Origin of the sequence: Neobacillus cucumis (genome assembly GCF_016908975.1) — a bacterium.
Taxonomy (GTDB): domain Bacteria; phylum Bacillota; class Bacilli; order Bacillales; family Cytobacillaceae; genus Neobacillus; species Neobacillus cucumis.
In genome coordinates this window covers 1-57,671 of sequence record NZ_JAFBEX010000024.1, presented here as the reverse complement: position 1 = coordinate 57,671, position 57,671 = coordinate 1, and the positions used below count along the sequence as shown (strand labels likewise).

Here is a 57,671-nt window from a genome sequence, read left to right as displayed (position 1 = left end):
TGGATTCTGCTGCTGGTTTATACGAAAGTCAGTGGGAATTAACTGAAGATGGACAATTGACATTTAAGTTTGTTATTCCTTTTAATGCTACAGCGACAGTTGAATTGCCTGATGCTGCGCTTGAAAACGTACTTCTAAATGGAAGTTCTTTAAACGACGTAGGAGTTAGTGTAAGCCAGAGTGGTGAAAAGGTGCTGGTTGAGTTAAACAGTGGAGCCTGGGAATTCTCTTATACGCCTGAGGTTGACTATTTAAAATATTACAGTACACATCTGCCGTTAAGTGAATTAGTGGAAAATATTCAAGTGAAAAATATATTGGTGGAAGCCGTGCCACAAGTTGCAGCTTTCCCTCAGGAGATGATTGCTAATATAGGTCATCAATCGTTAAGAGAATTATCCCATATGCCGTTCTTGCCAATATCCGTAGAGGTATTGGACGATTTGGATCAAAAGTTAAAGAAAATGAAAGTCATTGTAGACTTCCAGTAGATGCTGAAAAAGTTAGGAAACGACATAAGAAAGGTTAGAAAAGAACCGGAAAAATTCTGATAAATAATTAAAATGGGTAAGCGTTTGATATTATTGAACGCTCTTTCTTATGACCCAAGGATCGATCAAATTCTGATTTGGGGTAATGAACCGCTCTTTCATTGCCCGAGGTGGGGGTCAAATTCCGATATGGGTAATGAACCACCCTTTCATAGCCCGAGGTAGGGTTCAAATTCCGAAATGGGGGTAGAGCAGCAGCCGAAATGCTAATCAAAAAAATTAGAGAAATGCAATGGGATAAGGAAATCCTTTTTAAACCTGAGTTAATTGTTAGAAATTCCACTCAAAGAAATAAGGAACCATTATTTGTTTAAAGTTTCCACCCATACCATTTTAGGAGGAAAGTATGAATAGATTAAAAATCTCAGAAAATAGAAGATTTTTTACGCATCAGGACGGGAAACCATTCATCTGGTTGGCAGATACGGATTGGACAATCGCCCATAGATTAAAATGGGACGATGCAGAATATTTAATGCAGAAGCGAAAATCACAAGGATTTACTGTATTACAGATTGTCGCACTTGACCCCGAGCAGGATAAGGAAATGAGAAATCCGGCTGGAGAAAAAGCTTTATTAAATGATAATCTGAACACTCCTAATGAAAAATATTTTCAGTATTTAGACTGGATCATAGATAAAGCACAAGAATATGGATTTTATGTTCTATTACTGCCAGTATGGGGAGAACTTGTAGTAGGTCATAACTGGATGGGTGAGTTTTCAGAGAAAATTGTTACTAAAGAAAATGCTTTTCAATACGGAAAATGGATTGGTAATCGCTATAAAGATAGAACCAATATCATTTGGTGTCTAGGTGGGGACAGGCAGCCCATCCATCTAGGGGTGGATTACAAGGATGTTTGGCGGAAAATGGCCGAAGGGATTGCAAAAGGGGTTCTAAATAAGGATATTAAAAATAACGTAAAAGATCCCGATTGGCAAAAACTTTTAATAACCTATCATGCATGCCATGAAGCGGAGACAGGTGAATGTTCAACCATGTCTTATTGGACGGATGAGGATGCTTGGATATCATTTATTATGATTCAGTCGGGGCATGGATTAACACCGAAAAACTATGATTTAGTGAAAAATGATTATAATAGAAAAAATCCTATGCCAGTTTTTGATGGAGAACCTGCTTATGAACAAATGCCCACATCATGGCCAATTGGAAATGATTTTCACGGGGGATGGATGGTAAGGAAACGTGCCTATTGGAGTTTGTTTGCCGGGGCATTTGGACATACATATGGGCATCCATCCGTGTGTTGGATGATTTCGGAGAAGGAAAGAGACAGTTTCAGAAGATATTCGTGGTTTGAAGCTTTAGACCAACCTGGCGCATGGCAGATGAAGATCCTACGTGATTTTTTGGAATCTAGAGATTTAAGTCAGTGTATTCCGTTTCAGGAATTACTAATTGTACAGAATGATAAGATGGAAGATATTTTAGATGAACACATACAGGTATGTGTAGAAAAAAATGGGGAATTTGCTTGTCTATACTTCCCTTCAGGTGGAGAGGAAACGGTAGATTTAAGTAGTTTGAAAATAGATCAGTTACAAATTTGGTGGTTTAATCCTCGAGATGGACAATGCTATACACAAGAGAATGTTATAACAGATAAAGCAATCAGTTTAGAAGTTGAAAAGCATGACGTTTTAAAAATAATAACGCCTACTCGTGGATATGAGCAGGATTGGGTATGTGTGATAGAGAACAGAAATAATCATTCCACCATTCCTGGCAAAGCAAAAATTTATGGAGAAATGCCTGTACCACCTGAAATCAAGAAAACTTTTATGTGGTGACTTAAATAAGCCGAATATGGGATACTTAAATCATTGTTTAAAAAATACCACAGTCTTTTGGGACTGTGGTATTTTTCATATATTTAAAAGTCTACTAATTGGACTATGGTTAACATTTTGTTCGATATTAAAAAAATCTAAAAATTGTGCACTCCTATTACTAAATTAAATGTACCATAACTTACACTATAATGAAGATGTGCACAAGGAATAAATGGCCATACACTTTAAAAGATAAACTCGTGGGGTGAATTTAATGAGAAAAATGAAAGCGTTACTATCTGGTACCTTAGTTCTGATATTATCCATCGTACTTTTAGCCGGCTGTTCAAGCTCAAGCTCAAGTGAATCCAAAAGCAGCGGCTCATCTAATTCGAAAAAAGTTACTATAACTATGCTGGTTTCTGGAAATAAAGCAGCTTCAGGTCAAGACTTTGAAGTAGACATCTTACCAAAATTAGTTCATAAAAAATTCCCGAACATTACATTAGAGGTACAAAAGCTTCCTGATGATCAATATACAACTTCGATTAAGACAAAACTTGCAGTAAACCAAGCGCCCGATATTTTCCGCGTATGGCCTAGAATGGCAAACGCCGCTTCTGTCATGGACCTTGGTAAAGGTGGTTATTTAGCTGATCTTTCTGATCTGTCATTTATGAATAATCTTTCTAAGTCAGTAGTAGATGATATGTCTTATAATGGAAAAGTTTATGGAATCACTAAAGGATTCGATATGTTAGGTACTTATTACAATAAAGACCTGTTCCAAAAGGTTGGCATTACTGAACTACCTAAAGATTGGGAAACATTCCTTGCTGATTGCCAAAAATTAAAAGATGCCGGTATCACTCCTATTGTGATGGGGGATAAAGATCCTTGGGTCATTCAGTTTGGTTTATATCAAATTGCAGCAAATACTGTTTATGCGGACGACAAGGAATTCGATACAAAACTTCAAAATGGAAAAGAATCACTCAACGGTCCAAAATGGCAAAAAGCTGTTTCGATGTACCAAGAACTGTACAAAAAAGGATACATTGCCAAGAATACTCTTGGGCTAGGCGGACCACAAGCAATTCAAATGTTTATTGATGGTAAAGCTGCTATGACATTAGACGGTACATGGGATTACACCCCGTTAACAGCGAAAGGTGCAACTGATTTTGAACGCGGTTTCTTCCCATTACCTGCTAATGAAAAAGGAAAACCTGTGTATCAAGCAGCAGCTACAGCAGCTGGTTGGGCAGTTAATGCAAAATCCGAAAATGTTGAGGCTGTAAAGCAAATCCTAAACTATTGGTTTGATGGTAAGTCTGACTTATTTAAAGAATGGGTAAAAACTTCGTCTTCAATCGTTGCATATAAAGGAGTTCCATTAACTAACGAATTATATAAAGATGCTTATAATCAATATACAAGCACTGGTAACGCCATCTATTTCGCTAACCAAATGTGGCCAAGCGGTGTAGATGCAACGTTAGAAGCAAAATTTGCTGAGATTATCGGTGGACAATCAACAACTCCAAAAGACGTAACAAAAGCTATGCAAGACAAATTCGACGAGCTTTGGAAAAAGTAAAAAAATCGAGACACTAAAATATTCAAGTTTAAGAGATAAATCAAGGTGAGGTGGGGGCGTTTCCCCACCTCAAGTAAATTTTGGAAAGGAATAAGATACCATGAATTCTACAGTCATGAAAAAATCGATGTATTTGTTTGTTTTGCCTGCATTGATTGTATATTTGACATTTTGGATCTTTCCCATTTTAAGACTTTTTCAATATAGTTTTTCAGATTACAACGGTGTACAGCAAAATCTACATTTTATTGGTCTGAGTAACTATATGAAAATCTTCCAGGAAGGGGTTGCAGGTTCATCTATATCAAATACTTTGATATACACGCTGCTTTCAACGGTCCTTGGAAATATTATCGCTCTGTGTCTAGCTTTTGTTTTGGATTCGAAAATTAAAGGGTTAGGTTTTTATCGGACAGTAGCTTATATACCTACATTGTTTAGTACAATCGTTGTTGGTTATATCTGGTCATATGTTTACATGCCTGATACCGGACTACTCCCAACAGTACTAAGTTGGTTTGGCATACACAGTGAAAATTTGAACATTCTTGGTAATTACAAGACTGCTCTTTATGGTATTACTGCAGTAGATATCTGGAAGACCATTGGAACCAGTACGATCATTTTTCTTGCAGGGTTGCAGACTGTTTCACAAGAATTGATGGAGGCCGGTAAAATTGATGGTGCTAACGGTTGGCAATTAACCAGGTTTGTTCGTCTGCCGTTGTTAGCTACATCTATTACAATCAACGTTACGCTAAGTATTATCAATGGTCTTAAAGCTTTCGATTATTCTTTCATTATGACGAACGGTGGTCCTGGCAGATCGACTAGCACACTGGTTTACGATATTTTTAGAATGGCATTTACAGAAGGGCAGTATGGTAAAGCTGCATCATTGGCAGTCGTTTCCTTCGCCATAATCATAGCCGTTACAGTATTCCTCGTGACGAAATTAAATAAGAGGGAGGTAAATGTATGATGAGTAGGACAGTTGTTCAAAGTACTTCTTATGATATCGGCATAAAACAGAATGAAGCAAAGAAAAGGAAATTATTTATCAAAAAAACATGTTACCATATAGGAATTACCGCACTAATGTTAATAAATCTTTTACCACTTTTAATTGCTCTTTCAAGTTCCTTACGGACACCTGATAATATGACGAATCCCTTAAATTTATTTACTCAATTTAGTTTGGAAAGTTATAAGATAGCTTTTGAGCGCATGCATTTTCTTCAGGCATTAATGAATAGCGTTCTGTTAACGGGAGTTTCCGTTATTGTAGTTGTCATTTTTACATCTATGGCAGCATATCCAATTGCAAGAATGAATACTCGCTTAAGCAAGTTCTTATATATCTTTTTTCTTGCTGGGCTTGTTGTTCCAAGCCAGATGGTTATCATTCCAATTGTAAAAACATTCAATGCATTAAATATTCCAAGTGGCCAGCTAACATCAATTATCATGTTTATCACTTGTAGTATCCCTTTTTCTTCATTCTTATACTCAGGCTTTATTAAGAGCAGTGTACCTATTGAAGTAGAGGAGTCAGCTCTTCTAGATGGAGCCGGTTTATTTCGAAGGTTCTGGCAGATTGTGTTTCCACTATTAATACCTGTAACAGTTTCAGTTGTCATTACACAGGGGGTATGGATTTGGAATGATTATTTCTTTAATATGATTTTTATAACAAAAGCAGATCTGACTCCATTACCACTAGCCATGCTGGGCTTTATGGGTGACCAAACCAATCCAACCGCTTGGAACGTCCTTTTTGCAGCATGTTTCCTTTGTGCTTTACCACTTTTAGTTATTTTTGCCTTTTTGCAAAAGTTCTTTATCAAAGGTTTAGCTGTAGGTTCTGTAAAGGGCTGATTATGCAAAATAAGAATGATTCCATATTGTTAATCACATAGAAAAACGGACCCAAATGCAAGCGGTCCGTTTTTTTATATTTGGTTTTATTCAATCTTAGGAACACATATTTTAATTGTTGTTCCTATATTAGGTTCACTTTCAATCATTAACCCATATTCCAACCCATAATAAAGCGCAATTCGAGAATGGACATTTTTAAGTCCAATACTTTGTTTGCTCCGTTTTCCAAGCTCCTTAAATTCCGGTTGTTCTTGTAAGAAGTTTCTTATTTGATCTAACCTGTCCTTTTCAATACCTATGCCGTTGTCTGAGATTTCAAAGACGATTCGATTTTGGCTAATCTCATATGCTTTTAACTTGACGCATCCTTTCATTCTCTTCCTTTCAAGTCCATGAAGAATGGAATTTTCAATAATAGGTTGAAGGATCAATTTTAAAATGCGGCATGAAGAAATTTCGCTAGGTATTTCAAGTTCAAAATCAATGCTATTATCATATCTTATGTTTTGAATAGTTATATAATTTTTTACATGATCAAGCTCATCACTTAAACGTACTAATTCACTTTCTGTTTTGATACTATATCTAAACATATCACCCAACGCTTTAGTCATAATAGATATACTTTCTATTTCTTCAATTTCAGCAATACTATTAATCGATTCTAACGTGTTATATAAAAAATGAGAATTAATCTGTGCCTCTAAAGATTTCATTTGTGAGTCTAAAGTAATCAATTTATTTTGGTAACTTTCTTTTATATGCCTGTGAATCTCTTCAATCATATTGTTATATTCCGTATAGAGGATTCCGACTTCATCTTGGCGTTTTAGGTATTTATCATTGGTAACTGGTTTCAGTTGTTTATTAGTACGCATAATTTTACTTAACTCAATCGTGGGTCTTGTAAGTTGATTGGATAAGACCAAGGAAAGCAAAATAAAGATAACAGCACATGTTATTGAAATGTAAATGATTAATTTTTCGGAAAGGTTGTACGGTTTATATAACTCACTAACGGGAATGGATGCTACAATATTCCAATTGTTATCAGGGAATGGTTTAATCACCGTTAAATGGCCTTTTTTCACCTCTTGATAAACACCCTGGGAGTTCCTTGAAAGAATACTTTGGTAGGGCCTTGGAAGAGTTTGTCCAATTTTACTCATTGTATTGTCATAAAGGATTTTTCCCGTGTTATTAACCAAGTAAACATTTGTCATATTTGGAATAATATCGTTATCAAGGGCTTGAAAGATTCTAATGTCACAATCCAACATCAACACTCCGAGTAATTTATGTGAATTAAAATCATAGATTGCACGTGCAAATGTGACGGAAGGCTGGGCATTAATGATAAAAGACTTTGTTGAAACATTGCTAACATAAAGTCCACCTTTTTGTTGTAGCGTTTGTTTATACCAATCATCATTGAATGGTACATAGCCATAGTGCAAATCCGTATTGTTATTAGTGTAAGTAATTGAATTGCCGTCAGGTAGAAATAGATAAATCCCGTTTATATAGTCGTTACTGAGAATCAAATTATTAAAAAAGAACTTCATGTCCCTTCTTGCAAGATAAAAATCGTATGGTCCGGCATTTTTATTGTTAATTAATTTGTATAATTGATCAGCTACAGTAGGGGATCCGGGTACCGTAGAGAATTGTTGAAATGTTAACGTTATACGTTTTATATTTTGATAAATACCGTCTATTTTTTCTAATGAATTACTAATTGTATTTGAGGTAACGACAGATACTTGTTGATTCACTAGCTTAGTATAGCTTCTGTAAGAGTTAATTGTAACGATGATGATGGGAATAATTGAAATGGCAATAAATACAAGGAACAATTTTGTTCTGGTAGTAAGAAATTTCATCGTTAGCCTCCAGATGTATAAACCTAAATAAAGTATACCTAAAATTTTTAAAAAAATAATAGAAGAATTAAAAAGGGATAGCCAGTAATTCAGCTATCGCATTTACATCATTCTATATTCTTCCGGGGTGTAACCGGTCACTTTTTTAAATACTCTGAAAAAGTATTTCGTATTATCATACCCTAATGTTTTTGCGATCTTATAGACTTTATCCGAAGAACTTTTTAACAGGAGCTTAGCTTTTTCAATCCTTATTCTATTAACATAATCATTGAAATTCTCACCTGTTTTTTCCTTAAATAAGTAACTGCAATAACTTGGATTGATAAAGAACAACGTAGATATTTTATTAAGTGTAATTTCCTTGTTATAGTTTTTTATTATATACGTTTTTATATTGTCAATAAGGTTTTCCGAACCATAAATATTCTTTTCTCGAAACACTTCAGTTAAGCTAGGTAAAACTTGAAAAAAGTATGATTTAATTGACTCAATGTCAAATACTGTTTCCAGCATCGAATCAAAACTAGAGGAAGGAGAATCCTTCGTTATCGTGTCAAAGTAGTTTGAAAGCATATTTCTTACTTCATGGATTAAATCATTACATAAATTCTTTAAAGATAAAATAGTCAAAGAAGGTATTTCGCATATAAAGTTAAAGTAGTCACTAGTAAGTTCAAGAACCTTGTCGTAGTGGCCTGACTCAATGTGAAAAAGCAATTCATCGGTTTTTTCCCAATTTGGAATTTCAAATGTAGTTTGTTCTTCCTTATAAAATAATATGTTGTTTATGTCCGTAGCTAATCTATTATTTAATGCCGAAATTGTTTCTGTATACGACTCATTTAACTGTAATAATGTTTTTTTGGTTTTGCTGATTCCTAGATATATACTGTCTTTAGGAATCACACTGCTAATACCTTCGTAAAGCAGATCGCTTTTCAATGATATTAATTGTTGGAGATCTCTGACATTCTTTTCATAGTATAAAAGAAAGAAATAGATATTATCATTATGGGGATTTTGTATGTTAATAAAGCCGTTAGTCCTTATGTTTTGAATTAGCACCGAATCATTTAGATATTCAACGAGACTGACAGTTGAATAAAGTGTAAACAATATAAATTGGTGACCTTCATCAAAGTTTTGAAATATGGTAGATTTCGGCTCGAAATTTTTCGAGATACCTAAGATTACGTTATTTAAAACGTGTAAGTCAGACTGGTATTTTATCTCTTCCTTTTCCGTCTCGGTTGTTTCCAGCTTTTGTTGATAGGCACGTTCCTGATCAATCAAGTTGATGGCCTTTTGTAAGGCTGAATGGATTTCTTCACGATTGAAAGGTTTTAATAAGTAACCAACAACTTTTGCAGAGATGGCTTCTTGCATATATTCAAAATCACTGTAGCCGCTTATGACAATAATCTTTTTTTCAGGAAAATTATTTTGAAGTGTTTTTAAAAGAGTTTTTCCGTCCATTTCTGGCATTCTCATATCAGTAAATATAATGTCTGGATTTACTTTGCGGATTAATTCCAAGGCATCGCTGCCATTATCCGCCTCACCAACAAATCTAGCTTCCTCTGAAAACGCTTTTAATTTTTTTAACATTCCTCTCCTGATTAGAGGTTCATCGTCTACGATGATATAGGTGTACATGGAATCAACCCCTTCGTCATCAATTAGTATCAGTCTATTATAACCTAAAAATAATATACTCTAAAGACAAAATAAAGTACACCGCCTGAAACGGTATAATCTTTTTAGGAACATGATTTAATTGGGTAAGATACTATGCCTAACACAAAGGATGGAGGGTGAGTACAACAATGTTGTCGACAGAAGGCTTTTTATATCGAATCTGTATTTGGATTTATCACGTCACACTTTTAAACTTTCTATTTCTAATTACCTGTATACCAATAATTACAATATTCCCTTCTTTAGCGGCTGCTTTTGGGGTGTCCAGACAATGGATAAAAAAGAATGATCCACCTATTATTACAACTTACTTTAAATTATTTAAAGAAAATTTTAGACAAAGTATGATAGTTGGTATCTTTATCATGATAGTTGGTTTGTTACTTTATGCCGATTTTCATATTATCGTACAAATTCACACGAACATTAAGATCGCTTTATATTTATTTTTTTGTTTCATGATAGTTTTCTACATAGCTGTCATTTTACATATTTTTCCGTTAATGGTTAATGGCTTCTATTCAAGTAAACAGTTACTGGTGAATGCTCTTAAATTTAGCTTATATAAATTCCACTTAACTCTATTAAATATGGTTTGTATTTATATGATATTTTTTATTGCTTATAAGTTTCCTGTAATATTCGTATTCTTTTTTTCTAGCATTTGTATATTCCTTACTTATTGGCATATCAATAGGAAATTTGTCATTTTGGAAGCTTTGCAGAAAAATTGATGTCCATAAATTAAGTTCATACTATAAGGGGAGGTAGTGTAGCGTGCTAAAATTGAGAACGCTGACATGTGAATACAGAGATTTTTTATTGGGGACAGACCTTTCTCATCCGAGGTTTTCCTGGAAAATAACTTCTGATAAAAATAATACGATGCAAGAATTCTACCAAATTCAAGTCTCTTTATCGGAAAATAGATTTGAGAATCCATTATGGGATACAGGAAAGTATAAATCAAATCAATCTATTCATATTCTATATATCGGGCCAGATTTGAATCCAAGGACTCGTTATTATTATCGTGTTCGTGTTTGGGATAATTACGGATGTGAGTCAGAATGGAGCAACATTCACTGGTTCGAAACCGGGTTAATGTCATCAGATAATTGGCAAGCAAAATGGATTACGCTTGACCCTAATTTTTTTGAGTTAGAATCAAAACCTATATCCGTATTCCGTAAACCATTTAAGATTGAAAAAAAGGTCCGGTCCGCTCGTATTTATGCAACGGCTGCTGGGCTATATGATCTTTACCTGAACAATGATAAGATCGGAGATGATTTATTCGCGCCTGGTTGGAGCAGCTACAAACATCGTCACCAATACCAGACTTATGACATTACGGACAAGTTATTCCCAGGTGAATTTGTTATCGGTGCCATGGTCGCAGATGGTTGGTACAAAGGAGAATTAACCTGGCTTTTAAAAAGAAACATCTATGGTAAGGAACGAGCACTTCTTTTGCAATTACATATTGTATTTGAGGATGGAACAGAAGAAGTGGTCGTGACTGATTCAACATGGAAAACATCGACCGGTCCGATTTTGTTATCAGAGTTTTATGCCGGTGAAATCTACGATGCACGCTTAGAGATAAGGGATGATCTCTATGAGGATGATTCTATCTGGAAAAAGACAAAAATTTGTGATCTCCCGTTTAACCAGCTTGTTGCCCAAGAAAACTGGCCGACAAAAGTAACAGAAAATATTTCTCCAATTGCGGTAATGAAGACCCCTAAGGGAGAAACCGTCCTCGATATAGGGCAAAATATGGTCGGAAGAATCCGGATAAATATTAACATACCGGCAGGAGAAAAGGTTGTTTTATATCATGCCGAAGTATTGGATAAAGAAGGTAATTTCTATACAGGTAATTTACGTCAAGCTAAGCAAAAAGTAGAATATATTTCCAATGGGAATGGTCCTGTTTCCTATGCAGCCAATTTTTCCTTTCAAGGCTTTCGTTATGTGAAGGTGGAAGGTTTAGAAGGTTTAACCGAACAAGAATTGTTAGACTCCTTGGTCGGAGAGGTCATTCATTCTGATATGCCTCGAACAGGGTACTTTGAAAGCTCGAATGAACTAGTCAATAAATTATATAACAACATACTTTGGGGACAGAGAGGAAACTTTGTTGATGTTCCAACCGATTGTCCGCAACGGGATGAGCGTCTAGGATGGACGGGAGATGCGCAAATTTTTATTCGAACGGCTGCTTACAATTATCAAGTAGCCCCGTTTTTCACCAAATGGGTTAGAGATCTAAAAAGCGATCAAACTGCAAATGGAACTGTTCCATTTGTGATCCCAGACGCTTTAGAAGACTACATTTCCGGTATGTGGGGGGATAATAATTATACTTCTTCGGCGTGGGGAGATGCTGTAACCATTTGTCCATGGACTATTTATCGAACTTTTGGTGATGAAAGACTACTTGAGGAACAGTATGAAAGTATGAAAGCTTGGGTTGACTATATTAGAGCCCAGGGTGCTAATCCATATCTTTGGAATACAGGATTTCATTTTGGTGACTGGCTCGCGCTTGATGCGGAAGAAGATTCTTATTTTGGAGCAACACCTGAACATCTAGTAGCAACCGCATACTACGCCTATTCAACCCAAATCGTAAGAGACGCTGCAAAGGTCTTAAATATAATGGAAGATGCAAGAAAATACGAGCAGCTTTTGAGTGGAATTATTCAGGAATTCAAAAAAACATTTATATCAACTGACGGGAAAATGAAGGCGAATACCCAAACAGCTCATATCCTTCCATTGGTATTTAATCTAGTAGATGGGAAGGTTCGCGAACAAATTGCGGCAGACTTAAATCAGTTGATAATAGATAACAACTATCATTTATCTACAGGATTTGTTGGAACTCCTTATTTGTGTATTGCTTTATCTGAAAATGGCTATCATGAAACAGCACTTCGTTTACTCTTACAGGAAAGCTATCCTTCCTGGTTATTTTCTGTTTTACAAGGTGCCACTACGATTTGGGAACACTGGGATGGCATCAAACAAGATGGGTCTTTCTGGAGTGACAATATGAATTCCTATAATCATTACGCTTATGGGGCAATTGGGGAATGGCTATACCGATATTTAGCTGGGATTGATCTTGTAGAAGCAGGTTATAGAACAATTAAGATCCAGCCACATATTTCTACCTATGGTCTATCTTCAGCAAAGGCTTCCTTAGAATCCCCTTATGGAACCATTCTTTGCTCATGGGAAAGAAAAGAAGAGATCATCAATATTGATGTAGAGATACCTGTAAACTCAAAAGCTGAGATTTGGTTAAAGGATATTAGTATAGAAAAAGTAACGGTTCAAACACTCACTCCGGGTGAGGAGAATATTGCGGTTTCAAACACAACAGATGGTGTAGTTTGTTTAGTAGGATCGGGTTGTTACTCCTTCCATGTTGAAACTAGAAATATGCCTTTAAATTTGCAAAGTGCAACAAAATGATAGTTTTAAAATGAAGTAACAGGGGGTATCGGTATGAGTATTCAAAAGCTAGAAAATCAAGTGATCATTCGAAATGAGAAATTTATTGAAACAGCGGAACAATTAAAGCCACAACTCCATGAGACCATTGTAAAGCCTTCATCAATTGTAGAAATAATAGCGGATACAGACGTGATTCATGGGTGGAAGTCGGAGGTTGTTGCTCCTGCTTCCTCTCTAGCAAACTCTGAATATGGTAAGAATGATTCGGTTATTCTTGATTTTGGTGACCATCAGGTTGGGTATCTATCCCTTATTATTCATCCTGTTGGCAGTCCACCGGATGCACCACTTAAACTAAAACTGACCATTGGTGAAATGCCAGTGGAGATGGCTGAGCCTTTTGAAAATTACAACGGATGGCTCAGTAGTTCTTGGCTTCAAGAAGAAACAATCTTTGTGGATGTAATGCCTGCTGTGATTTCATTGCCTCGACGATACAGCTTTAGATATGTAAAGTTCGACGTAATCGATACATCACCTAAATATAAAGTCGTATTTGAAAACGTAGAATGTAAAGCCGTTACATCAGCGAATTTAAATGCTGTCAAAAAGATTACTCAGCAGGATGCAGAACTGCAAAAAATAGATGAAACAAGTATTAAAACACTTGCTGATTGCATGCAGGATGTATTTGAAGACGGACCGAAACGCGATCGCAGGCTCTGGCTCGGCGATTTGAGACTCCAAGCACTAGCAAACTATGAAACATTTGGGAACAATGACCTGGTAAAACGTTGTCTTTATCTTTTTGCCGGTGTTCCAGATGATAAAGGTAAGGTACCCGCTAATGTTTTTGTTGCACCACACCTAATTGCAGATGATACTTATCTATTTGATTATTCATTGTTCTTTGCTTCCACGTTACATGATTATTATTTTGCAACAAGTGATTTACAGACTTTAAAAGAGCTTTGGCCCACTGCCTATCGTCAGGTTGAGCTGGCGCTTGAAAGACTTGATGAAAATCATATTTTAAAAGATTCTCCCGATTGGTGGTCTTTCATTGATTGGCAGGAAGGGTTAAACAAACAAGCTCCATCCCAAGCAGTGTTAATCTATACTATGAAACAGGCTATTCGCCTTGCCGAAGAATTAAACGTACCGGAAAAAGACAGTTTGAGAGACCGTTTAGAAGAAATTGTAGATGCAACGAAAAAACATTTATGGGATGAAGAGCAGCAATTTTTTATCAGTGGTTCTGACCATCAGGTATCTTGGGCTAGTCAAATTTGGATGGTCCTGTCGGGTGTCTTAACTAAGGAAGAGAATAATAAACTTATGAATCGTTTATTTGATGAAAATCCAGCCGTTGGAATTGCTACACCATACATGTATCATCATTTGATTGAAGCTCTACTTGTTTCTGAAGAAAAAGAGCGGGCCATTGCCGAAATGAAAAACTACTGGGGTGGAATGATTCGTGATGGAGCCGATACATTCTGGGAATTGTATGATCCAAAGAATAAAGAATTCTCCCCTTATGGAAGCCATTTAATTAATAGCTATTGCCATGCTTGGAGCTGTACACCAACCTATTTAATACGGAAATATAACTTATAGAGTAGGAGAGGACAATCAAGTAGTTTAGTGGTTGTCCTTTTCTTAACATTTCTCATCCCAAAAAAAGCGTACATTAATCAGAAAAATCTGACACTATCGGTGTGTTAATCTATGTTCTATGATAGTCATATAGGTAGCCGGGCCCTATTCTTTTACAAAAAAATGGAAGCGTTTTAAATATTTTGGGGGAGGAAGTGTGAATTAAATGAAAAAATCCCAGCTCACTAAGATGGGAAAAAGAACTCTATCCATAATCCTTACTACTACACTTGCGGCTGGTTTAGTTGGTTTCCATCCACTAGAGAAAAAAGCTGAAGAAATCCCTGTATTTAAAAAACAAGTTGGCGGGGTTTTTGACGGGATGCCATTGTTTGACGGAGTTCCAGAGCATCTAAATGAATATGTGGATGCTTATTTTGATTACACGGGTCTTGAAGGACCTGCTGTTTATGCTACAGGTTCGAGGAACCATTATACACTCCAGCGTGGACCGAATGCCGGGAAAGTGATTCCTGGCGCTTTATCCGCAGCTGACAATGTTCAGGGGGTTTCTACTGATTTTCCAGCGTTAACCGGTATGGGGGAAACCTGGAACAAAGAATTGCTTTCTGATATTGGAAAGGTGATGGGAAGCGAAAAAATAAGTACGTTAAAAGTAAAGCAAGGGGAATCAAACATACATGGTGGTGCAAATGCCTCCGCCACGGTTGCATTCACAGTTGTCAGCGACATGCGAATCAACCCACTTAGTGGAAGATTTGATGAAGGATTTTCTGAAGATCCAAATATGGCTGCGACAATGGTTGATAACATGGCAGCAGGTCTTAGTGGTACTGATCAAGCAAAGAGCGATGATGGATTCTGGATGCGTGCAGTGGTAGGAACCAAGCATTTTTCCGTTTATAATGCACAATGGTTCCGTCAGTCATCTAGTAATAGTGCGAGTGCTCGTTCTATTTTCGAATATCAGACTAAAAGCCCCTTGAAAGCGCTTAGTTCTGGATCAGTTGGTGGAGTTATGACTTCGTTCGGACGTACGAACGGAATTCCCAATATTCTATCACCATATCAACGTCATGCGAATAATTTCTCCAAATATGGAGTCTACAGCTCTCCAGATTTTAATGCTGACCAACTGGTGTTCCAAGGTGCGGAGGGGAATGGGTACGATACCCAGTATGCTACAGACAGAACGAACGCTACTATTTTAATGATTTTAGCCAAGGCAAACGCTGGACGTCCAGGTCCAAATGAGCAAAATGCAAAAGATGATGTTGCTGCAATAGTGAATGCTGTTGAACAAGGTAAATACGGGCTTACTAAAGAAGATTTAATCGAAGCAGCACGCCCTCATGTAAACCAAATGGTCCGCGTCGGTATTTTTAATGAAGTGGATGCAAACGGAATTCCTAAGAATTACCCATTTGCTCAAGAGGCAAAGGATGTAAGATCTGAGCCTGCGACATTTAATACAGCGGAGCATCAGCAAGTTGCCTTGCGTGCAGCAGAGGAAAGTATCGTATTGTTGAAAAATGATGGAACACTGCCACTTACCAAAAATAAGAAGGCTGCAGTTTCTGGAGTTTATGCAGATTCAAGGTTTAAAACAACTTACTCAGTAGGTACGACACCAAGTATTGAAAACTCAGGGATTTCTCCTTTGTTGGCGATTATTAAAGCAAATGGTGCAAATAACGTATCCTACTCGTCTGGAGCTAAGGTTGTAGCGTTGAAATCTAAACTAAACGGCCAAGTCGTAACAGCTGATCCAAATGCAGCAAATGTTACAAACGGTTCCCAGCTTATTACAACGGCTGATCAAATGGATGTAAATAACCCAGCACAATTATTTGAAGTGTTTGATTGGGGTCAAAAAGGTTACAGCTTACGCTCTCAAAAGAATGGTCGTTGGGTAACATCTCCAAATACAGGGAATGCTGCTGTAGAAAATACTAATAATACTGCACTAAATCTAACCGATAACGACTGGGATCTTGCCCAGATGCTTGGTAACACAAGTGCCATTCCGCCGACTATCCGCGTGGAGGAAAATTCCGATAAGACTGTCTCCTTAATTGCAAGTGGCTTCCGAACAGGGTTTTCAGGAGACTTCACGAATTGGTATTACTCAAATGGACGCTTTATTACAACAGGATCAGATGGAAAGCTTAAGACATCCGGAACCACCCTAACTAACAAAACAATCGCAGCTAACCGAAACGATGATGTGAAATTTGATCAAACTGTTGTTAAGGATGTTGGCGTAGATGCTGTCAAGCGTGCAGATACAGATGACTACGCTGTTGTCTTTGTAGGAGCAATCCCGCGTCATAGTGCAGGAGAAGGTACCGATCGCTCTGATTTAAATATGGGTGAAGCAGACTACCAATTAGTTGATAAAGTGTCATCCGCTTTTGCTGCAAAGGGTAAAAAGACAGTTGTTGTCGTTAAATCCAGCTTCCCTGTAGGGATGGAAAAGATTCAAAACAATCCAAATGTGTCTGCGATTGTATACCAGCCATATGGTGGACAATACGATTCATATGCATTGGCTAAGGTTTTGTATGGTGACTATGCACCAACAGGTCGTTTAGCTTCTACATGGTATGCAGATATGTCCGCATTTCCGAAAATCAATAAGTACTCTATTCCTGAAGGGAATACAAGCATTACGTTGGATGATGTTGATCCACGTTATTCGTTAGATATGACCAATGCTGATCCAGAGGAATCTAAACTAACCTACATGTATACAAATGCAAAAGTAACCTATCCATTTGGTTACGGTATGTCATACAGCAAATTCTCGTATAGCGATTTCAATGTACCAGTAACTGCTAACGGAAACTCGCCTTTCAAAGTAACCGTAAAGGTGAAAAATGAAGGGAAGGTTAATACTTCAGAAGTGGTACAGTTATATATTAAAAATAAAAAATCAGCTTATGGCAGTCATGCTCCACAAAAGCAATTAGCAGGATTCGATAAAGTTTCCTTAGCTGCTGGTGAGACCAAGACAGTTACCCTTACGGTTAATCCAAAAGATTTCTCTATCTGGGATGTAAATAAGGGTGATTTCATTGTTGAGGATGGAAGCTATGAGTTGACGATCGGAAGCTCATCACAAGATATCCTTGCCAAGAAAGATATAGATATTTCAGGCGATTCACTTGCATCCCTCCCTGCAAATAAGCCGTTTAATGTTTTCGACCATGCATTTGCCGCTCATGAGGTTGTTTATAATGAAGTATCTAAAGCACGAACAGCTGAAGACTTAAAAGAGAAGAAAGTTGTTGGCGGTTATTATGCGGTGCATTCTAAACAAAACGGCTCATGGGTTGCTCTGCCGAAGTTGGTATTGACTGGCTCGCAGAAAGTGACCGCTTCCGTTGCTTCTGATGCAGCTGGTGGAACCATAACATTGCATGCTGATTCTTTAGATAGTGCACCTTTTGCTACCATTAATGTACCAACTACTGGTAAGAATACGTACACTATTCAAAATGCTGGAGTAACTGTAAATGAGCTAGGGTACAAGGATATCACAGTAGATTTAGGAAATAATGCGCCAAAAGGACAGCATACGATCTATGTTCAATTCCATGCACCGGACCTTCGAATTGACAGTCTATCCTTCAAGGTAAAATAAATTAGCCTGATGTGATGGAACGAACGGAGAGAGTACTTTAAAATGAATGCGTACCACAGCCCTAAGTAAAAGACAAGGGCTGTGGTATTTTAAATTTTCATATATTAATAAAAATCAATCATTTTTAAATACATATAGAAATCCATTTTATTTAGACTTATGATGACAATGAATAGCAAAAAAGTTAAGGTGTGAAGGAAATAATTTTTACTAAGGTGGATAATCATGAAAAGAGTATTCAGAAGAGTTAGAAACTATTTTCATAGTGACAAAATTAGAAATAAATACTTTTTGATTATGCTCTGCCTTTCTATATTGCCCCTTTTATTACTAGGGTTTATCTCTTTTAATATTGCCAAAAATACATTAGTTCAAAATCAATTAGAAACTACCAGTAACAATCTTCGAACCTCTAGTGAAGTGACAGACCTTTTGTTCCGAAATATTATTAATATGGAACGTGTTATTTCATGGAGCAATAGTGTCCGAGAAGAGTTAATTGACAGCGCTGCCTTTTCGGAAGTTGGTAAAAATGTATTGGACGAGAACACAACCAAACGAATGCAAGATTTAATCTCTAGTTATTTTATAGATACGGAAGATATTGATTCGGTCTGTTTATTTGATGTTCATTTTCGCCCTGTATGTTACGGTAACCATAATAGTATAGGCAGTGTTGAATTTAATAATAGGAACATGGAAATTTCCAAATCAGCTTGGTATAAAAAGAGTGTTAATGCTCAAGGAAGGCCCATTTTTTTCAGTTATAATGTCCTAGAAGGGGACAATACCACTTTTTCTTCAGTGAAACTATTAAGGGACCCACAGAATGTTTTTAACCCAAAACAAATAGGTTTATTAGTTGTTAATATTAAAAAATCAATGTTTTCTAGAGTTTTAAATGATGACAGTAATAGTGTAATGGCCGTTATCGATTCCTCCAATCATGCAGTAAATACTGTATTTATTAATTCCTCTACATTGGATAAAGAGCTGTCGAAGGGTAAGAATACCTTATCGATTTTTCAAAACTTAGAACAAAAAGGTTATTTAATTAGCAGCTATACCAATAACACAACAGGATGGACATTCGCAAATATCACAAAAGAAAAGGTGCTACTAAAACAGTCTAATAAAATAGGCATTATCACAGCAAGCATTTCTGCTATTATTGCGATCATAGCCTTATTAATCTCTTATTTTTTATCTGGAAAAGTTGCGCAGCCATGGGTGCAATTAAAAAAAATGACATTGGATTGGGCCAAAGGACTGTGGGGTTCAGGACAAGACAATGAATCTGCCACCATTGGCGTAATCGGCGAAACATTCCAAAGAATAACAGTTGAAAATAAAGAACTAAACGAGAGGCTTATTCATTCGCAATTAAAAGAGCGGGAGGCCGAACTTCGGGCATTACAAGCTCAGATTAAACCGCACTTTTTATATAATACGCTAGACTCCATTTATTGGATGGCCATCTTACAAAATAATCAGGATATTGCGGAGATTACCGTTGCCTTATCACAAAGTTTCAAACTAAGTTTAAATAATGGCGAAGATTTAATCCCCATATCAAAGGAATTAGAACATATTCACCACTATATGACCATCCAGAATTTTCGTTATCAAAACCGTTTTTCTTATATCGAGGATGTTGACTCTGCTTTAAAGGAAAAACCTATTCTTAAGCTGCTGCTGCAACCCTTTATCGAAAATGCCATCTATCATGGTCTTGAGACAAAAGTTGGAGAAGGGACCATTAAGTTAATAGGAAGAATCTCTGAGGGATGGATTACCTTTACCATCAGGGATGATGGTGTGGGAATTGATGACATTCAGAAAACGGAAAGCGGCTATGGAATAAAGAATGTACGCGAAAGACTAAAATTGTTTTACGGTGAGGACAGTACCTTGTTTATTTACAGTAATGTAAATGAAGGAACCTGTATAGAGATCAGTTTCCGTGATATTGCAAAGGAGGGGTGATGGGTGCTAAAAGCTGTGTTATTTGATGATGAATACATTGTTCTTCACGGATTGCAAAAGATGATAAACTGGTCAAAATACGGAATTGAGCTGGTAGGTACGGCAAGTAATGGATTGGCAGCAATTGATTTAGTTGAAACCTATTCCCCAGATATCGTTTTTACTGATATCCGAATGCCTGGAATGAATGGCTTGGAGGTAGTTGAAAAGATTCTAGAAGCTGCACCAGAGATTGTTTGTGTGGTTTTTAGCGAATTCAATGAATTTGAATATGTAAAAAAAGCCATAAAGTTAGGTGTATCGGATTATCTGGAAAAGCCCATTACCATCCCAATGATGGAGGATACGATCAAAAGAATACTAGAAAAATTACATCATCAAAAAACAGTCCTTTCGCTAAAGGAGAAATGGGAAGACAGCCGAATCGAGCTTGTCGAAAAAGCGACCTTGGATTTACTTCTTCAGGGTGATGAGGCTTTGCCAAAGTGGAGGAAGAGTTTTGAGGAAGAAGTTAAGCATATTGTGGCGGTTACCGTCCTGGCTCTTTCTGAAAAAGGTCCTGACTTACCAAGCCACCCTTCTTACTTTTCAGTATATATTCGCAATGGTGCAGAGCACTTGCTGGTTATTTTTCATCTTGAAGCTGATTCAACAGAACTGATGAATCAATTAATCTATTGGCCGAATGAACATGGAGTAACGATTGGATCCGGACGAATCTATCCTGATCTTACTGACACACCCAAAAGCTATAAAGAAGCATTACAAGCATTACGATATGGACAGTTTATGGAACAGGGGGAATGGACACGTTTCGAGGAAATTGGAGAAAATCCTAATATTCCTAGTGATTTATCGGAACAGGAAGAAGCGATCATTTTCTTTTTGCGAACGGGCAACAAGGCAGGACTTTACCAGCAACTTGATGAATTTATTAGCAAAATTCAAATACAGCGCTTAAATCCAGACGTGATTGAGCGTGAAATATTAAAACTTATTTATCTTGGATTGGAAGTGGCAAAAGAAACAGGGGAAGATGTCTCACATTTAAGTCAGGGAAATTACTTGCCTCACGTAGACATAAGACTATTGAATACAAAAGAACAAATGTTTAGTTGGCTAAAGCAGCAAATGGAAATGATTTTGGATTGGTTCCTCCTCATTCGTAAGGATAAGAAGCATGATGCCGTAGAAAAAGCATGTACATATATAGAAAAGAATTATTCTAAAGATTTGATGTTGCAGGATGTTGCGGAGTATGTTGGGATGAATGCTACCTATTTTAGTCTGCTTTTTAAGGAAGAGATGAAGTTATCTTATATTAAATATTTAACTAAGCTGCGAATGGAGCGGGCAAAGGAGCTGCTTCGTGAGGGGTATAAAGTAGCGGATGTAAGTGAAAAGATAGGTTACCATACTTATAGACATTTCTCCGAGTTATTCAAGAAGCATGTCGGAGTAAATCCAGGCCAATATCGAGATTCTTTTTAATACTCATTAACTTAATTAATTGAATCAAACTAAAGAAAGAGCGGAAATGAGTATGTTGAATAATAGAAAAATAGTATCAGTAATTTTATGTATGTTACTACTCTTTTGTGTTTTAGCAGGCTGCACCAGTGACAACGGAAGCATTCCGAATCATTCAGACACAAATGAGGTAACATTAAGCCTTTTAATTGATAATCAAGCAGATCAAGAGGGAATCCGCGCAGTTGTTGAAAAAATTGAAAAGAAATATCAAATAAAAACGGATATTGAAACACGTCCAAGTGGAGTGGAAGGACATCAGGTGATGAAAACCAGATTGGCTACGGGTGATATGGCAGATTTGGTTATTTATAATTCTGGATCTCTTTTGCAATCACTCAATCCAGAGGAATATTTTGTTGATTTGAAAGATGAGCCGTTTATGCGGAAAATAGTACCCTCCTTTAAGGATTCAGTTACCGTTAACGGTAAGGTATTCGGACTTCCACTGGGCAGCGCTATTGCAGGCGGATGGCTGTATAATAAAAAGGTTTATCAAGAGTTAGGCTTATCTGTGCCAAAAACTTGGGATGAATTAATAAGCAATAGTGAAAGAATTAAAGCCGCAGGTAAAACGGCAGTTATTGGTACCTATAGGGATGATTGGACTACGCAGTTAATTGTCGTTGCCGATTACCATAATGTTATTGCTGATGATCCTACATTTGCAGAAGACTTTTCAGTTAATAAGGCTAAATTTTCTACTACACCTGCAGCATTAAGAAGCTTCGAAAAATTATCGGAGGTGTACCAAAGGGGGTTCTTAAACAAGGACTTTCAAACTGCGACCTATAAGGAAGGTATGAAAATGTTAATAGATGGGACTGGGGTGCAGTATCCTATGTTATCATCGATAATAATGGGAATTGCAAAGAATTACCCAGATAAAATGAATGATATTGGATTCTTTCCTCAGCCTGGAGATAACCCTGAGAAAAAGGGAGTAACGGTCTTTTTACCTGCTGCAATATACGTAAATAAGAATACTCAGCATTTAGAAGCTGCAAAAAAATGGTTAGCTTATTCCACTTCCCCTGAGGGTGTGAAAACATTGTTTGCCGGCAGGAGCCCCATCGGTCCGCTTGCTATAAAAGGGATGGATGATACAAAAGATGCTATACCCGCTGTCAAGGACATTCTCTCTTATTTTCAATCTGGGCTAACGACGCCGGCCCTTGAATATTTAAGTCCCTTAAAAGGTTCCAATTTGCCGCAAATTACTATGAAGGTAGGCAGCGGGCAAATTTCCGCTAAAACAGGCGCTGGGCTATACGATAAAGATGTGGAATTACAAGCAAAACAGCTGGGGCTTAAAGGCTGGTAAACCTTTCTAAAAGTCTTTCTTTCATTTAACAATGCAAGGGAGACTTTTTTTTTATAAAGGCTGTGTTAAAGGTTAATGTTGATTTTTTGAACGATGTTGATTGGAGCGGAAATCAACATCCAATATATAACACAGCCTATCTAAAAAAAACGGACGTTATTCCAAAAAAAGCCTCACTTAAAAAACAAAATGAAAGCGCTTAAAATTAAATTAAGCACCCGTAGTATTGTCACAGATGTGTATTGGTTAGAACTACATTAAAAAGGGGGAAAAGAGATGATTAGAAATAAAAAGAAAAAGATTGCCTCAATATTGTTAAGTAGTGCACTAATGGCGGGAATATTAGCTGGATGTAGCAGCAAAGAAGAAGCCACTTCAGGTGGCGGCAAAACCGCAGAAAAGGAAAAAGTAACATTCCTAATTGATAATCAGACACAATTAGATGGTATCAATGCAATTATCAATGCATTTGAAAAAAAGAATAATATTAAAGTAGAAATTGAGACTCGTCCTGGCGGCTCAGAGGGTGATAATATTATCAAAACTCGTTTAGCTACCGGTGATATGACAGATTTAGTTTGGAATAATTCAGGATCACAACTACAGGCACTTAACCCTGAACAAAATTTTGTAGATTTAAGTAAAGAACCTTTCATGGAAAATATCATGGACGATTACAAAGATGCCGTTTCTGCAAATGGAAAGGTGTTTGGTATTCCGGGAACCCCAACAAATGCAGGGGGCTGGTTATATAATAAAAAGGTTTATGCAGAACTTGGTCTATCCGTTCCTAAAACATGGGATGAGTTGATGGCAAATAATGAGAAAATTAAACAAGCTGGCAAAACGGCTGTTATTGGAACATATAAAGATACTTGGACATCTCAAGTCATTGTACTTGCAGATAACTATAATGTTCTTGCTGCAGATCCGACATTCGCAGATGACTTTACAGCAAACAAAGCAAAAATTGCCACTACCCCTGCGGCACTTCGTAGTTTTGAAAAGTTAGCAGAGGTTTATAAAAAAGGTTACTTAAATAAGGATTTCCTTGCGACAGGTTATGATGCAGGTTTAAAAATGTTAGCTGATGGTACTGGTGTCCAATATCCAATGATTACTTTCGCTTTAGCTAACCTTGCAGTAACTTCCCCAGACAAAATGCAAGATATTGGATTCTTCCCACAACCAAGTGACACTGCTGATAAGAATGGATTAACAGTGTGGATGCCTGCGGGAATTTTTATTAATAAAAATAGTGAACATATCGAAGCAGCAAAGAAATTCTTAGAGTTTTATGTGTCCCAAGAAGGTGTTGATTTATATACTTCTAAGATTAAACCAACTGGTCCAGTTGCGATAAAGGGGATAACGCTCTCAGATGATGTTTACACTGCAGTAAAGGATATGCAGCCATATTTTGAGTCAGGAAAAACGACTCCAGCTCTTGAATTCCTTAGCCCAGTTAAAGGGCCTAACCTAGAGCAAATTACAACACAAGTGGGCAGTGGAATTAGTTCAGCTTTAGATGGGGCAAAGCTATACGATAAAGATGTTGAAAAACAAGCAAAACAACTAGGTCTTAAAGGTTGGTAAAAACTTATTAATCTATTCATTTATTGGCCCTGACTAGTTTCTAGCAGGGCCAATATGGTTGAAGGGAGTAACAGCAGATGAATAAATTAGCAAATAAAACGTACACGTATTACTTCTTATTCCCAGCAGGAATTGTTTATTTTGCGTTTTTCTTGTTGCCAACCATTATGTCTTTGTTTTTTAGTATGACATGGTGGACGTTAACAGATTGGAAGTTTATTGGTTTCGAAAATTTTAAAACCTTCTTGTCAGAACCGTCTTTAAATATCGGTTTTAAAAACACACTCATATATGCGGTTGTTACATCTGGTTTGAAAGTCATTCTTGGTCTTTTACTAGGGGTTTTCTTAAGTTCAAAGTTGAAAACAGTTGGTTTTATTCGTTCTATGATCTTTTTTCCAACATTACTAAGTACTATTGCTGTAGGTATTGCTTTCACCATGTTAATGCATCCTTCTCAAGGACTTATTAACATTGTCTTAAAAGGGTTGGGAATTGTCGGACCAGATTGGTTAGGGAATACGAAGATTGCATTATTATCTGTCGCATTGGTTGACGTTTGGAAAGGTGTCGGAATGGCGACCGTTATTTTTATTGCTGGAATTATGTCTATTCCAGAAGATTACTATGAGGCACTTATGATGGATGGTGGAAATGCATGGCACAAATTTAAAAGCATTATTTTACCGCTTAGCAGGCCAGCGATGAACACAGTTATCGTTCTTTCTTTTATTGGTGGCTTACGTTCGTTTGATTTAATCTGGACCATGACCAAAGGAGGTCCAGGTTTTAGTACAGACCTGATTGCCTCCATCATATATAAACAATATCAGTCAGGTTTCTTCGGTCTTTCAACGGCTGGAAATGTTATTTTATTCGTACTCGTTTCTACTTTAGCCTTCCCTCTATATGCTTATCTCAATAGTAAAGAGGTGGATTTGTAATGAGTAAAATAGTTTTGAGTGATATTGAAACAAAACCAATAATGGTAAAGAAAAGTAAGGTGAAGGCCCGTAAAAAGATTTGGAAGATTCTAGTCGAATGTTTTGCTGTTGTAGCTACATTGGGGATCTTTGGGATACCATTCTATTTTGTTATTATCAATGCCTTGAAAGATGTACAGGAATCTTCCTTATTGAATATGGATTGGCCAAGTTCCTTTCACATTGTGGAGAATTTCCAAGCGGTTATAAGTGCAAGAGATGGAATGATTCTTCGGGCATTTTATAACAGTGTGATGATAACGGGATTATCGATTCTTCTCCTTATCTTATTTGGTTCGGCTGCGGGCTATGTCTTACAACGTAAAATCACAAAAGTAACGCCATTTATTAATTTTTTAATTCTTGCGGGATTAATTATTCCTCCAGCAGTCGTTCCTACTATATGGGTACTCCAAGAAATGGGACTTTTTAAAACCATGCCAGGAATTGTCCTTCTTGAGGTGGCATTAAATCTGCCATTCACGATAATATTGTATCGAGGCTTTATGGTTACGATTCCTAAATCCCTTGATGAGGCTGCCTTAATGGATGGATGTGGCAGGTTCCGTTTATACTTTAATATCATTTTACCATTGCTAAAGCCAGTCTCCGCCACTGTAATAGTTTTAACAGCAGTAAGTGTCTATAATGATTTTGTTAATCCTTTATACTTTTTTCCGGGGGCAGAGAACGCTACCTTACAACTAACACTCTACAATTTTATGAGTATGTATATTACGCAGTGGAATTTACTTTTTACCAATATTCTAGTGATATCTATTCCACCGCTTATCTTATTTATTATCTTCAACAAGAAAATTGTTGCTGGAATGACTGCAGGATCGGTTAAATAAAATACTAGTAAAAAAGGTAGTTTTGAATGAGACCCGACCCATTCGTTCACTGAGTGATCGGGTTCTCCATCCGGATGCCTTTTGTCTACAACCTGAATAAAAGGATATGTTTGTCTTTTATTTATCTTTCGGGATAGGTATTTTAGAATGATATTTCCAATTGATATAGTTATTCGATTTCATATAGACAATTGTTCTAAACAAGGTATAATAGCTCTTATTCTTAAATTAAAAATATTAAATTTTTTTAATAATAAGGGGCCCTGGCGATGAATCACCAACAACTTGATGAATATTTAAGAAAACTTGATCAAATCGAGGAAATCCAAATAAAAACCCACCAGAATATTAATGAATTCGAAGAGAACGAACTGATTATTGAAAGCGTAAATAACATCATAAGAATGCCAGAAGAGTATTTTTTTGACAAAGGCCCAATTTTTATTAGTAAGCACCATAGATTTGCTGATATGTATGTTCATATGCATTCCTTTATCGAAATCAACTATGTCTATTCAGGTGTCTGCAAACAAAATATTAATGGTAAAGAAGTGATTTTGACACAGGGGCAAGTATGTATGCTAGATGTAGACGTACCACACAGTATACAGGCACTTGGGGTAAATGATATTTTGATAAATATTATTATCAAAAAAGAGATCTTTGCCGGATCCTTCATAGGTCAATTGGGAAATACAGGGATCGTGTCGAACTTTTTGGCTAATGCAATATCTGAAAATCAAAGGCATGATCATTACATTATGTTTCACTCAGAGAATAATGAAAACTTACAGTACATAATTAAAAACATGATTTGTGAGTTTTTAGATGAGCAAGACTACTCAATTGAAATGGTTCAGGCTTATTTACCTGTCATCTTAACGGAATTAATGCGTGTATACCAGCTTGACAAAAATTTTGAACTAAAACGTGTATCCGGAAAGGCTAATATTATCGATATTATACATTTTATTGAGCGGCATTATAAGGATTGCAGTCTCACGAGTCTTGCAGAAAAATTTAATTTTAACCCCAATTATCTTGGTAATATGCTCAAAGAACAAACGGGTAAAACATTCTTAGAACTTATTCAAATGCAAAGGATGATTCGAGCCTCCGTATTATTAAAGAATACGACAAAAGGCATAGATGACATTGCTTTTGAAATTGGTTATGAGAGTAGCAGTTTCTTCCATAGGAAATTTAAACAGTATTTTGGCTGCACCCCAAGCCAGTTTCGTAAAAAAGGAAAATAATGTTAGTCACATCTATAAATGTTTGTAAATTCCTACATTACACCTGTAAAAAGAGCAGTTTTAACTGTGATTTGTTTGTTGTATCCGAATTCAGAAAACGGTTTAATTAGATAGAACTAGTTCAACAAACAGTGATATGTAATACAGGAGGAATAGTTATGAACTCTACAGCAAGAGTATGGCGTCAGCGAATTGGTTACGGCGCGGCAGATCTTTCATGTAATTTAATTTGGCAAATGATAGGGCTTTATTTAATGTTTTATTACACAGATGTTGTTGGCTTAAAGGCAGTTCAGGTCAGTTTGTTATTCTTGTTAACTAGAATTGTTGATGGTGTCGCTGATGTGATGATGGGGATAATCATTGATAAAACAAATACAAAATGGGGTAAATCAAGACCATATTTTCTTTGGGGAGCTATTCCTTTCGCTCTTCTTGGTATTTTAGCATTTTATGTTCCTGATGTAGGCCCGGTAGAAAAACTTCTTTATGCATATATGACTTATATGGGACTTTCAATGGTTTATACAATGGTTAATATTCCACTAGCCTCTATCTTACCAAGTTTAACTAGTGAACCCCAGGAACGGACAATGCTATCAACAGTTCGGATTCTCTTTTCCGCTATTGGTGCAACCGCAGTCAGTGTCCTTACTATGCCAATGGTAAAAGCTCTTGGTGGCGGTTCACAAGCGAGTGGATTCTTTTGGACAATGATAATCTTTAGTATTATTGCATGTTTCTTCTTCTTCTTTACTTTTAAAAATGTTGAAGAAAAGGTAAAAGTTCAAGTTGAAAATGTAACTGTAAAACAAGCATTTTCTACCTTAAAAGGAAACAAGCCATATTATATTTTTGCTTTGAATATTTTGTTCATGTGGGGCTCGTATTTCTTTCAGCAAGGAGCACTTATCTACTACTTCACATACAATTTAGACCGTGCAGATCTTGTTGCCACCATTGCGGGAATCGGTTCTTTTGTACCGCTTGCAGGTACTATATTAACACCATTTTTAGCGAAAAAGATGTATAAACGCACTTTATTTATAGTTTCAAGCGTAGTAAACCTTGTTGGTATTTTAATCATGTTGCTAGCTGGCTCTTCAATTCCAGTAATTATTGTAGGAGCAGTAATAGCTGCCTTTGGTTCTGGAACTCGCTCAAGCATCTATTTCTCCATGCAGGCAGACCCTGTCGATTACGGTGAGTGGAAAACAGGAATTAATGCTTCAGGTTTGTTATCCGCATTAAACGGTTTTCTTGGGAAAGTAACAATGGCGGTTGCGGGAGCATTGTTTGGTCTTATGCTTAATTGGGGCAACTATGTACCAAATGCAACCCAGACAGATCATGCATTGTTTGCAATTAAATTAGGTTATTTAATAATACCGGCAGTTCTTGTTGTTATTTCGATGATTACAATGTGTTTCTATAATTTAGATAAAATATACCCAGAAATCCGTGCTGAAATGGATGCACGTAAGTGTCAAAGGGAGAATCAGGGGATAGCGGTATGAGCATTCAAACACTAGAAAATCAAGTGATAATCAGAAACGAAAAATTTATTGAAAAAGGTAAACAATTAAAACCACAACTTCATGAAACAATTGTAAAGCCTACATCAATTGTAGAAATTAAAGCGGATACAGAAGTTATTCATGGCTGGAGGTCGGAGGTGGCTGCTCCTGCTTCCACTTTAGCAAACTACAAATATGGAAAAAATGATTCATTTATTCTTGATTTTGGTGACCATCAGGTAGGTTACCTTACCATTAACCTTCGTCCAGCTGGCAGCCCGCCGGATGCTCCACTCAAACTAAAATTAACCATTGGAGAAATGCCAGTTGAGATGGCTGAACCATTTGAGAATTATAACGGATGGCTAAGCAGTTCATGGCTTCAAGAGGAAACAATCTTTGTAGATGTATTACCAGCTGTCATTTCATTGCCTCGTCGATATAGCTTTAGATATGTAAAGTTTGAAGTTATCGATACATCTCCAAAATACCAGGTAGTCTTTGAAAGTGTGGAATGCAAGGCCGTCACTTCAGCAAATTTAAATGCTGTCGAAAAAATTTCACACCAAGATGCCGAACTGCAAAGGATGGATGAAATCAGTATCAAGACACTTGCCGATTGTATGCAGGATGTTTTTGAAGACGGACCGAAACGAGATCGCAGGCTTTGGTTGGGAGATTTACGATTACAAGCACTAGCTAACTATGAAACATTTAGAGACAATGAACTGGTAAAACGTTGTCTATACCTGTTTGCGGGTGTCCCAGATGAAAAAGGGAATGTATCAGCAAATGTTTTTGTGGCTCCCAAACTTATCGCAGATGATACTTATTTTTTCGACTATTCATTATTCTTTGCTGCATCATTACATGATTACTATTTTGCAACAAGTGATTTAGAGACGTTAAAAGAACTCTGGCCAACTGCCTATCGTCAAGTTGAACTTGCACTTGAAAGACTTGGTGAAAACAATATTTTAAAAGACTCTGACAATTCGTGGTCTTTTATTGATTGGGTGGAGGGATTAAACAAACAAGCTCCATCTCAAGGAGTGTTAATCTATACGATGAAACAAGCGATCCGCCTTGCGGAAGAATTAAACATTCCAGAAAAGAATAACTTAGAAGAACGTTTAGAAGAAATTATCGAAGCAACGAAAACTCATTTATGGGATCAAGAACAGCAATTTTTTATTAGTGGTTCAGATCATCAAATTTCTTGGGCAAGTCAAATTTGGATGGTACTTGCAGGTGTATTAACTAAGGAAGAAAATAGTAAACTTATGAAGCGCCTTCTAAAAGAAAAACCAACTGTAGGTATTGCCACACCATACATGTATCATCATTTGATTGAGGCATTACTTGTTTCTGGAGAAAAAGAGCTAGCTATTGCCGAGATGAAAAGCTACTGGGGTGGTATGATCCAAGATGGAGCAGATACGTTCTGGGAATTATATGATCCTAAGAATAAAGATTTTTCCCCTTACGGCAGTCATCTTATCAACAGCTATTGCCATGCATGGAGCTGCACACCCACTTATTTAATAAGGAAATATAACTTATAGACCTATTAAATAAAAAAGTCTTGTGCATTAAATAATGCCAAGACTTTTTTATTTTAACAATAAATAAACGGCGAGGAGGAAAAAAGAGAATCAGATTGTCATGAGAGTTTGCTATATGATTCTGTTTATCATTCCACAAGGTAAAATTGTTATTTATTGTAAAGGTTTGGGGAAATATGTGAATCTGCAAATACGCTTCTAGATCAAGTGGAGAACATATCACAGCGTTGAAAAAACAAAAGTATATGTGAATGGTACACATTATACTTCTGATACAAATAAGTAGGTCATTTATATGGCTAATCAATTTTGAAAAACAAAGTGGAGGTTAATGATGAAAAAGTACATTGTTTTTGATGTTGGCGGTACAAAGGTAAAGCATGGAATCATGCAGGAGGATTATTCCATTCTTACAAAGGATGCGTATCCTACCCAATGCCATCATTTAGAATTATTTTTATCTGATATGCTGAAGGTTATTGAGATGTATACAAGTTTACATGAAATTAGTGGAGTAGCCATTAGTTTGCCAGGGTATATCAATCCACATACTGGATATTCTGAACGAGCCGGATCGATAACAAGCTTGGATAAGCAAAACCTTAAGAGTCTTTTAGAAGAAAAGGTTACGATTAATGTTGAAATTGAAAATGATGGGAATTGTGCTGCATTGGCAGAAAAGCTAAATGGGAATGCAGTTGATTGCACCGATTTTATTTGTATGACCATTGGGACAGGAATTGGTGGCGGAATTTTTATCAATAATCAAATTTTGCATGGGGGAACCTTTAGAGGTGGAGAATTTGGTTTTATGATTACACAAGGCGGACAAGAGATTATGCACTGGAATGCATCCACCTCAGCCTTAATTCATTCTTATAAAAAATTAAAAGGAATAAACAAAGAAGAAAATATTTCAGGTGAGAAAGTATTTCAAGAAGCAGAAAACAATCCAGAAGTACAAGTACTTATTGATTCATGGTTAAAGAGCCTTAGTTATGGAATTTTTAATTTAGCCGTTACATTAAATCCTCAGAAACTATTGATTGGTGGAGGAGTGAGCGCCCGGGAAGACTTGATAAGCCAACTCAATGATCATTTAGAGAAATTGGAATTCTGGAAACAATTTAAGATCCCTATTGAAATCTGTAAACATAAAAATGATGCCGGGATGGTTGGGGCTCTTTATAACTTTAGAAGAAAAGAAGCGCTTCTTTCTGTACGATAAAACAAAGTTTGGAGTAATCGCCAAAATCAATAATTAAATTTAGGAATCAAATAAAAACAAACCTAAAAGGTAACGGGTTCTGTTACCTGTCACAAAATCAAAAATGTATTAAAATGACCATCAATTTTTATGTTAATTTGATGGTCATTTTTTTATTGATATAACTCGAATAATTATAAAAATAGGCGTGAAACTGTAGTCCAATTTGTATATCAAAATGTAAGGTTACAGAGATTTCTGTTACCTCGTAAATTGGACTGCAAAATGCTGTGTTTTTTATTTACAAAACTACGTTTTTCTTTGGCCTTGGCTCTGTTATTTTTCATTGTTGATTTTCGTGTAGGTAAGAGAATTAATAAGCGGAAAATTTCCGGCTAATGGATAAAGAGTGGGAAAAAGGAGCTAATATAAACGGAGAAATTCCGGTTAATTGCTTTAAATAAGCCATAATTAAAAGATTTAGATCAAATAAGCGGAAAAACTCCGCCTATTTTTAAGGAAATATGGGTATTTCCCAATTTAAACGGAATTTTTCCGGTTATTTTTCAAAAACAGTGAATTCAACATTCAGTTTTATAAGAGCGCCTTGGCCATAAAATGCAGTATACATTAGGTGGCACTTTGGAAGCTCTGAATTTTGCAGGACAAAATTGATAACAAATATAAGGACATTTTTAAACGCACTTTTATAAAAAGTGACAGATATCGGAACCCGTTACCTAAAAGGTCTGTTTTTTTTATTTAATCAGAAGTAAACAAATGTTAATTGTGACAAATCTGTAAATTAAACAAAAATAAACAAAATTAATATCTTTGTTTATGTTGATTTATATTTGTTTTGGGTTTATTATAAACACATAAAGAAGATAACTAAAGAAATCAAACATAAATTCATTATTAAAAAGGGAGAGATTGAACATGAGTATGAATGTGAGAAATTTAATATATAGAGCACCCTTTATCCAAGAAATGATGGAAGCCACTTCTAACCTGTACCGATTAGGCTGGGATGAGCGTAATGGAGGAAATATCAGTTATTTACTAAATGAATACGAAGTTTTACCTTATCTTGATGTCGATAATGTAATAAGAAATGTACCAATGAATTTTGATGCATCAGGGCTTGCAGGAAGATATTTTGCCGTAACTGGTTCTGGGAAGTACTTTAAAAATGTAAAAGAGGATCCCGCTTCTAATCTGGGAGTGATCCGAATTGCAGCGGATGGAAAAAGTTACGAAATTCTTTGGGGTCTCGAAGATGGAGGAGTAGCAACAAGTGAACTTCCAACCCACCTTATGAATCATATGAAACGATTAGCAGCAGATAAAAACCACCGTGTCATCATGCACTGCCACGCAACCAATTTGATTGCGATGACATTTACACATAGTTTGAAAGAAGAAGACTTTACCAAAACACTTTGGGAGATGTGTACTGAATGCATTGTTGTTTTCCCTGATGGTGTGGGCGTTATCCCTTGGATCATTCCAGGAACAAATGAAATTGGCGAAGCCACAGCAGAAAGAATGGAACATGTACGCCTTGTGGTTTGGCCGCATCATGGAATATTCGGAGCTGGTGCGACTATGGACGAAACATTTGGTTTAATTGAAACGGCTGAAAAAGCAGCACAGGTTTATACTATTGTTTGTACTCAAGGCGGCAAAAAACAAACCATTACTGATCAGCAGCTTCAAGACTTGGCAGATGCTTTCAATGTAGTTCCAAGACCTGGCATCTTAAATTTATAAGAACATGAACTTGATATAAAATGAAGGGGCGTCATGGTCCCTTCATTTTAAAAATAAATTTGTGAAAAAGTGAGCATAAAGGAGAGATAAAAATGAGTGTTTATTATGTGCCAAGTACAAATTTAATGGGAAGAGGCTGTTTGAAGGAGTTAGCACCGCTAGTAAAAGATCTTGGATTTAAAAAGGCCATGGTCGTTACGGATAAATTTTTACATCAAAGCGGGGTTGCAGGTAAAGTCCTAGCTGAATTAGATTCTATTAATCTTGAATATATTGTTTATGATGAAGTAAAACCAAATCCAACGATTGAAAATGTCTATACGGGTGTAGATGTATTTAAAACAAATGAATGTGATTGTCTTGTATCAGTTGGTGGAGGCTCCCCACAAGACACGGCAAAAGCAGTAGGCTTATACGTAACAAACGGTGGAGACATCCGTGATTATGAAGGAGTAAATAAAACCAAATATAAATCAATGCCAATTATTGCCGTCAATACTACTGCAGGTACTTCAAGTGAATTTACCATCAACTATGTGATCACTGATAAAGAACGTGAAGTGAAAATGGTAATGGTGGATAAAAATAGTTTAGTTACGATTTCTGTTAACGACCCTGAATTAATGCTTGATAAGCCAGCAGCGCTAACAGCAGCGACAGGTATGGATGCTCTCACACATGCAATTGAAGCGATCGTTACGCCAGGTGCTTATGCTGTAACCGACGCGACTGCACTTGCAGCGGTTGAAATTATCTTTAATTATCTCCCTCGTGCCGTTAAGAATGGTCACGATATTGAAGCTCGTGAACAAATGACCTATGTCATGTTCTTGGGCGGAATTGCTTTTAATAATGCAGGTCTAGGTTTTGTGCATGCGATGGCACACCAGCTCGGCGGTGTTTATGATCTGCCACATGGTGTTTGTAATGCCATGCTTCTTCCAATTGTGGAAAGAGAAAATGCGAAACGTGACCCTAGAAAATTCCGTGCGATTGCAAAAGCTGCTGGTATTGAAGTCGCTGGAAAAACAGATGAGCAATGTGCGCAAGAAGTAATTGAAGCCATTAAGAGCCTTTCAAAAGAAGTGGGTATTCCGAGTAAGCTTGCAGAACTAGGTGTAGGAGAAGTAGATTTAGAAAAACTTGCTGTAAACTCTTTAAAAGATGCTTGTGCGCCAGGTAATCCCTTCCAGCCTACAAAAGAAGAAGTTATCAAAATGTTTCAAGAAGTTTTATAAATTATTAAAATAATAAAAACGATTTCAATATATGTTATAATAGTTAAGAGGTCAAGTTAATAGCTGGCCTCTTCTTATATTTAAGTGGCTTATTGTGAGGTGTTGAACATAAAACATTCCATAAAGATTTTTGTTTGCTTGTTAATTGCAATATTTGTAAGCGGTTGCGGTGCAAATGACGGAAAATATCAAATAATATATAATGGTGAACAAAAGAAGGAGCAGAAAAACCAAAATAAAAGCAAGGAAGATTTTACGATTGCTATTGTTCCAAAGGTAAGCGGAATTCCATATTTTAACGCGGTGGAAGAAGGAGCACTTGAAGCTGGGAAGGACCTCAATGTAAATGTGCTTTTTGAAGGTCCACCGATAGCCGATTGGCAGCAGCAGCGGAATATAATTGAGGATTTTATTCAGCGAGATGTCGATCTCATCGCCGTTTCGGCCAATGATCCAAAGAAATTAGGTCCTGTGTTACAAAAAGCGAGAGAAAAAGGTATAAGAGTAATCACCTGGGATTCAGATACAGACGCCAATTATAGAGAATTATTTATTAATATGGTTGACCCAGAGAATCTTGGGCGTCATCTAATGGATAACTTAGCCTCCAAGATGGGTGAAAAAGGCGAGTATGCGATCATGACAGGTTCTCATGCTGCGGCCACTTCATCTGCATGGATGAGTTATATTATCAAGCAGCAAGAAGAAGTTTATCCAGAAATGAAATTAGTCAAAGTAGTCGAAACGGATGATAATCCCCAAAAATCGTATATGGGGGCTCAAAAACTATTAAAAGACTATCCTAACTTGCAAGGGATTTTAGGAAGTTCATCAGTTGGACCACCCGCAGCAGCTCAAGCCGTGTTAGATGCGGGAAAGACTGGGAAGGTAACGGTTACTGGGCTTTCGACTCCTAATTTAATGCGGACGCATTTGGAAGATGGTTCGTCGCAAATCATTACCTTATGGAGCCCTAAAAAGCTTGGCTATTTAACTGTTAGTCTAGCTAACGATTTATTGAAGGGTGATAAGATTAAGGATGGAAAGCATATCGGAAAGGTTGGCAATATCAAAATAAAAGGTGACACCGTTATTATGGGACTGCCAATTGATTTTACAAGGGAGAATATTGATCAATATGATTTCTAAGCTTCTTGAGAATATAAAATTAAAAAACTCCCGGCTATCAACGAAACTAATTATTACGTATATCTTATTAACGGTTATTCCCATGGGTCTATTAGGCGTTTTAGCCTATTATGAATATACAAAATCAATTGAAGAAAAAGTGGGAGAATATATTCCAAAACTACTAAAACAAGCAAATAATAATATAGAAAATAGTCTAAGTGAATTAGAACGTCTGCCAGAATTAATTTACAGCTCAAGTGATGTTATGTCTGTATTAAGAGATAGCAATTATAAAAATCAATCAAAATTACATCAAGACCAATTTGTCGTGGAAAGTTTCTTAACGAACACTTATCTTGATAATAGCTCAGAAATATTAGGAGCGTTTCTGCTCTCCAAAAATCGATCCTTTGTCAGCACTCGTATTCCCTATGAGGGATTCAATCTTGAAAATCTATCCCTTCCATATGGTGAAGAACATGATTTAGGAGAAAAAGTGACACTTATCTTGCCTAAACAAGCAAGTGTGAAGTTTGATGGGGATCCTCCGTATATATTACTAATGAAACAAGTTACCGATTTCGATAATCGAAAATCACTTGGTACACTTTTTTTAGCTGTTAAATTATCTTTTATTAAAGATGTTTTAGCAGATTTAGAAGAGGAAAAAAATGCGACCATGTGGGTGATGAACGAAGATGGTCAGGTGATTTACCATACGAATGCTTCAAAAATTGGTTCTGTTTTCAGTGAAATAAAAAGCTATCCGCTTCTTAATGGAAGCTTTCAGACGGGGTCTGGTAAAGAAAAAACACTTATTAGTGTGAATAAATCCACCCGTCATAAATGGATTATCGTTCATAGTATCCCATTAAGATACCTAACGATGGGGACAGATATGGTTCGGAATGTAACCGTTTTAGCCTTTTTTATCCTTGTTATCATTTCCAGTTTAATATCGGTTTTTCTGGCATGGACTGTAACCAAGCCCATTAAAAAGCTGGGGAATTTAATGCAGGATGTGAAAGAGGGCAACTTGAGTGTTTCGATTCCCATTGATTCAAAAGATGAGGTGGGTGTTCTTGCTCAAAGCTTTGACTCTATGCTTACTGAGATTAGGGATTTAATTCGAAAAAATTATTCGATTGAAATAAGACAAAAGAATGCTGAATTATATGCGCTGCAATCCCAAATTAATCCGCACTTTATGTACAATACACTTCAAACGATCAATATGGCGGTTGAAGATGGTGAATCTGAAACGGTCATCGAAATGGTCACACTTCTTGGGAGAATGCTTCGTTACTCACTGAGTAACAAGGAGCGCCTAGTCCCCATTTCTCAAGAAGTGGACCACATACAGGACTATTTAAAAATCCAAAAATTCCGATTTGAAGAAAGACTTACTTACAAGGTCCAAACTGAGTTAGATTCAGGCTCCTACTATACTCCTAAATTTATCTTACAGCCGCTAGTAGAGAATTCGATAAAATATGGATTGGAGAAAAGAAAGGGATTAACAATTAACATTGATGTTAAGGAAATTCTCAATACCTCAGGGAAAAAGGATATTTTATTTACAGTTAGTGATAATGGTCCAGGGATCAATCAAGAGAAACTTGAAGAACTAAATTGTAAGTTAAAATCAGATCCAATGGGAAAAAGGGATTCTGGTTTTGGAATATTAAATGTTCATGCACGAGTCATGATGATGTTTGGAAATCAATATGAACTAAAAGTATCTAGTTCCATTGAAAATGGGACAGGGATTACGATACAAATTCCAGCAATCTCAAAAAATGATGTATCAAGCTATTTTACGATACAAGGCGATGGTGATGGGAAATGACCCAAATAAGAACAATAATTGTTGATGATGAAGGAAGAATCCGCAGAGGGATCGAACGGATGGTTCGTTCCCTTGGTGAAGAATGGGAAATAGCCGGTACATTTTCTGATGGATTGGAAGTATATGAAGCCGTTGTAAATGAATCCATTTCTTTTGATCTGCTTATTTCTGATATTAAGATGCCTGAAATGGATGGGTTGACGTTAAATAAAAAACTTAAAGAACATCTCTCCTTCCTAACCATTTTTATAAGCGGATATGATGATTTTGAGTATTTGCAAACAGCCATGCGAGATGGAGCTGTAAATTATATTTTAAAACCAATTGACAAGGAACAATTTCACGTTCAAATGGATGAAGTGAAACAAAAGATTCAGACGGTACAAGAGGAAAAACAGGAATGGATTACAATGCAAGAAAAGGCATCTCAACTAGAGTATACAAAACAGCTTCAACGATTAAGTGAAATGACATGGAATGAAGAAAAGGATATTTTGTATCTCGACTGGACCCGGGAGTTCCCAAACGGATGTTATCAATTAATACACATGAGTGTTGATCAAATTTATTCAAAAACAAAAGAATACTTGCCAGAAGACTGGAATAACTGGTCGCAAAAAATTGAACATTTATTAGAAGAATTAGTGGAAGCTGACATCCGAGATCAACAGATCGATTGCTGGTGGTGGCGGGGCAGTAAGTTCAGTTATTGGTTATTATTGCACTTTGAAGATAAATATGATAAGGATGAAATCTCATTGAAAACAGGGCAGTTTGCCCAACATATAGGAGTATCTATTCAGAAATTAACACCATTTACAGCTTCTGTTGCGTTAGGGCATAAATTTAATGATCTGGCTTTATTTAGTAATATGAAAAATGAATTGCTCACCCTTCTTCAGTTTCGAATGATACAGGGAGGAAATCGAGTATTTCAGGCTGAGTCATTTCATGACATTAAAATTCAAAAATCAAAGGGAATTTCGTCATCCATCCTGAAGTACACAGAACAAGTCATTACCTCTTTTGCACAAGGAAAAAAGGCTGAACTGCTTCAGGCATTACAAGGATTTTTTCGAGAAGTAGAAACCCTATCATCACCGATCATGATTAATGAAGCTGTTCATTATTTATTAATTGGAATTGCAAATTATTGGATTGAAAATGATGGTTATAGTGAAGACCCGGAGTTGCTTACTAATGCGTTAAGTTTTACAAAACATGCAGCAAACTTCATCCAGTTGAAGGATCAGGTGAAGATATGGATATTACATGTAATGGAGAAAATGACGAGATTGAAAAAGGAGCAACAAAATCCTATTCAGGTTGCGAAAGAGTGGATAAAAGATAATTTGGGAGACAATATTTCAATCAAGAAAATTGCACAGCAGGTTTATATGAACCCCAATTACTTTTGTGACTACTTTAAAAATCAAACTGGGGAAACGATTTTAGATTATGTAACAAGTGCTAGACTTGAAAAAGCAAAGGAATTATTAGAGAATACAGATTTGAAAATCTATGATATATCCCTTTCGGTTGGATATCAAGATACAAAGTATTTCAGCCGCTTATTTAAACAATGGATCGGACAAACGCCTTCTCAATTCAGGGACCATTTTGCTAAAACATTAACTAAATAGATGATAGTTTGTAAGAGACAGGAACCCTTTCCTAGTCTCTTTTTTTTTGTAATCCCTTTCAACATTCTGAATAATTTCACCCCTAACTGAATTTTGTCTCCTACTAGTAAGCGTTTTATCACGGTATAGTTTAAATATAAAGAGAAAATAAATTCAAGAAAGGAAAAGCAATATGATCAGAAAAGCGAGTATCATGTTTGTCAACCGTGATAGTTATGATGGATATAAGCGCCGCCACGATGAATTATGGCCAGAAATGGCGGCAGAATTAAAGGCACATGGTGCACACAATTATTCTATTTTTCTAGATAAAGAGACTGGCAGACTGTTTGCTTATTTAGAAATTGAGAATGAAGAGAAATGGGAACAGATGTCACAAACTGACATCTGTAAAAAATGGTGGGCATATATGGAGCCATTAATGGATACGAATGCTGATAATAGTCCGGTTTCGATAAACTTAGAGGAAGTCTTTTATTTAGCATAATCGTTGAACATTCGATTTAAAAATGAAAACGTTTGCCCTTAATGGGTGTAATAAATTATTAGGAGGTATTACAATGGCAAAGATTGGTGCTAAAAAAACGACCGGTTGGAAAGCGACCATCTCTGTTGCAATGGCAAACTATATTGAAGCTGGTTCGATTATCGCGGCAGCAAGTAGTTTAACGATGTGGCAGGCATATCTGCATTTAGATAATATGGCGGTAGGACTTTTAAGTGCATTGAGTGCGAATGCATTTGGTGCAGCGGTGGGAGCATTGTTTGGCGGTTACTTATGTGACAAATATGGTCGGAAATTTATTTACACATATGACTTGTTGGCTTATATGCTGGGTGTCTTATTAATTGCTGTTTCTGTTAACTTCCCTATGTTATTAGTTGGAACCATTATTACAGGGATTGCTGTAGGTGCTGGTGTGCCTGCATCTTGGACATATATCGCAGAAGAAGCGCCAGCCGACAAGAGGGCTGCGCATGTTGGAACAGCCCAGTTAGCATGGTCCACTGGTCCTGCGATTACCTTTTTACTCGCTGTTCTCCTAGCACCGCTTGGTTTATTAGGAAGCCGAATTATCTTCATTCACTTATTGATTATTGCTTTTATTACATGGTACATCCGCCAGGGATTATCGGAATCAGCTATCTGGAAAGAAGGAAAGGCACGAGAAGCGAAAGAAGGCAATAAAAATAAAAATAATAAAGGTGTATTAAAAGAATTACTTCGTCTTAAACCAAATCGTGAAGCCTTATTTCTTTTAATTGGTATTTACTTGTTCTGGAATTTAACTGCAGGGGCTATGGGTTATTTCATGCCATATATCTATCAAAATGTTGGCGGTTTAACTGGAACACAAGCAAACTTACTTCAAGTTCTTCTTTGGAGTTTAACGGTTGCAACCACTTATTTTGTATTCATGAAATTTGGAGATAAATATAGTAGACGTACCTTGTTTGGCATAGGAGCAGTAATGGGAATCGCGGCATGGTTAATTCTAACCTTTACCGGCATGAACTGGTTCTCACTCTTTGCTTTCGTACTCCTTTGGGGAAGCGCTGCCGGTTTCGGTGCCCAAGCATTCTACGGTTTGTGGGCAAGCGAATTGTTCCCGACAAAATATCGTGCAGGTGCACAAGGAATTATGTACTTCCTGGTACGACTTGGGATTGCAATCTGGTCCTTTATCCTACCAACTGTAATGGATAAATTAGGATTTAAAACCGCTGGAATTGTTATGCTTGTATTCTTGGCGATTCATTGTGTAATCGGTATTCTTCTTGCTCCAAATACAAATGGAAAAACATTGAAACAAATTGAAGAAGAACGCTTTGGCACAACAAAAGCCATTAAAGGGAAAGCTGTCTAAAATATCACCTGGATTCTTTATTGAGTCCAGGTTTTTTGTACCCTCCTGGATATAAAGTTGGAATGCCTATTTTTTAACGAGAATATGATATGATTTGACTAAACAATGTGTAAAATACTCCAAGAAATAGGTGAGTATATGAACCAAGATCTTCTTAGTGAACTCCTTCAAGTAACAGAAGAAGAAAAAAACATACTCGATCAGCGGAAGAATGTCAGCAAAGAACTCTACACAAGTAAGACAAATTTCATCATTGAAAGTGAAAAATTTCTTAGTAAAGATAAAATGATTATGGTCAGAAAGCATACACGCTTTGTGGATTTTCCTTTACATAAACATGACTACATCGAAATTAATTATGTATATAATGGGGAATTAAAGCAAACGGCAGGCGGCAGGCCGATAACCCTAAAAAAAGGTGAACTGTTATTACTAAATCAACATATAGAACATGAAATTAAAGCCTGTGCCAAAGAAGATATTGTTATCAATTTTATCATACGGCCTGCTTTTTTTGATTTTATTTTTTCGTTCTTAAATTCGGGCAATATTGTTAGTGATTTTTTAATTAGCGGCTTATATAACAATACGCAAAATGGACAATTTCTTTATTTTAAAGTAGCTGAAGTGGAGCCTATTCAAGATATGATTGGAAAAATCATCTATGAGATCATGCATCCTTCAACTTTTTCAGAATCGACGATCAAGTTATATATGGGTCTCTTGATGATTGAGTTAATTAAGAGTACGGATTTAGTGGAGCGGAAGGAGGAAGCTTCTATCAACCACTATCTAGTAGTTGAATCCCTACAATACATTGAAGAAAATTACAAACATGCATCATTATATGAATTAGCCGAAAAATTGAAGCAATCACATTATGGATTAAGTAAAACAATCAAAAAAGCTACGTCGCATACGTTCAAGGAACTTCTTCAGGAAAGAAGGCTTGTCAAAGCAAAGGAATTATTAGAGAGTACGGAAATGCCGATTTCCTCTATTGTTGAGGAGGTAGGCTATGATAATATCAGCTATTTCTATCGAATTTTTAAAGGGAAGTATGAGCTAACACCGAAGGAGTTTAGAGAACAGGCAGTCAAAGAGAAATGATATATTATATGAAGATAGAATCATGGTATCCGCTTTCAATGTGAGGTATAATAGAAACGAATTAGAAGGGAGGATTATTAATTGAAATACATAAACATAGCAAATACTGATCTTCAAGTATCAAATATCATCATGGGGAATATGCGATTACCGCAGCTTTCGGTAGCTGAAGCAGAGAACTTAATACGTTCCGCGATGGAAGAAGGAATTAATTTCTTTGACCATGCTGATATCTATGGGAAAGGGAAATCAGAGGAACTTTTTTCAGAAGCGATTCAAATGAATTCTTCTATCCGTGAAAAAATGATTTTGCAGAGTAAATGCGGTATCCGTAATGGTTACTTTGATTTTTCAAAAGAGCATATTGTGGAGTCAGTGGACGGAATTTTAAAACGATTGAATACTGAGTATCTTGATATTCTTCTGCTTCATCGTCCTGATCCATTAATGGAACCTGCTGAGGTGGCAGAGGCATTTGAAGAACTTCACAACAGCGGAAAGGTAAAATATTTTGGTGTATCTAATCACAATCCTGCTCAGATTGAATTGCTCCAAAAATACATACCGCAAAAGTTAGTAGTGAATCAACTGCAGTTTAGCATTGCGCATACACCAATGATTGATTCAGGAATTACCCTGAATATGAAGGTTGACCAATCAATTAACCGAGACATGAGTGTTTTGGAATATAGCCGCTTAAACGATATTACCATCCAAGCCTGGTCCCCATATCAGCATGGATTTTTTGGTGGATCCTTCTTAGGTGATGTAGAAACCTATCCGAAGTTAAACGAGGTAGTGGACAATATTGCTGAAAAATATGGTGTGACCAATACGGCGATTGCCACCGCTTGGATTACACGCCACCCGGCAAACATTCAGGTTGTGCTCGGAACGACAAAAGTTGAGCGCCTGAAAGATGCTTGTCAAGGTTCTGATATTAGACTGACAAGAGAAGAATGGTATCAAATTTATAAAGCAGCGGGAAATATTATTCCGTAAAGAAAAAGGCGAAAGCGCTTGAAGTCTATCGATTGATAGTCTAGCGCTTTCGTCTTTCTTTTTAGATGAATTAATTGAACAATTAGCGAAATCTAGTATTTATGCTTGAAAAGGATAGACAAAAATGAGACCGTTATTTTAGTGAATCAAAAATAGCAAGAGGAGTGAAGAATATGCTCAAAAAGAGAATCCGTCATATTCAACGCTACAGGGATATCGTCTATGCTTTTACTCGATACGGATTTGGATATGTTATGAATGAATTAGGGCTGATAGATTTATTATCTGTTCCTAAAAAGCTGTTTACCGAAGGAAATATGACCATTACAAGTAAAACGACAGGTGAAAGATTAAGACTATTTTTAGAAGAATTAGGACCAACTTTTATTAAGATTGGGCAGATTGTCAGTACAAGGCCTGATGTGATTCCAAGCGAAATTATTCAAGAATTGGAAAAGCTTCAAGATCAAGTGCCCCATTTTCCGTTTGCAGAGGTAAAGAAGATAATTGAACAGGAATTTGAACAGCCAATCGAAGAGTCCTTTGCGGAATTTAGTGAATTCCCTTTAGCAGCCGCCTCCATTGGACAGGTGCATTATGCATCTCTTTTATCAGGAGAACGGGTTGCCGTCAAGGTACAACGTCCCAATATCCAACATATGATTGAGACGGATTTAGAGATTTTGCAGGATCTGGCAAGATTAGCGGAATCACGGTTAGAATGGGCTGTAAGATACCAAATCCGTGAAATTGTTACCGAACTAGCCCAGTCAATCCGTCAAGAACTAGACTACGAAAATGAGGGACGTAACACCGAAAGGATTGCGAGACAATTCAAGGATAATCCAAAAGTAAGGATTCCAAAAATTAATTGGGATTATACCACATCAAAAGTACTAACGATGGAATATATCGAGGGCATTAAATTAAATGAAACAGAAAAATTAGAACGGGACGGCTATGATAAAAAAGTTCTTGCCGAACGAGTCGTTCATACTGTTTTTCAGCAGATTTTATTGGATGGTTTTTTTCATGGGGACCCACATCCAGGAAATATTCTGGCATTACCCGGTGATGTCATTGCCTTTTTAGATTTTGGAATTGTAGGTCGTTTAACGAACCAAATGAAGTCACACATCGCCTCCTTTATGATAGCGTTGATGAATCAAAATACGGATGAAGTGGTTAGAACGATTACGAATATGGGATTAGTTCCGGAAGATGTCAATTTGGTCAAGTTAAAGGCGGATGTAGATCAACTACGTGACAAGTATATCAGTATCTCATTTAGTGAAATGAAGGCGGGGCAGGCAGTGAATGAGCTATTTTCAGTCGCGTATCGGCATCGAATTCAAATTCCAACAGATTTAACGATATTAGGGAAGACTCTGCTTACGATTGAAGGGATTGTGGAAAAGCTTGACCCAGATTTAAGTATTATTAAAGTGGCTGAACCATTTGGGAAACAAATCGTAAAGGATCGCCTCAAACCTAAAAATGTAGCAGAAAAGGTTTGGAACCACTTATTCGAGTACAGTGAAATTATGAATGAATTCCCCAAAACGGTGAAGGATTTTACATCGATTATGAAAAAGGGAAAAATGAGGGTCGAAATTTCAACACCTGAGTTAGATGATTTTTTTTAAAAATTAAACCAAATTAGTAATCGGTTTTCGTTTAGTATTGTTTTACTCTCATTTAGTATTGTTATGGTTGGTGTGATTATTGGGGCCTCCCTAGCAGGACAAACCTCCGTCCTTTTGACAAAGGTACCTTTAGTAGAAATCGGTTTTGGCTTGGGGACATTGATGTCGTTACTGCTGATATTTTCCATTTTTAGGTCAGGGAGATTTTGAGGGTTAATGAGACCAGAGAAATTTCCTGAATTTACCGTGGTGAAATTGTAAACGGTTTTGTAATGTTAAAAGGAGGATTTTTGGTAACAGATGAAGAAATAATACAATTTGGAAGAGAAAATCTTTAATGGGCAGGAATATAAGAGGTTAAACATGAATTCTAAACAGCAAGACGTGAATCAATTTTATAAACAACTCGAAGAAGAAATAAATAAAAGAATTCATGCTAGCACCAATTCCCGGGCCTTTACAGTGGCAGTTGGAAAGGCACTAGATTCACATCTGAGGGAATTAAGAATCTATAAGCGATTGACGACTAGATGGTTAAATCGTATGGGACTTGCCACTAAGGATGATTTTGCTGACCTTTCTAATAGAATCATAGATGTGGTAGAGGGGATTGATTCTTTAGATGAATCCATTTACCAGACACTTAAACTGCAAAAAGCCAATCAAAAAAAGCTGGTAGTGTTACGGCAATTACTTCAGGAATGGTCTACCTACCTAAAGAGTGAGATGCAAGATAGACGAAAGTCTACTATTAAGACATTAGAAGAGGACCTTCAGGAGTTAAAGCAACTATTTGAAATGGAGATTGATAAGGAGGAATTCAAAAATGGCAAAAAATAATGAAAAAGTATTAGAAAAACAAGGAAATGAGGAGATAGAACAGGAACTCTCAAGCCTTGACCTATTTTGGAAGTTAGGATTAGACCAATTAGATACATGGGCAGAGCGCTTTAACGAACTAGATGAGCTTTACCTAGAGACAGTACAGGATTATGTTGAAAAAGCAAAACAAAATCAAGAAAACATGATTTCATTAGCGACCCAATTCGGTTCGGAACTAAAGGAATGGGAAAAGTCAACACGAGAAGAACTCTTAATGAGTACTACAGCATGGCAGAATTTCTTTCCTTTAAAGTCCTATGAAGAGATCAATCAAGTACTGGAGGATATCCAGAATAATTCGGCACAGGCTTTCGTTACACCTGTTCAAACCCTAACAACTGGACAGATTCAAGCATTCGATAAATCATTAGAAACAATTGAACAATATATTTCTATGAGTAAAAAAGGCCGCGAACAATATATCGATAGTGTGAAAAAAACAACGAATGTTTTATATGAAAATCAAAAATTATTCGTTGATGGCTTTGCGAAACAGGTTAAATCAGCGATTTTACCTTTTCAAAATTACTTGAAATGGTAATAGAGTAAACAAATTAGATGAGGTGAAAGCAGATGTCTGACAATAATTCTTTTGAACCATATGAGACTCTTCATAAATTTAGTTTATTGTGGGAAAAGCAAATCAACGATTTTATCAATCTATTAAAAAATAACAAGGAATTCATAAAAATGTCACATAATGGGACTAATCTGCATTCGAGTTATCTTGAATCTTTAAAAAAGAATCAGGAAGCATTAGCAAGTGTTTTGAATCTGCCAACGAAAAATGATGTGACAAATGTGGCTAACATAACCCTTCAAGCTGAAACGAAAATGAAGGCTTTGGAGGAGCAAATTTGCGAATTGCAGGAATCTGTAAATTCACAAAATAAAGAAATTGAAACGGTTGTTGAAGTATCCAAGGAAATCATTAAACTCACGAAGCAATTAAAAACGGAGTTAGTGAAGACCAAAAAAGAAATAGTGGAAACAAAAAGTTTACATGCTGAGCTGCAAGAATTGAAATTTGAATTATTAAAATTAAATGATTTTAAACAAGAATTTCAAACCTTAAAAGAACTTATTAACGACAAAAAGGCCGAAGAACCTGTATTAACGAACACAGTTTCAGGAGAATAGAAAGAAGGGAACATGCCATTGGCAGATGATTCAGCTTTAAAAGAATTCTTACCCACATTGGATTATGACAAAGAAATGGAGCGCTGGGTTAATCTGTTTATGATTTTAAGTGAGCCTGACCCCAAAATTAGTCAAACTCCTAAAAACGAAATTTGGAGAAAGAATAAATCTGTACTTTGGCATTATCCAGCTAAAGAGAAAAAATATGAAATTCCATTATTTTTTGTCTACTCTTTATTTAATAAACCATACATTTTAGATATTGGCCCTAAAACAAGTGTGATTGAAGGACTTACTAATATGGGCTACGAAGTGTATTTGTTAGACTGGGGTTCACCTGGTTATGAAGATAAACATTTAGGGATTGATACGTATATAGAGAAATACCTACGTATAGCGGTAAAACGGGCACTTCGCCACTCAGATGCTGAGGAAATAACCCTTATCGGCTATTGTTTAGGGGGCACGATTGCCTCCATCTATGCATCCATTGCGGAAGAGCCAATTAAAAATTTAATTGTAGCAACTGTACCAATTGATTTTGAACCATTTTGTGGGCCGGAAAAGTGGGCTGAGGGTTTTAGAGAAGGAGATATTAATTTTGAGCGGTTTATCGATACTTATGGAATAATACCTCCAAAATTAGTGGAAGGCATGTTTCAAGCAATCGGTTCGCCAATCAATTTTACAAATTACACCAAGCTCTTACATCAAGCACATGATCCACAGTATGTTGAAAAATGGCGGCGGATGAATAAATGGACTCAAGACCACGTTCCCTTAGCAGGAGAAGCATACCGACAATTGGCACATGACCTCTTTAAAGAGAACAAGCTTGTTAAGGGGGAAATGATGGTCGGCAATAAAAGAGCAGATTTAAAAAATATAAAGTCTAATTTGTTTGTGGTTTCTGGTTCACGAGATAATTTAATTCTCGAAGATCAAAGTAAACCGATAATGGATTTAGTCTCTAGCAAGGATAAAACTTATATTACAGTTGAAGCAGGTCATGTAAGTTTAGTACTAACGGGCCAATTTGCCAAAATTGTCCATCAATGGGCTTCTAGTCGTTCAAATCCGCTTTAAAATTTGTAATAATATCAGGTACAAGTAAATATATATGTATAGGCAAGAGGGAAGGAGGTTTATTCCCTCCTTTAACCTGCCCTTTTATGCTTGTTTAAAAAGTTTCGTAGGACCCGATTAAAGCTATCCTTCGCTTCGAGTTTAGCGATGTGGCCCGTGTTTCTGAAGATGACAAATTCGGAATGAGGGATTTGTTTATGCATTAATAGCTGGACCCAGGCAGGAATGACGGAATCATATTGACCGCCAATAATCAATGTGGGGACCTTAATCTTAGGAAGTAATGTTAAATTATTCACTTTCAGGCAAGCTTCCATCGCCTTAAAATAGTACTCTCGGTTAGGTTTATAATATTGATAAAATTTTTCAAGATTATCCCTATTCCAAGAATAAAGGCATATCTTTGCTGCAGTTTCTCTTAAAATATCGGTGGATTTATTTTCCATGTGTGCTTTCTGATATTTTAAGAAGAGCCTTCCAAGTGTTTCTGGTGCATAATGATAGGTACTGACCAGCATTAATGAACGGCACATTTCGGGAGCCTGACGGTAAATTTCTTGAGCAACCATGCCACCCATCGACAAGCCGCAAATGTGTGCGCTCTCAATTCTAAGTCCTTTTAACAGACTGATAACATCCTCAGCAAAGTGTTTAATTGAAATTTCTCCAGGTCTTTGATACTCTCCATGACCACGTAAATCAGGTATGATTAAATCGTACTGATCGGCAAACTCAAACTGATTGGCCCAGCCCTCTTTCACTTCCCCAAGTCCATGAATAAAAACTAATGGTTCACCCTCACCAAATCGCAAATAAGGAATACATGAGCTGCCATTCATAAATTCTCCCAATTAGATTCCTCCTATTGTTTTTATAAACATATGTTGACTAGATTTGTAAGGTGTAAATATTCGAAAATATTCTGAATACTGAATTATATTGAGTCCTGGGATTTTTTATTACCAGTATATGTAATTTACATATATGATGAAAATTCAGTGCTCTAGGTGGAATTAGTTTTAAGAAAGAAGGATATCAGCTAGAATGGTGTATAAGAAGATCTTTTGAGACAGGAAATATAGAAAATGAGGGCGTTTATGATTAAAAAGTATTTTACTTTCCAAAAAAATAATGGCATCGCACCGTATATATGGACCATACTTTGCATACTGCCTTTTTACTTTATATTCCAGTATGCCTCTACTATTGGAATTGTACTGGGTATATTATTGACTGTAGTGTTCTTTATTCTTTATCGAATTGCCTTTATTTCTAAAGGCTGGCCGGTTTATTTATGGACCTTGATTTTAATTGGGATTTCCATTACGGCATCTAGTCTTTATAGTTATGTTTATTTTGCGTTCTTTCTAGCTTATTTTATAGGGAATATTAAGGACCGAATTGCTTTTTTAACTTTATATTTTATTCACTTAATCAGTACTTCTGCTTCGATCAACTACAACATTGTCATGCAGGAAAAATTATTTCTCCAACAGCTTCCATTTGTGATTATCATTTGGATAAGTGTTATTCTCCTGCCGTTTAGTATTCATAACAGGAAAGAGCGTGGACAGCTGGAAGAAAAACTGGAGGATGCCAATAAACGTATTTCGGAACTTGTTAAATTGGAAGAACGTAACCGAATTGCTAGAGACCTGCATGATACACTTGGGCAAAAGCTTTCTCTGATTGGATTAAAAACCGATCTGGCACGTAAATTAATTTTAAAGGAACCTGAGCAGGCGCGGGAAGAGCTAAAAGATGTGCAGCAAACGGCCCGGACTGCTTTAAGTGAAGTGAGAAAATTAGTTTCTTCCATGCGGGGGATTCGACTGAAGGATGAAATATTACGGGTGAAACAAATGATTAAGGCTGCTGAAATTCATTTTGAATGTAAAGGTGAGTTTGTGCTTCAGAATGTTTCACTTTTAACCGAAAATATCTTAAGCATGTGTCTAAAGGAGGCCGTTAATAATGTGGTTAAACATAGTGAGGCCAATACCTGTACCATTTCGATTGAGCATAAGTTGAAAGAAACGGTGCTGACCATTCATGATGACGGTGTTTTTAAGGGGGGGACAGATAAACTGACCGAGGGTCATGGCTTAATTGGAATGAAGGAACGGCTTGAATTCATCAATGGCAGTTTAGAGCTTTTAACACATGATGGAACTACTTTAATTGTTACAGTACCTAATGATGTTAAGCCCATGGAATAGGAGGAGCGAAATGATTAAAATTGTGATTGCTGAAGACCAACAAATGCTTTTAGGTGCATTTGGTTCCCTGCTGAATTTGGAAGATGATATGGAGGTGGTTGGTAAAGCCTCAAATGGTGAAGAAGCTGTTGAGTTGGTAAAAAAACTTCAACCAGATGTCTGCATCACAGACATTGAAATGCCAGGAAAAAGTGGTCTAGAAGCTGCGGAAGAACTAAAAGGCCTCGGGTGTAAGGTCATTATTTTAACCACTTTTGCACGCACTGGCTACTTTCAGCGAGCTTTAAAAGCTGGTGTAAGCGGATATTTGTTAAAGGATAGTCCGAGTGAGGAGCTTGCCAATTCGATTCGAAATGTGGTGGCAGGACGTCGAATCTATGCACCTGAATTAATGGATGATGTCTACGGGGAAGAAAATCCATTAACGGATAGGGAAAAAGAAGTCCTTGAACTTGTGGCAGATGGGAAAAATACAAAAGAAATTGCGGAGACGCTTAGTATTAAAACAGGAACAGTCCGCAACTATATTTCGATTATATTAGATAAACTAGAAGTCAAGAATAGAATTGAAGCCATTACCCAATCTAAAGAAAAAGGTTGGTTTAAATGAGGTGTATTCCTAGAGAATACACCTTTTCTTTTTGAAAAAATTAGTATCCTTCACTCTGCGGCTGTTTGGTAGCTTTCTAGGAAGTTTTTTATATATTCGAATACCTCAAATGGACGTTCCTCGGGGAGAGCATGCCCAGATTCCTTTAAAACAATTAATTCAGAGTTGATTAAATCCTTATTTAGCTGTTCCCCTACCTTTAGTGGCATTGATTTATCATGGTCGCCCCAAATTAACAAACATGGTGTTTTAATTTTTTTTAATACCTCTCCTGGTAGGTCGCCTTCTCGGTCACGGATCATTCTTGTTAGTGCAATAAAAATTTCATCCTGTAAAAAAGGCTGGAGATAGCCATTAATCATTTCTTCATTGATAATCGAATGATTATATAAGGCATCCTGAAGATTCTTTCGTACCCCTGTTCGAGCGAAATAGTATTTTACAAACCGATGAAAATATGGCAGGTAACTAGTTATGATTAATGGGAACTTAGAACGCTTTAAATAGGCAGAACTGCAAAGAAGAATTGCTTTGTCTGCAATCTCTGGCATCATATGGAGGATGTTAAGGACAATTTGTCCTCCCATTGAATGTCCAATAAAAGTCATTTTTTTAAGACCTAAAGATTCAGTAAGTTTGATGACCGTTTCCGCAAGATTTTTATAGGAATACACATAGCGATGGCATTTCTCACTTTTTCCAAAAGGGGGGAGGTCTATTGATAAAACTTGATAATCGTTTCTCAATAATGAAATTAAATGCCGATAAGTAAAGGTGGATGAAAGAAAACCATGTAATAAAACAAACGTGTAATCAGACGTTTGGTGAGGGTAAAATTCATAATAAACCTTAATATTATTTACCGGCTGATATCCGGTAAAAGCAGCTTGCTCCATCCATGTTCCTCCTACTCTACAAAAAAAGTTGCCCTTAATTTTCCCTCTCCATCGAAAAAAATCCCTCACAAACCAATAAGGAAATAAAAGGAATATATAGGGACTGTTCCTAAAGAAAGACTATAAAAACCCAACCAAAATCTGTTAAGATAAAATTAACAAGGACCTTAAATAGTGTCCACTGGATAGAGATAAATGTGTTTTAGTGGTGCCTGACACCAATTAAAAAAGGGGGAGAAGGTTGAATATTATTGAGGCATTTCATGTGGAGAAGGAGTTTAATGGCCATTCTATTTTAAAGGATGTTTCGTTTACGATTGAGGAAGGGACTATTAATGGTTTGCTTGGTCCCAATGGGGCCGGGAAGACTACACTTATTCGTTTGCTTAATGGAGTCATTGATGCATCGAGTGGGACTATGAACGTCATAAATTATGACCCCAAGATTCAAGGGGACAAAATAAGAAATATGGCTGGGATTGTCACAGAGAGTGCTGCTCTTTACCATGACATGAGTGCGTGGGACAATCTTGTTTTCTTTGCTAAGATTTATAATGCCTATGATCCCAAGCGAATCCGTTACCTATTAGAACTATTTGAGATGTATGAAAAAAAGGACCAATTAGTCGGCACGTTCTCGACAGGTATGAAAAAAAGAATTTCTTTAGCTAAAGCACTTATCCATAAACCAAAACTGTTGTTCCTTGATGAGCCGACAAATGGGCTAGATCCGGAGGGAATAAATGACGTCATCGAATTATTAAAGAGAATAAATGAGGAAGAGGGCGTTACCATTTTAATTTGCTCCCATGTTCTTCATCAGCTGGAAACAATCTGTGAATCCTTTTTATTCCTAAAGGAAGGACGCTTAATTGAACAGGGGACTAGGAGCGAACTGGAGGAAAAATATTTAACAGAGATAAAATTATTAGTGGAGACAGGACTGCAGCCATCTAATCTCCAGTTTTATAAGGGGTATCCATACATAAGAGTTAGTCCAACACAGCTGGAATTCACCCTTGATACCAAAGGGCAAATCAGCCCACTTCTGCAAGAAATCCTTAATGAGTCCTGGATCTATTCAAGTGAGATTACGAACAGAGGGCTTGAAACACTATATTTTAAGATTAGAGGTGGGGATCATGAATAAACAAATCATTAAGGCCATTGCCCTAAAGGATATTAAAACAACCTTCTCATCCAAAAAGATTTGGATCCCAATGATCGTCCTGCCTGCCATCCTCTGTGTAGCCTTGCCAGCGTTGTTCTCGTATTTTGGGCTTCATTCAGGTTTCAATAGTGAGAATGCCAATGACTTGGAAAAACCAATTAATGAATTTATCAAAAGCTTTCCTAATAATCATATCCGTAACACCCTCACAGCTCTGCCCACATTGGCGTACAAATCGGTTTATTTCTTTTTAAACTCTATGACGATTCCTTTTTTCTTAATGGCCGCCATTATTAATTCAATGGTAACCGCTTCAAATAGTTTCGCTGGAGAAAAGGAGAGGAACACCCTCGAAACCTTATTATTTGCACCAATTTCTATAAAAGAGCTATTTGTGGGGAAGGTTGTAGCAGCTTTTATTCCTTCGCTGCTCATTTCTTATGCAGCCTTTTTACTAAACGCGATTATAGTCAATGCGATTACCTATCCCTACTTTAAGGAAGTATTATTTTTGAATTCAACCTGGCTTTTATTAATGTTATGGGTAATCCCTGCCTTGGTCATTTTTAATATCATCCTGAATGTACTAGTATCAGCTAGAGTAAAATCATTTCAAGAAGCTCAGCAATTTGGCGGAATGATGGTACTGCCAGTAGTAGGTTTAGTCATTAGCCAAGCGAGCGGTTTGTTTTTCTTAAGCCCATTTTTACTATTCCTCATCGGGGCAGGACTACTAATCGCAAATGTCTTCTTACTAAAGCTCATCACAAAATTCAACAAACGAAATGTACTATTTGAGAACCAAATCCATTAAATGACTTAACCAAGTGTACGCCTTAGGTGGACAGTGTCTTTCATTGGTGCCTGTCACCATTATGTCACCAGTAACCAAAAAAATTTTTTTAAAAAATCGAAATAAAGTGTTTGAATTTTTAGAAAACTCCTAGTATAATGAAAAAAAGCTCAAGGAGTTGATTTCCATGGAAAAGAAGTTACTTAATTCACCACAACAATCGGATGAGAATCAAGATGCTGTTATTGCTGAGATGTTCCTAAATAATGCCCTGCTTGAATTCAAAAGGGAGAAAATCCGAAAGGAAATCGACCAAACATTACAAGATGGGGATAAGGAGTTATTCCTTAAATTAACAGAAGAGCTAAAGAAGATTTCTTAATACAATTTACTATCTTAATCAAATAACCATAAAACGGCCCTTACCATGATTGGATAAGGGCTTCTTTCTGTTTGGAGAACTGTCTACAAAAAAAGATTTATTGTGACACATAATATGGATGTCTGATAAAATCAATGCCAAAGTCTTAATTTTGTTAAGGTAATAAAAGTAAAGCTGGAGGATTTCATGGATAAAACATTTAATTTGTATCTCATAAGACATGGGGAAACGTATTTAAACCGTTATAAAAAGATGCAGGGCTGGGCAGACAGCCCGCTAACAGAAGAAGGAAAGGCGATTGCTAGTGAAACGGGAAGAAGATTGGCGTCTGTAAAATTTGACCGAATTTATACCAGTGATTCAGGAAGAACAGTCGAAACTGCTGAATTAATTCTTCAAGAGAATCATTACAACCATGATCTTATCATTAACAGGAGAAAAGCCTTTCGAGAGAGTTTCTTTGGAAGCTTTGAGGGAGAATATTCGGAGGTTGCTTTTCAAAAGGTAGCTCAGGATCAAGGCTATTCCAACAGAGAGAAATTGTTTCAAAAACATAATCTAGAAGAGGTCATGAATTTTATTAAAGAATCAGATCCTTTTCATCATGCTGAAAACTATAAGGAAATATGGGGTCGGATTGATAACGGATTAAATGAAATTATTAATAATGGTCAAAGTGATAATGAAAATATATTACTTGTCACTCATGGTGTTATCATAAGAAATATTATAAGTAAATTTTCTAATGAATTTGATAAGGAAATGGAAATCAAAAATTCTAGTATCTCTGTATTGAAATATTCTAGTAATATTTTTAAAATTGTTTCTTTTAATCAATAGTGAAATGCAGCAATTAAGGACCTCATTTACGGTCCTTTTCATTTTTTAATGAATAATATAAAAGTTCCATAAGTAGTTAAAAATAAACATGTACGGGAAAAGCAAGATGTATGGAGTGGGTATGGTGAAAGACAGGATTATCAAGGAATTGAAAAGGCTTGAGCGGGAATTTGAAGTAAAGATATGCTATGCCGTTGAGGCTGGAAGCCGCGCATGGGGCACCCCTTCAAAGGATAGTGATTACGATGTCCGTTTTATTTATGTTCATAAAAAAGATTGGTATTTATCCATCGATCAAAAAAAAGATGTCATTGAACAGCCGATTAATGAGCAACTTGATCTAAGTGGCTGGGATTTGCGGAAAGCCCTTCAGCTTTTCCGAAAGTCAAATCCATCTTTGTTGGAATGGCTTCATTCAAACATCGTTTACTCTCAAGCTTTTTCACTACTTGAGAAGATGAAACAACTAGAAAATCAAGTATTTCAACCAAAAGCATCATTATTTCATTATTTAAATATGGCTAAAGCGAATTATCGCATTTGTCTTCAAACAGAACCAATAAACAGTAAGTGTTACTTAAATGTGATCCGCCCCATCTTAGCTTGCATGTGGATAGAAAAGCAAAACCGATTTCCGCCCAATGATATTCATTCATTATTGGGGAATGTAATTGTCGAAGGAGAAATAAAGCGAGCAATTTTGACTCTCATAGAGAGGAAGGTAAATCGTGGTGATAACCAAAAACAACTAAACATCAGCATTATTCAAAATTTTATTGAAGAAGAAATCCAATATCTTGAGGATTATTCGAAGGACATAGAGGCGCCAAAGCAGGAATTTACAGCTACTTTAAATGAGTTGTTTAGGCATGTTCTTGTTGAAGCGTGGAAGGATAATGATCAATAGTATGTTAATCGAGTCCGCTAAATGGCGGATTTTTCTTCGTAAAAAAGGTTATTAAATTCAAGACGGTATAGAACTTTATAGCATAATTTTAAAAACTTGCTATAATCAGAAATATGTTAAAATTATATGAATATAAAAAATTAGAGGGGAATGTCTATGAATCTCGTTGGTTCTGAAAAGCTCCAAAAGATGACAGCTAGTATTTTTCAAGAAATCGCTGATCGAAAAATGGAGGCAATTAAAAATGGGAAAGATGTGATCGACCTTAGTGTTGGAAGTCCGGACTTTGCACCGCCGTCCTTTGTTGTCGATGCATTAGTGGAGTCCGCAAAAGATACAAGTAAATATGGATACACATTAAAGGGGATTGAGGAATTTAATGAGGCCGTTGGTTATTTTTATAAGCAGCGATATCATGTTGATTTAGACCCGGCGAATGAAGTGCTCCAGTTGATGGGGTCACAGGACGGATTGGCTCATTTAGCCACCGCTATTATTAACCCTGGTGATTATGTCTTAGTACCAGATCCTGGTTATCCCATTTATGAGGCAAGTGTTAATATTGCTGGAGGTATCATTTATCCGATGCCGCTGAAGGCTGAAAATAAGTTTTTGCCAAACTTACATGATATACCTCAAGACGTTTTACAGAAAACAAAAATGATGATAATTAGTTACCCTGGGAATCCAGTAACAGCTCTTGCGGATAAGGTCTTTTTTGAAAAGGTTGTGGAATTTGCTAGAACCCATAATATTTTAGTGGTGCACGACTTTGCCTACTCTGAATTGATTTTTGATGAGCATCCTCAGATTAGTTTTATGTCTATTGCCGGGGCGAAGGAAGTTGGAATTGAATTTAATTCTCTTTCAAAGACGTTTAATATGGCGGGCTGCCGGATTGGCTATGTGGTGGGGAATCCCCAAGCCATCCAACTGTTAGCGACCTTTAAATCCAATATTGATTATGGAGTTTTTTATCCAATTCAGAAGGCAGCCGTAAAAGCATTAACATCTGACTTCGCTTATTTACGTGAGCAGGTGAAAGAATATGAGCTTCGTCGAGATGCTTTGATTTCTGGACTTGAAAAAAGCGGCTGGAAGGTCAAGAAGTCTCCGGCAACGATGTTTGTGTGGGCAAAGATTCCTTCCGGCTGGACATCGCGCCAATTTGCCTTTGAATTAATCGACCGGGCAGGTGTGGCTGTGATACCGGGTGATGCATTTGGTGCACTAGGGGAGGGCTATGTCCGTATTGCGATGGTACAGCCGCCTGAGCGATTAACAGAGGCTGCTGAAAGGATTGAGCAATTTTTAGCGGAAGTAGTTGAAAAATAAGAATAGCAATGCACAAGCGATTTAAATTGTCTCTTGTGCATTTTTTTTCGGCTAAATTTAGGTGAATGTCCTCAATAAGGGGCCTTGAGGACAAACTGGTAAAAGAATAAAAGGAAGTGTCTTCAATAGGGGGTCTTGAGGACAAAACTGGTAAAAGAAAAGGAGGAAGTGTCTTCAA

The 57,671-nt window shown here is 36.6% G+C and carries 44 protein-coding genes and 1 pseudogene (1 of these 45 running past the window's edge); 41 read left to right on the top strand and 4 right to left on the bottom strand.

Annotated elements, in window-relative coordinates:
• The 5 genes from JOC76_RS24190 to JOC76_RS24170 all read left to right on the top strand — a co-directional run.
• Positions 1 to 491, top strand: partial view of an alpha-L-rhamnosidase gene (locus tag JOC76_RS24190; protein ID WP_205181338.1) — the final stretch only. Its footprint begins 2,359 nt before the window's first position; only the last 491 of its 2,850 coding nucleotides appear in the window; its start codon lies beyond the left edge, outside the window; the stop codon is at positions 489 to 491.
• A 406-nt stretch (positions 492 to 897) separates the two neighbouring features.
• Entirely contained in the window at positions 898 to 2,370 is a 1,473-nt protein-coding gene (locus JOC76_RS24185; RefSeq protein ID WP_205181337.1) for a glycoside hydrolase family 140 protein, read from the top strand.
• 256 nt (positions 2,371 to 2,626) lie between these two features.
• A complete protein-coding gene (locus JOC76_RS24180) occupies positions 2,627 to 3,952 on the top strand; it encodes an ABC transporter substrate-binding protein (protein WP_205181336.1) in 1,326 nt (441 codons plus the stop codon).
• Between the two features lie 100 nt (positions 3,953 to 4,052).
• Positions 4,053 to 4,934 (top strand): carbohydrate ABC transporter permease, encoded by an 882-nt coding sequence (locus JOC76_RS24175; protein ID WP_205181335.1) that lies wholly within the window; start codon positions 4,053 to 4,055, stop codon positions 4,932 to 4,934.
• On the top strand, positions 4,931 to 5,830 hold the full coding sequence (locus JOC76_RS24170; RefSeq protein ID WP_239557943.1) for a carbohydrate ABC transporter permease: 900 nt from the start codon (positions 4,931 to 4,933) through the stop codon (positions 5,828 to 5,830). The genes JOC76_RS24175 and JOC76_RS24170 overlap by 4 nt, the downstream gene beginning before the upstream one ends.
• An 86-nt stretch (positions 5,831 to 5,916) precedes the next feature.
• Here JOC76_RS24170 and JOC76_RS24165 read toward each other — a convergent pair whose 3' ends face one another.
• Together JOC76_RS24165 and JOC76_RS24160 are read right to left on the bottom strand one after the other, a co-directional pair.
• Positions 5,917 to 7,716, bottom strand: coding sequence for a sensor histidine kinase family protein (locus JOC76_RS24165; protein WP_205181334.1), 1,800 nt, complete (start codon positions 7,714 to 7,716; stop codon positions 5,917 to 5,919).
• Between the two features lie 102 nt (positions 7,717 to 7,818).
• The gene (locus tag JOC76_RS24160) at positions 7,819 to 9,375 is read right to left on the bottom strand and encodes a response regulator transcription factor (protein WP_205181333.1); all 1,557 of its coding nucleotides are present in this window, start codon (positions 9,373 to 9,375) and stop codon (positions 7,819 to 7,821) included.
• A gap of 170 nt (positions 9,376 to 9,545) precedes the next feature.
• On the opposite strand from JOC76_RS24160, the gene JOC76_RS30940 reads away from it, so the two are divergent.
• The 28 genes and pseudogenes from JOC76_RS30940 (at position 9,546) to JOC76_RS24020 (ending at position 48,340) form a co-directional block, all read left to right on the top strand.
• Entirely contained in the window at positions 9,546 to 10,151 is a 606-nt protein-coding gene (locus JOC76_RS30940) for a YesL family protein (RefSeq protein WP_372442002.1), read from the top strand.
• Between the two features lie 43 nt (positions 10,152 to 10,194).
• Positions 10,195 to 12,906, top strand: a complete 2,712-nt coding sequence (locus JOC76_RS24150; protein ID WP_205181331.1) for a family 78 glycoside hydrolase catalytic domain — start codon at positions 10,195 to 10,197, stop codon at positions 12,904 to 12,906.
• A gap of 33 nt (positions 12,907 to 12,939) precedes the next feature.
• Positions 12,940 to 14,508, top strand: coding sequence for an alpha-L-rhamnosidase-related protein (locus tag JOC76_RS24145; RefSeq protein WP_205181330.1), 1,569 nt, complete (start codon positions 12,940 to 12,942; stop codon positions 14,506 to 14,508).
• 229 nt (positions 14,509 to 14,737) lie between these two features.
• A complete protein-coding gene (locus tag JOC76_RS24140) occupies positions 14,738 to 18,154 on the top strand; it encodes a glycoside hydrolase family 3 C-terminal domain-containing protein (protein WP_205181329.1) in 3,417 nt (1,138 codons plus the stop codon).
• A gap of 225 nt (positions 18,155 to 18,379) precedes the next feature.
• Complete coding sequence (locus JOC76_RS24135; RefSeq protein WP_205181328.1) at positions 18,380 to 20,140, top strand: sensor histidine kinase; 1,761 nt, start codon at positions 18,380 to 18,382, stop codon at positions 20,138 to 20,140.
• A 3-nt stretch (positions 20,141 to 20,143) separates the two neighbouring features.
• A complete protein-coding gene (locus tag JOC76_RS24130; RefSeq protein ID WP_205181327.1) occupies positions 20,144 to 21,631 on the top strand; it encodes a response regulator in 1,488 nt (495 codons plus the stop codon).
• A gap of 91 nt (positions 21,632 to 21,722) precedes the next feature.
• A complete protein-coding gene (locus JOC76_RS24125) occupies positions 21,723 to 22,994 on the top strand; it encodes an ABC transporter substrate-binding protein (protein WP_239557942.1) in 1,272 nt (423 codons plus the stop codon).
• A 276-nt stretch (positions 22,995 to 23,270) separates the two neighbouring features.
• Positions 23,271 to 24,590, top strand: a complete 1,320-nt coding sequence (locus tag JOC76_RS24120) for an ABC transporter substrate-binding protein (RefSeq protein WP_205181326.1) — start codon at positions 23,271 to 23,273, stop codon at positions 24,588 to 24,590.
• A 77-nt stretch (positions 24,591 to 24,667) separates the two neighbouring features.
• A complete protein-coding gene (locus JOC76_RS24115) occupies positions 24,668 to 25,534 on the top strand; it encodes a carbohydrate ABC transporter permease (RefSeq protein ID WP_205181325.1) in 867 nt (288 codons plus the stop codon).
• A 41-nt stretch (positions 25,535 to 25,575) separates the two neighbouring features.
• Entirely contained in the window at positions 25,576 to 26,427 is an 852-nt protein-coding gene (locus JOC76_RS24110; protein WP_205181357.1) for a carbohydrate ABC transporter permease, read from the top strand.
• 269 nt (positions 26,428 to 26,696) lie between these two features.
• Entirely contained in the window at positions 26,697 to 27,683 is a 987-nt protein-coding gene (locus tag JOC76_RS24105; protein ID WP_205181324.1) for an AraC family transcriptional regulator, read from the top strand.
• 158 nt (positions 27,684 to 27,841) lie between these two features.
• The gene (locus tag JOC76_RS24100; protein ID WP_205181323.1) at positions 27,842 to 29,200 is read left to right on the top strand and encodes a glycoside-pentoside-hexuronide (GPH):cation symporter; all 1,359 of its coding nucleotides are present in this window, start codon (positions 27,842 to 27,844) and stop codon (positions 29,198 to 29,200) included.
• Complete coding sequence (locus JOC76_RS24095) at positions 29,197 to 30,765, top strand: alpha-L-rhamnosidase-related protein (protein WP_205181322.1); 1,569 nt, start codon at positions 29,197 to 29,199, stop codon at positions 30,763 to 30,765. Before JOC76_RS24100 ends, JOC76_RS24095 begins: the two co-directional genes overlap by 4 nt.
• Before the next feature lie 334 nt (positions 30,766 to 31,099).
• Positions 31,100 to 31,993, top strand: a complete 894-nt coding sequence (locus JOC76_RS24090) for an ROK family protein (RefSeq protein ID WP_205181321.1) — start codon at positions 31,100 to 31,102, stop codon at positions 31,991 to 31,993.
• Between the two features lie 924 nt (positions 31,994 to 32,917).
• Positions 32,918 to 33,745 (top strand): rhamnulose-1-phosphate aldolase, encoded by an 828-nt coding sequence (gene rhaD, locus JOC76_RS24085; RefSeq protein ID WP_205181356.1) that lies wholly within the window; start codon positions 32,918 to 32,920, stop codon positions 33,743 to 33,745.
• A gap of 92 nt (positions 33,746 to 33,837) precedes the next feature.
• On the top strand, positions 33,838 to 34,983 hold the full coding sequence (locus JOC76_RS24080) for an iron-containing alcohol dehydrogenase (RefSeq protein ID WP_239557940.1): 1,146 nt from the start codon (positions 33,838 to 33,840) through the stop codon (positions 34,981 to 34,983).
• 138 nt (positions 34,984 to 35,121) lie between these two features.
• Positions 35,122 to 36,132 carry an autoinducer 2 ABC transporter substrate-binding protein gene (locus tag JOC76_RS24075; protein WP_239557939.1) on the top strand — a complete coding sequence of 337 codons (1,011 nt, stop codon included), beginning with the start codon at positions 35,122 to 35,124 and terminating at the stop codon, positions 36,130 to 36,132.
• Positions 36,065 to 37,963 (top strand): cache domain-containing sensor histidine kinase, encoded by a 1,899-nt coding sequence (locus tag JOC76_RS24070; protein WP_205181320.1) that lies wholly within the window; start codon positions 36,065 to 36,067, stop codon positions 37,961 to 37,963. Before JOC76_RS24075 ends, JOC76_RS24070 begins: the two co-directional genes overlap by 68 nt.
• Positions 37,960 to 39,606 carry a response regulator transcription factor gene (locus tag JOC76_RS24065; RefSeq protein ID WP_205181319.1) on the top strand — a complete coding sequence of 549 codons (1,647 nt, stop codon included), beginning with the start codon at positions 37,960 to 37,962 and terminating at the stop codon, positions 39,604 to 39,606. The genes JOC76_RS24070 and JOC76_RS24065 overlap by 4 nt, the downstream gene beginning before the upstream one ends.
• Positions 39,607 to 39,778: 172 nt before the next feature.
• Complete coding sequence (rhaM, locus tag JOC76_RS24060; protein WP_205181318.1) at positions 39,779 to 40,093, top strand: L-rhamnose mutarotase; 315 nt, start codon at positions 39,779 to 39,781, stop codon at positions 40,091 to 40,093.
• Between the two features lie 73 nt (positions 40,094 to 40,166).
• Positions 40,167 to 41,474: an MFS transporter gene (locus JOC76_RS24055; protein ID WP_205181317.1), complete on the top strand. Its 1,308-nt coding sequence runs from the start codon at positions 40,167 to 40,169 to the stop codon at positions 41,472 to 41,474.
• A gap of 138 nt (positions 41,475 to 41,612) precedes the next feature.
• Positions 41,613 to 42,584 (top strand): AraC family transcriptional regulator, encoded by a 972-nt coding sequence (locus JOC76_RS24050; protein ID WP_205181316.1) that lies wholly within the window; start codon positions 41,613 to 41,615, stop codon positions 42,582 to 42,584.
• A gap of 81 nt (positions 42,585 to 42,665) precedes the next feature.
• Complete coding sequence (locus JOC76_RS24045) at positions 42,666 to 43,586, top strand: aldo/keto reductase (protein WP_205181315.1); 921 nt, start codon at positions 42,666 to 42,668, stop codon at positions 43,584 to 43,586.
• 173 nt (positions 43,587 to 43,759) lie between these two features.
• A pseudogene (ubiB, locus tag JOC76_RS24040) lies at positions 43,760 to 45,442 on the top strand (2-polyprenylphenol 6-hydroxylase).
• A 153-nt stretch (positions 45,443 to 45,595) separates the two neighbouring features.
• Positions 45,596 to 46,072 carry a hypothetical protein gene (locus JOC76_RS24035; RefSeq protein ID WP_205181314.1) on the top strand — a complete coding sequence of 159 codons (477 nt, stop codon included), beginning with the start codon at positions 45,596 to 45,598 and terminating at the stop codon, positions 46,070 to 46,072.
• Entirely contained in the window at positions 46,059 to 46,655 is a 597-nt protein-coding gene (locus tag JOC76_RS24030; RefSeq protein ID WP_205181313.1) for a hypothetical protein, read from the top strand. The genes JOC76_RS24035 and JOC76_RS24030 overlap by 14 nt, the downstream gene beginning before the upstream one ends.
• Positions 46,656 to 46,687: 32 nt before the next feature.
• Positions 46,688 to 47,254: a polyhydroxyalkanoate biosynthesis repressor PhaR gene (locus JOC76_RS24025; protein ID WP_205181312.1), complete on the top strand. Its 567-nt coding sequence runs from the start codon at positions 46,688 to 46,690 to the stop codon at positions 47,252 to 47,254.
• An 18-nt stretch (positions 47,255 to 47,272) separates the two neighbouring features.
• Positions 47,273 to 48,340, top strand: coding sequence for an alpha/beta fold hydrolase (locus tag JOC76_RS24020; RefSeq protein ID WP_205181311.1), 1,068 nt, complete (start codon positions 47,273 to 47,275; stop codon positions 48,338 to 48,340).
• A gap of 71 nt (positions 48,341 to 48,411) precedes the next feature.
• Here JOC76_RS24020 and JOC76_RS24015 read toward each other — a convergent pair whose 3' ends face one another.
• The gene (locus JOC76_RS24015) at positions 48,412 to 49,191 is read right to left on the bottom strand and encodes an alpha/beta fold hydrolase (RefSeq protein ID WP_239557938.1); all 780 of its coding nucleotides are present in this window, start codon (positions 49,189 to 49,191) and stop codon (positions 48,412 to 48,414) included.
• Between the two features lie 246 nt (positions 49,192 to 49,437).
• On the opposite strand from JOC76_RS24015, the gene JOC76_RS24010 reads away from it, so the two are divergent.
• Positions 49,438 to 50,559: a sensor histidine kinase gene (locus JOC76_RS24010; RefSeq protein WP_205181310.1), complete on the top strand. Its 1,122-nt coding sequence runs from the start codon at positions 49,438 to 49,440 to the stop codon at positions 50,557 to 50,559.
• A gap of 10 nt (positions 50,560 to 50,569) precedes the next feature.
• Positions 50,570 to 51,169, top strand: coding sequence for a response regulator transcription factor (locus JOC76_RS24005; RefSeq protein WP_205181309.1), 600 nt, complete (start codon positions 50,570 to 50,572; stop codon positions 51,167 to 51,169).
• 50 nt (positions 51,170 to 51,219) lie between these two features.
• On the opposite strand, the gene JOC76_RS24000 is transcribed toward JOC76_RS24005, so the two are convergent.
• Positions 51,220 to 52,065, bottom strand: a complete 846-nt coding sequence (locus tag JOC76_RS24000) for an alpha/beta fold hydrolase (RefSeq protein ID WP_205181308.1) — start codon at positions 52,063 to 52,065, stop codon at positions 51,220 to 51,222.
• Between the two features lie 241 nt (positions 52,066 to 52,306).
• Here JOC76_RS24000 and JOC76_RS23995 point away from each other — a divergent pair, with 241 nt between their 5' ends.
• The 6 genes from JOC76_RS23995 to JOC76_RS23970 all read left to right on the top strand — a co-directional run bounded on the left by JOC76_RS23995 (position 52,307) and on the right by JOC76_RS23970 (position 57,493).
• Positions 52,307 to 53,215, top strand: coding sequence for an ABC transporter ATP-binding protein (locus tag JOC76_RS23995; RefSeq protein ID WP_205181307.1), 909 nt, complete (start codon positions 52,307 to 52,309; stop codon positions 53,213 to 53,215).
• Positions 53,208 to 54,050 carry an ABC transporter permease subunit gene (locus JOC76_RS23990; protein ID WP_205181306.1) on the top strand — a complete coding sequence of 281 codons (843 nt, stop codon included), beginning with the start codon at positions 53,208 to 53,210 and terminating at the stop codon, positions 54,048 to 54,050. Before JOC76_RS23995 ends, JOC76_RS23990 begins: the two co-directional genes overlap by 8 nt.
• Before the next feature lie 166 nt (positions 54,051 to 54,216).
• The gene (locus tag JOC76_RS23985; protein ID WP_205181305.1) at positions 54,217 to 54,411 is read left to right on the top strand and encodes an IDEAL domain-containing protein; all 195 of its coding nucleotides are present in this window, start codon (positions 54,217 to 54,219) and stop codon (positions 54,409 to 54,411) included.
• A gap of 186 nt (positions 54,412 to 54,597) precedes the next feature.
• Positions 54,598 to 55,251: a histidine phosphatase family protein gene (locus JOC76_RS23980; protein WP_205181304.1), complete on the top strand. Its 654-nt coding sequence runs from the start codon at positions 54,598 to 54,600 to the stop codon at positions 55,249 to 55,251.
• Positions 55,252 to 55,375: 124 nt separating this feature from the next.
• Entirely contained in the window at positions 55,376 to 56,158 is a 783-nt protein-coding gene (locus JOC76_RS23975; protein ID WP_205181303.1) for a nucleotidyltransferase domain-containing protein, read from the top strand.
• A 156-nt stretch (positions 56,159 to 56,314) separates the two neighbouring features.
• Positions 56,315 to 57,493: an LL-diaminopimelate aminotransferase gene (locus JOC76_RS23970; RefSeq protein ID WP_205181302.1), complete on the top strand. Its 1,179-nt coding sequence runs from the start codon at positions 56,315 to 56,317 to the stop codon at positions 57,491 to 57,493.
• Positions 57,494 to 57,671: the final 178 nt, after the last annotated feature.

What these genes read in the sequence shown, in the direction of transcription:
- JOC76_RS24185 (WP_205181337.1), top strand. Translation starts at nt 898, where the DNA reads ATGAATAGATTAAAAATCTCAGAAAATAGAAGATTTTTTACGCATCAG.
- JOC76_RS24180 (WP_205181336.1), top strand. Translation starts at nt 2,627, where the DNA reads ATGAGAAAAATGAAAGCGTTACTATCTGGTACCTTAGTTCTGATATTA.
- JOC76_RS24175 (WP_205181335.1), top strand. Translation starts at nt 4,053, where the DNA reads ATGAATTCTACAGTCATGAAAAAATCGATGTATTTGTTTGTTTTGCCT.
- JOC76_RS24170 (WP_239557943.1), top strand. Translation starts at nt 4,931, where the DNA reads ATGATGAGTAGGACAGTTGTTCAAAGTACTTCTTATGATATCGGCATA.
- JOC76_RS24165 (WP_205181334.1), bottom strand. Translation starts at nt 7,716, where the DNA reads ATGAAATTTCTTACTACCAGAACAAAATTGTTCCTTGTATTTATTGCC.
- JOC76_RS24160 (WP_205181333.1), bottom strand. Translation starts at nt 9,375, where the DNA reads ATGTACACCTATATCATCGTAGACGATGAACCTCTAATCAGGAGAGGA.
- JOC76_RS30940 (WP_372442002.1), top strand. Translation starts at nt 9,546, where the DNA reads ATGTTGTCGACAGAAGGCTTTTTATATCGAATCTGTATTTGGATTTAT.
- JOC76_RS24145 (WP_205181330.1), top strand. Translation starts at nt 12,940, where the DNA reads ATGAGTATTCAAAAGCTAGAAAATCAAGTGATCATTCGAAATGAGAAA.
- JOC76_RS24140 (WP_205181329.1), top strand. Translation starts at nt 14,738, where the DNA reads ATGGGAAAAAGAACTCTATCCATAATCCTTACTACTACACTTGCGGCT.
- JOC76_RS24135 (WP_205181328.1), top strand. Translation starts at nt 18,380, where the DNA reads ATGAAAAGAGTATTCAGAAGAGTTAGAAACTATTTTCATAGTGACAAA.
- JOC76_RS24125 (WP_239557942.1), top strand. Translation starts at nt 21,723, where the DNA reads ATGTTACTACTCTTTTGTGTTTTAGCAGGCTGCACCAGTGACAACGGA.
- JOC76_RS24120 (WP_205181326.1), top strand. Translation starts at nt 23,271, where the DNA reads ATGATTAGAAATAAAAAGAAAAAGATTGCCTCAATATTGTTAAGTAGT.
- JOC76_RS24115 (WP_205181325.1), top strand. Translation starts at nt 24,668, where the DNA reads ATGAATAAATTAGCAAATAAAACGTACACGTATTACTTCTTATTCCCA.
- JOC76_RS24110 (WP_205181357.1), top strand. Translation starts at nt 25,576, where the DNA reads ATGGTAAAGAAAAGTAAGGTGAAGGCCCGTAAAAAGATTTGGAAGATT.
- JOC76_RS24105 (WP_205181324.1), top strand. Translation starts at nt 26,697, where the DNA reads ATGAATCACCAACAACTTGATGAATATTTAAGAAAACTTGATCAAATC.
- JOC76_RS24100 (WP_205181323.1), top strand. Translation starts at nt 27,842, where the DNA reads ATGAACTCTACAGCAAGAGTATGGCGTCAGCGAATTGGTTACGGCGCG.
- JOC76_RS24095 (WP_205181322.1), top strand. Translation starts at nt 29,197, where the DNA reads ATGAGCATTCAAACACTAGAAAATCAAGTGATAATCAGAAACGAAAAA.
- JOC76_RS24090 (WP_205181321.1), top strand. Translation starts at nt 31,100, where the DNA reads ATGAAAAAGTACATTGTTTTTGATGTTGGCGGTACAAAGGTAAAGCAT.
- rhaD (WP_205181356.1), top strand. Translation starts at nt 32,918, where the DNA reads ATGAATGTGAGAAATTTAATATATAGAGCACCCTTTATCCAAGAAATG.
- JOC76_RS24080 (WP_239557940.1), top strand. Translation starts at nt 33,838, where the DNA reads ATGAGTGTTTATTATGTGCCAAGTACAAATTTAATGGGAAGAGGCTGT.
- JOC76_RS24065 (WP_205181319.1), top strand. Translation starts at nt 37,960, where the DNA reads ATGACCCAAATAAGAACAATAATTGTTGATGATGAAGGAAGAATCCGC.
- rhaM (WP_205181318.1), top strand. Translation starts at nt 39,779, where the DNA reads ATGATCAGAAAAGCGAGTATCATGTTTGTCAACCGTGATAGTTATGAT.
- JOC76_RS24055 (WP_205181317.1), top strand. Translation starts at nt 40,167, where the DNA reads ATGGCAAAGATTGGTGCTAAAAAAACGACCGGTTGGAAAGCGACCATC.
- JOC76_RS24050 (WP_205181316.1), top strand. Translation starts at nt 41,613, where the DNA reads ATGAACCAAGATCTTCTTAGTGAACTCCTTCAAGTAACAGAAGAAGAA.
- JOC76_RS24035 (WP_205181314.1), top strand. Translation starts at nt 45,596, where the DNA reads ATGAATTCTAAACAGCAAGACGTGAATCAATTTTATAAACAACTCGAA.
- JOC76_RS24030 (WP_205181313.1), top strand. Translation starts at nt 46,059, where the DNA reads ATGGCAAAAAATAATGAAAAAGTATTAGAAAAACAAGGAAATGAGGAG.
- JOC76_RS24025 (WP_205181312.1), top strand. Translation starts at nt 46,688, where the DNA reads ATGTCTGACAATAATTCTTTTGAACCATATGAGACTCTTCATAAATTT.
- JOC76_RS24010 (WP_205181310.1), top strand. Translation starts at nt 49,438, where the DNA reads ATGATTAAAAAGTATTTTACTTTCCAAAAAAATAATGGCATCGCACCG.
- JOC76_RS24005 (WP_205181309.1), top strand. Translation starts at nt 50,570, where the DNA reads ATGATTAAAATTGTGATTGCTGAAGACCAACAAATGCTTTTAGGTGCA.
- JOC76_RS24000 (WP_205181308.1), bottom strand. Translation starts at nt 52,065, where the DNA reads ATGGAGCAAGCTGCTTTTACCGGATATCAGCCGGTAAATAATATTAAG.
- JOC76_RS23990 (WP_205181306.1), top strand. Translation starts at nt 53,208, where the DNA reads ATGAATAAACAAATCATTAAGGCCATTGCCCTAAAGGATATTAAAACA.
- JOC76_RS23985 (WP_205181305.1), top strand. Translation starts at nt 54,217, where the DNA reads ATGGAAAAGAAGTTACTTAATTCACCACAACAATCGGATGAGAATCAA.
- JOC76_RS23980 (WP_205181304.1), top strand. Translation starts at nt 54,598, where the DNA reads ATGGATAAAACATTTAATTTGTATCTCATAAGACATGGGGAAACGTAT.
- JOC76_RS23970 (WP_205181302.1), top strand. Translation starts at nt 56,315, where the DNA reads ATGAATCTCGTTGGTTCTGAAAAGCTCCAAAAGATGACAGCTAGTATT.